Raw genomic sequence first — 57,671 nt, 5'->3', positions numbered from 1 at the left:
ACTTAGCCAAGACAGACTTACCCCGGAACGATCGACAACCGCATAGTCTTTATCAACGTTGATTCCGAGACTCAACGCATCAGCACAGATTATTGCTTCTTTCGATAAGAAGGATATGAAATCGTCAGTGATTTTACCAATGTCCGTGCATGGACCCGTGCAGTTAATAACCTGATCGAACTTACATTCAACAACATTCTCGGTGCCTCTTGCCTTGATTCGTACAGAGACACACTCCTCTTCATGATCAATCGATAAAATCCGGCCAGCGATCGAGCTAACACTGGACCCCGTAAGCGCCTCCTGATAAATACGAAAAGTCTGAGGCGCCACTCGATGCCGATAGATATCCCAATGCGGCTGAACGTGGCGCAAAAAGCGTTTGCGCTCATCAAGCGGCAAACGCTCCCACAGCTCGGATGTTATCGGCCTGAGTGAGGCTACAACTTCGCGCCAATGCTCTGGAGAACGGGCCACCTCCCGACGGACCACATTCAAATATTGGGATACTGATGGAGCGCTGGCGAGCAAATCTGCGCAGATAGTCGTCGAAAATCCCGGGACAGGCATCTTGTCTCGGTGCGCTGTCGGCAATAAGCCTCGACGGGAAACCATTGTTACTTTGGCAGCCGGGTATGACCGACGCATGGAGATCAAAGTGTCGACTGCGGTCAAACCAGTCCCGATCAAAAGAACGCGCGGCGCTTTATGGGACACCAGCTTTGCTGTAGTGGACCACGGATCCTCGATATAGGCGGAGCAGCAATCGAGCAGTTGCAATCCTTGGGGCGTGGCAGGGGAGAAATTGCCAAACGCCAATACGATGTGATCGGCAACAATTCGCTCTCCCGAATGAATGTCTACTATCGCCCCTGTATCTGCGGGTTGAATCGAAAGAACCTCACCGGCTATACGCGAGCACTGTACGTCAGACTCCACTTCAGCCTTATTCAGCAACTCGCTCAGATAAGTGCCATAAATTTTCCGCGAAACGAAGCTGCCTGAGTGAATATCTGGATCAGACCGTCTACAAAAAGCAAGAAAGGAATCCGGGTCATCCACAAGTGCGGACATATTGCCCGCCGGTACATTTAACAAATGATCAGAGCTGTTTGTGCCATAAGCCAGTCCACGCGCCATCTTTCCTGAACGATTGATAATGGTAAGTTGAGATCCCTTTGGCGCTCGCTTGAGAAACTCGATAGCTGTCACCGCCCCACTAAAACCCGAACCAATGATGACTAACCGTTTCAATTGGCATTCCATTGTTTTAAATAGGCTATAACAGTATCCACACCGTCATCTATCGAGTGAGTCAGAGTATCTATTGTTATCTGTGGAGACGCAGGAGGCTCGTAGGGCGAATCAATGCCTGTAAAATTTTTGATTAACCCCTGTCGCGCTTTGCTGTAAAGACCTTTGGGATCACGTCGTTCACACTCTCTGAGCGGTGTATCGACGTAAACCTCAATAAAGGACTCATCACCTATCACGCTACGCGCAAGCGCGCGATCACGGTGGAATGGAGAGATAAAAGAGGTGATGACAATGAGCCCCGCATCGACAAACAGATTCGCCACTTCAGCAACTCGCCGGATGTTTTCTTCGCGATCACGATCATCGAAGCCAAGGTCCTTGCACAACCCCATCCGGACATTGTCACCATCCAGCAGATAAGTGTGGCATCCCTTACTTACGAGTCGTTGTTCAAGCGCATCTGCCAGGGAAGATTTCCCCGATCCACTGAGACCGGTCAGCCATATCACCACCGGACGTTGGTTTTTTTGCTCGCCACGTACACGACCGGTCGTCGAGATATGCTGGGAGGTGAGATTATTCTGCATAAATTCTCGTCATCTTGATGTCTTGACCATTCGTGAGTGGCGTACCACTTCGACTGGTGAAAATGCTAAAGGTCCCTGCTGCGATATTAGACCAACCAGGCTGGTGTAACTACACGGTTTTGGCCTTACCAGCCCCCAACCAATAAACTATGAAAATCAAAGGAACAAAAGCAATGAGCAAGCCACCCACTACGTCCAATAGACTCAGCGCCACCAAAATTGAAACAGGAAGTAAAAACCCTATATTAATTGCGACGACTATGAGTGTGACTTTTTTATGCCCTAAGCGACGCGCTGCATGTTGATAGCCATGGCTACTATGGGCCTGATACACCCTATCGCCACGGACCAACCGGCAAGCTAACGTCCATGTCGCATCTACAATGAATACTCCCAATAGAATGATCCAGCTCCAGAGTAATTCAGGCTTTTGCCACGCCGCGTCCAATGAAAACACCCCTAGGACGAGACCTAGAAAACCACTTCCGGCGTCTCCCATAAAAATACGCGCCGGCGGGAAGTTCCACCAAAGAAACCCCACCACGGCAGCTCCCAAGATCAGCGGCGCCCAAACCAGATCGACGTTTTCGCTAAACCAATAAACCAGACACATGCCCAAGCAGCTACTGATTGCTTCAGCACTGGCCAGCCCATCGATACCGTCCATAAAATTATAGAGATTCAGCATCCAGACCAAATATATCAATGCCAGTAGATGACCAAACCACCTCAGATCAATAGCAGTGTCGAATAACTCAATCGGCGCAAGGCCATTTAGCCAGAATAGTGCCCAGGCGGCGGAGATAAAATGACCGAGCAAACGCCACCGGGCGGCGATATGCCCATGATCATCGGCGAAGCCGATCAGCGCAATGAGCAACGCAGAACCCAGCAAACCATACAACGCGGCAGTGCGAAGCAGGTCCAACTCCGCAAGAACGGGCAATGCCAGGAGAAAGGAAAGAACTATTGCAACCCCTCCTCCACGTGGAGTCGGCACCGAATGGGCGCTACGCTCATTGGGAATGTCCATCAAACTCTTGGACAACGCATAACGGCGCAACCCCAGCGTCGACACCCAGGAAACAGCGAATACCGCTACCAGCAGCCACCAAACAATCATTTCGTTTGTTTTTCCAAATAATGACCAGCAGTCTGACGCATGGCTTTGTCCATGTTGATGGGTGGCGTCCACCCCAGTAAATCGCGATTTTTGTTGATATCGACTTGCAGCGAGCCACATATGCGCTGAGCAAAGGCATGTCTGCCCAGTGTTGAAGCAGCCAATTTCAGCAGCCATTCAGGTATAGGCAAGAGTCGGGCAGGTTTGCCTAGCGCCTTGGATAGACGGTGAAGAAGTTGAGTTGTGGATATATCTTCGCCATCGCTGGCTAGAAAAATTTGATTGGCTGCTGCGGGGTGATCAATGCAAATAGCAACGAGGCTCGCCAGGTTTTCGATTGCTACCAGGCTACGCTGATTGCGAATTGAGCCAAACGGTAAAGGAATACCCTTATTAAGCCACCTCAGCATGCTCAGAAAGTTAGCTTTTACACCAGGACCGTAGACCAGTGGTGGACGAATGATCACCACCTCCATCCCGGTATCTCGACCTAGCTGCTTCAGAGCCTCTTCGGCTTCGTACTTGGACACACCATACGGATCCTGCGGATTCGGATGATCATCCGCTTTAAACGGCTTGCCTGGGAGAGTGCTTTCTCCGTTCACCTTGATAGAACTGATGAAAATAAAACGCTTTACTCCCGACGCCGCAGCGCATTGAGCCAGCTTGATCGTTCCTTCCACATTGACTTTGCGAAACTCGGCCAATGCATCCAGCGCGGTTTCATTCATGATATGCACTCGGGCAGCAGCATGAATGATTACCTGGACATCGTCGAGGGTAGGCAAGACCTTGGCATGTGTGAGATTCAATGGCAGGACCGGACACAGCCCATGCAGCCGGCTAGCACCGCGAGCAGCTGCGATAGGATTAAACTTCTTGTCCACCAACAACCTGAAAACCAACGCCTCTCCAACGAAACCGCTCGCCCCTGTCACTAATACCTTCGGGGCCTTCATTTGGCTTTCTTCCCTATCAGCGCGGCAGCCCAACATATACAAAAGAAAAACAATTTATCCCGCACCCGCCGCCGGCATCGCCAGGCACTAAAGGAAAGCCGTAAAAGGTGCCTACGCTGTAATTTCAACCAAGTTCGCACAAAAGGATCAGTACCCTGCCCAACCAAATGCGCAATCAACTGCACCTGATTAAACCACCAACCGTCATGGATAGTTTTGTAACGTGCAATCAGTGGACTTAACCCCTTATTGGCACCTACCTGGTTACGCTCGTGCTGGCGATATTCCATAGACGGCTCGGAGTCAATATACCAACGGTATCCATGACTACGGGCGAACGCGTAACAATACCAATCGTGCAAGCTGACATTTTGCAGTTGATGCCATTTGTCGAGCATTGAAGCCTTTAAAGAACTAGCGAGGCTTTTGTTCATAACATACGTACAACCAGGGCCCGCCGCTTCGAACAAGAAATCCCATTCAACCTGAGCCTGTGCCTTGTCCAGCAAATGGGTTTTACCATTAGGCCAAAAGGCTGTGACGTTACTGGAGTAGGCATCGACCTGACGGGCTTGAATGGCACGGGTCGCGCGCTGAAGCTTATCCGTATGCCAAATGTCATCCTGGTCAGCAAAAGCAACGTAGCCGTGACCTTCGAAGTCAACATCACGGATGAGCCGGAAGAAATTACGAGATGCACCACCAAAGCTGCCAGCAGTCGGTAAGACCAAAACTTCGGGATGTTTCGCAGCATAAGCCGCACACCAAGCTTCAGTACCGTCAGTGGAGGGGTCGATGCTGATGTAAACGGTTACGTCGACAGCTAACTGGCCGAGGATCGAGGCCAACTGCTCCTCGATCCACTGCATGCCATTGTACGCAGCCAGCAAAACTGCAACCTTGGGATATTTTACTGGCATGCCATTCCTGCCTGCACTGGTTAAACGCTACTTTGCGAAAAATTGAGCGCTCAAATCAATGAGAAGGCGAGTCCAGCAGCTTCTGCAGGTACTGGCCGTAGCCAGTCTTCTTCAGGGCGTGGGCTTGAGCACTTAACTGCTCGGCAGTAATCCAACCGTTGTGGTAGGCAATCTCTTCCAGGCACGCAACTTTCAGGCCTTGGCGCTGCTCTATGGTGTGCACGAAGTGACTAGCCTCCAGCAGCGAATCGTGGGTACCGGTGTCAAGCCAGGCGAAACCACGGCCGAGCATTTCAACATTGAGCGTCTTGCGCTCGAGATACGCGCGATTGACATCGGTGATTTCCAATTCGCCACGATCAGACGGCTTGATACTTTTAGCTATCTCGACGACGTCGTTATCGTAGAAGTACAGTCCGGTCACCGCATAGTTAGATTTTGGCTTCAGCGGTTTCTCTTCAATGCTGAGTGCCCGACCGGTTTTATCGAACTCAACAACTCCGAAGCGTTCCGGATCGGAGACATGGTAGCCAAATACGGTAGCGCCGTGCTGCTGAGAGCTGGCGGAGCGCAAATTGTCCGAGAAGTGCTGACCGTAGAAGATGTTGTCGCCCAAGATCAGACAGCACGGATCCTTACCGATGAACTCCTCGCCGATGATAAAAGCTTGGGCCAGGCCATCCGGACTAGGTTGCTCGGCGTAGTTCAACTTGATGCCATACAGACTGCCGTCGCCCAGTAACTTACGAAAGCATGGCAAGTCTTCCGGGGTGGATATGATCAGGATTTCACGCATGCCTGCCAACATGAGCACCGACAGCGGATAGAAGATCATCGGTTTGTCGTAGATTGGCAGCATCTGCTTGGAAACACCGAGGGTCAGCGGGTGCAAACGAGTGCCCGAGCCACCAGCCAGGATGATGCCTTTACGATTTGTCGTGGTCATTTGTTCAAAACTTCCCTAAGCATTCGGGTTACGCCACTTTGCCAATCCGGCAAGTGTAGTGAAAAATTGTCACGCAGCTTCTGAGTATTCATTCGCGAATTCAGAGGACGGCGCGCAGGTGTTGGGTAAGCCGTCGTTTCAATCGGATTAATCGTCGTTACGGCGAGCTGCTCGCCGCTAGCTTGGGCGAAGCCAATCACATAACTTGCATAACCGTGCCAGGACACTTCACCACCGGCTGCCAGGTGATACAGGCCCCACAACTCCGGACGCTGCAAAACCTGCTGAATAGCCAACGCTGTCACATCAGCAATCAGATCGGCACCCGTCGGGGCTCCGACTTGATCAGCAATGACGCTCAGCGTTTCACGATCCTTCGCCAGACGCAGCATGGTCTTAGCAAAGTTGTTGCCTCGAGCTCCGTAGACCCAGCTTGAACGGAAGATAAGATACTTGCAGCCCGACGCAATAATCGCCTGCTCGCCAGCCAGCTTGCTAGCGCCGTAGTGATTCACCGGAGACACAGCATCTGTTTCCTGCCATGGCGCAGAACCCTGGCCACTGAAAACGTAGTCGGTGGAGTAGTGAATTAGCCAAGCTCCCAGAATCTTCGCCTCTTCGGCTATGACCTGACTTGCCAGACCATTGACACGATCAGCCAGCTCGCGCTCGGACTCAGCTTTATCGACTGCGGTGTAGGCCGCAGCGTTAACAATAATGTCAGGCTTGACCTTGCGTATCGTTGCGCGCAAAGCGTCGACATCGGACAGATCACCACTCAAGCCATCAACCGTATGGCGGTCCAACGCAATCAGCTCACCAAGCGGCACAAGGGAGCGTTGTAACTCCCAACCTACCTGGCCGCTTTTTCCCAGCAGAAGGATTTTCATGCTTTGCTTGAGCGATCTGCGTAGTTCTGGTCGATCCATTGCTGGTAGCTACCGCTCTTGACGTGAGCGACCCATTCAGCGTTTTTCAGGTACCACTCAACAGTTTTGCGAATACCGGTTTCGAACGTTTCTTCCGGCGTCCAGCCCAGCTCACGCTGGATTTTGCTGGCATCGATCGCATAACGCTGGTCGTGGCCCGGGCGATCCTGAACGTAGGTGATCAAGCTCGCGTGTGGGCGATGGGCGGAGTCTGGGCGAAGCTCGTCGAGCAGTGCGCAAAGGGTATGCACCACTTCGATGTTTTGCTTTTCGTTATGTCCGCCGATGTTGTACGTCTCGCCGATAACGCCTTCGGTCACGACTTTGTAAAGAGCACGGGCGTGGTCTTCAACGTATAACCAATCACGAACCTGATTGCCTTTGCCATAGACCGGCAACGGCTTGCCTTCCAGCGCATTGAGAATGATCAGTGGGATCAACTTCTCGGGGAAATGGCATGGACCGTAGTTGTTCGAGCAGTTAGTGACCAGCGTCGGGAGGCCATAGGTACGGCTCCAAGCGCGTACCAGATGATCGGAACTGGCCTTACTGGCGGAATATGGAGAGCTCGGCTGATACGGCGTGGTTTCGGTGAAGAGATCTTCCGGACCTTCGAGGTCCCCGTAAACTTCATCCGTCGAAATATGATGGAAACGGAAGTTGGCTTTACGGGTGTCATCTAGTACCGCCCAATACTGGCGTGCAGCTTCCAGCAGGGTGTAAGTTCCGATGATGTTGGTCTGAATGAATTCAGATGGCCCCGAGATAGAGCGGTCGACATGGGACTCTGCGGCCAGGTGCATGATGGCATCTGGTTGGTGCTCACGAAGGACGCGGTCGATTTGGTCACGGTCGCAGATATCGACGCGCTCGAATGCATAGCGCGAGTTATGACTAACCTCAGCTAACGACTCAAGGTTACCGGCGTAGGTAAGCTTATCGACGTTAACGACAGAGTCGGTAGTGTTGGAGATGATGTGACGAATGACTGCCGAGCCGATAAATCCGGCGCCGCCGGTTACTAGAATTTTCACGCGAAACCATACCCTTAAGTTACTGACAGGGCCGCCAACCGAGCGCTGTCAAATCCATGAGTGCAAAAACCATCAAGCCCGCCGAAACCTTGGCAGAATCAGGCCATACCGACATGCGGAAATGCCACTATCGGATAAGCACAGCATTTTACAGCTTAATGGCAGTTTTACTAATGGATAAAGATGAGCTGCGGATAAAGATTAGTACGACTTCCTACTATGGCGTAATCAGACAAGGCGCTTGCGTGAAACTCTGAACGATCGTCCCAGAAGCCAACCAACAACTGGCCCAATCAACATACCAGCGAGCAGCGTAATCACCATAACCAACGAAACAGGCAACTGCGGCCCCGCCCAACCAAGGAACAACAACGTTACTGACTGCTGATTCTCGAGAACGAACGCCAAGACCGACAAAACCAGCAACAAAATGAACAACGCGAGCAACACACGCTTGAAGTTACGCATCAGTAGCTCCTTGAATGGCGAGGACCGTCAAAGCCCCTCCTCCTCTTCTTCATTCACGCGATCGCGCAGCTCTTTGCCTGGCTTGAAATGCGGGACGAATTTACCGTCGAGACTGACGGACTGACCGGTTTTTGGATTGCGACCTACACGCGGTGCGCGGTAGTGCAGGGAGAAGCTGCCAAAGCCGCGGATTTCGATGCGATCACCAGTGGCCAGACATTGGGACATTTGCTCAAGCATGGTCTTGATGGCCAGCTCCACATCCTTTGATGAGAGCAGCCCTTGATGGGTGACAATTCGTTCGATCAACTCCGACTTCGTCATATTTTTCCCTTCTTTTTCAAGCAGCTAGGAAAATCGCTTCGATGGTTTTAGCACGCCCCAGCGAATTTGAACAGTCCCGGTTTTGACATACCCCTGAACACCGCGTAATGCCTGATTTCGGGACATCGAGCCTGCACCCTCACCTGCATATCACGAGCATGGTTCGCGTCAGGTAGCCTGCGGGATTGAACCCAAATGGGAAATCGTCCTCCTCCTTGGCATCGTCAGACCTTGTCACGACCTTATAACCTGCTCCCTTGCACTCCTTCGCAGCTCGCTTGCGGCATTTTTCCCATCCTGAGCCCAGCCCCGAACAATCAACTTCAATGCCGCTGACCCCTCGCACGACATGGGTCTTGGCATTAGTGGTACATCCAGCTAGTGTCAGTATTACCATTACGACAATGAGCTTGTTCATCCACTTCCTTATGCTAGGCACCAGCCGAGCTTCGTTCACTTAGGACCAAGACTAGCTGCAATTAAGCGATTGATCCTGCTGAAGAAAGAGACAGTTTTGGTGGGGTATGGTTTCGCTGCTCCGGTCGAGCCGCAAGGTGAAAGCGAAAGATCGCAGCCTTCGGCAGCTCCTACAGGGAACAGCGGCTAAATTTCAGGCACAAAAAAGGGCGACCGAAGTCGCCCTTTTTTTACAGAAAGTCAGAACTTAGTTCTGTTTTTCCGCTTGTGCAGCACGCAGCAGGTCACCCAGGGTGGTGGCTACTGGAGCATCCGTAGCTACTGGCTTGTCGCGCAGGCTCTGGATGGCTTCTTTCTCGTCTTCAACGTCTTTCGACTTGATCGAGAGCTGGATTACACGACTCTTGCGGTCAACGCTGATGATCTTGGCTTCTACTTCTTCGCCTTCTTTCAGAACGTTGCGCGCGTCTTCAACGCGGTCACGGCTGATTTCGGAGGCTTTCAGAGTTGCTTCGATATCGTCGGCCAGAGTGATGATGGCGCCTTTAGCGTCAACTTCCTTCACGATGCCTTTAACGATGGCGCCTTTGTCGTTCTCTTGAACGTACTCGGAGAACGGATCGCTTTCCAGTTGCTTGATACCCAGGGAGATGCGCTCGCGCTCTGGGTCAACCGACAGGATAACGGTGTCCAGCTCGTCGCCCTTCTTGAAACGGCGTACGGCTTCTTCGCCCACTTCGTTCCAGGAGATGTCGGACAGGTGAACCAGACCGTCGATGCCGCCGTCCAGACCAATGAAGATACCGAAATCGGTGATCGACTTGATGGTGCCGGAGATCTTGTCGCCCTTGTTGAACTGGCCAGAGAAGTCTTCCCATGGGTTCGACTTGCACTGCTTGATGCCCAGGGAGATACGACGACGCTCTTCGTCGATGTCCAGAACCATAACTTCCACTTCGTCGCCGACTTGTACGACTTTCGAAGGGTGGATGTTCTTGTTGGTCCAGTCCATTTCGGAAACGTGTACCAGACCTTCAACGCCTTCTTCCAGCTCAGCGAAGCAGCCGTAGTCGGTCAGGTTGGTTACACGAGCGGTAACGCGAGTGCTTTCTGGGTAACGGGCTTTGATAGCAACCCATGGATCTTCGCCCAGTTGCTTCAGGCCCAGGGAAACACGATTGCGCTCGCGATCGTACTTCAGAACCTTGACATCGATCTCGTCGCCAACGTTGACGATTTCGGAAGGATGCTTGATGCGCTTCCAAGCCATGTCGGTAATGTGCAGCAGGCCATCGACGCCACCCAGATCGACGAATGCGCCGTAATCGGTGAGGTTCTTGACGATACCTTTGACTTGTTGGCCTTCCTGCAGGGATTCCAGCAGAGCTTCGCGCTCGGCGGAGTTCTCGGCTTCCAGGACGCTGCGACGGGAAACGACAACGTTGTTGCGCTTCTGGTCCAGCTTGATGACCTTGAATTCCAGCTCTTTGCCTTCCAGGTGCGTGGTGTCGCGCACTGGACGGACGTCAACCAGAGAACCTGGCAGGAACGCACGGATGCCGTTAACGTCGACAGTGAAGCCGCCTTTAACCTTACCGTTGATAACGCCCTTGACCACTTCTTCGGCTGCGAAGGCTGCTTCCAGAACGATCCAGCATTCAGCGCGCTTGGCTTTTTCACGGGACAGCTTGGTTTCACCGAAACCGTCTTCAACCGAGTCCAGAGCAACGTGAACTTCGTCACCGACGTTGATGTTCAGTTCGCCAGCGTCGTTGTAGAACTGCTCCAGCGGGATCAGTGCTTCGGACTTCAGGCCAGCGTGAACGGTTACCCAGCGAGCTTGGTAATCGATATCAACGATAACACCGGTGATGATGGAGCCTGCCTGAAGGTTCAGGGTCTTTAGGCTTTCTTCAAAGAGTTCCGCAAAGCTTTCGCTCATTTTAATTCCTGTTGATAAGGGCGAAGAATACGCCCATCTCCACATCCCAGACGATGCGGGTCAGTTTCGATTAAAGGAAGCCACCGCAGGACTATGACTGGTCCCCTGCGGCCTTCCTGGTCACCCGGCGATATCGCGGATGGCGATCTCGCTCATGATGCGTTCCAGCACCTGATCGATGGACAATTCCGTGGAATCCAGCTGTATGGCGTCAGCCGCCGGTTTAAGCGGGGCTACCGCTCGCTGGGTGTCACGCTCATCGCGCGCACGTATCTCATCTAGCAGACTCGACAGACTAACACCATCGACTTTGCCCTTCAACTGCAAGTAACGACGGCGCGCACGCTCCTCGGCACTGGCAGTGAGGAAAATCTTCAGCGGCGCGTCCGGAAAAACCACCGTGCCCATGTCGCGACCATCGGCCACCAGGCCCGGCGTTTCCTGAAACGCACGCTGGCGTTGCAGCAGCGCCTCGCGCACAGCCGGCAGCGCAGCCACCTTGGAGGCACCGGCACCGACGCTTTCCGTACGGATCACGTCGCTGACTTCGTCACCTTCCAGGATGATGCGCTGCAACTGACCGTCGGTCGCCGCAATGAATTGCACATCCAGATGAGCGGCCAGTTTTTTCAGCAGCTCTTCATTGGTCAGGTCGACGCCGTGATTGTGTGCGGCGAACGCCAGCAAACGGTACAGCGCACCGGAGTCCAACAGATTCCAGCCAAGACGCTTGGCCAGAATCCCGGCTACAGTGCCTTTGCCCGAGCCGCTTGGCCCATCAATAGTGATGACCGGCGCGATGTTGTTCACGACTGAGCCTCTTGTGCCACGCGAATACCGGTTTGTGCACACAGCGCGAGGAAGTTGGGGAACGACGTCGCGACGTTGGCGCAATCATGGATGCGGATCGGCGCAGTGGCGCGCAGCGAAGCCACACTGAATGCCATGGCAATCCGGTGATCACCGTGACCGTGCACTTCGCCGCCACCGATCTGACCACCGTCGATGATGATGCCATCCGGGGTCGGCTGGCATTTGACGCCCAGCGCCAGCAGGCCATCGGCCATGACCTGGATACGGTCCGACTCCTTGACCCGCAGCTCTTCAGCGCCGGTCAGCACGGTACGCCCTTCAGCGCAAGCAGCCGCCACGAACAGCACCGGGAATTCGTCGATGGCCAATGGCACCAACTCTTCGGGAATCTCGATACCTTTGAGTTTAGCTGCACGCACGCGCAGGTCAGCCACCGGCTCACCGCCTACTTCACGCTGGTTTTCCAGGGTGATATCAGCGCCCATCAGGCGCAGGATGTCGATCACCCCGGTACGGGTCGGGTTGATACCCACGTGTTCGAGCACCAGCTCCGAACCCTCGGCAATCGACGCCGCCACCAGGAAGAACGCCGACGACGAGATATCGCCCGGCACTTCGATGTGGGTTGCGGTCAGCTTGCTGCCGGACTCGACCGATGCGGTAGCACCGTTAACAGTCACCGGGTAGCCGAAACCACGCAGCATGCGCTCGGTATGGTCACGGGTCGGCGCAGGCTCGGTCACCGTTGTCTTGCCATCGGCGTACAGACCTGCCAGCAGCAGGCAGGACTTAACCTGGGCACTGGCCATTGGCATGGTGTAGGTCAGGCCTTTGAGCTTGTTGCCGCCACGAATGGTCATCGGCGGACGACCTTCGGCAGCGGTCTCGATCACGGCGCCCATTTCACGCAGCGGATTGGCCACGCGATTCATCGGACGCTTGGACAGCGAAGCGTCGCCAGTCAAGGTGCTGTCGAAGTTCTGCGCAGCCAGGAGGCCCGACAGCAGGCGCATCGAAGTACCGGAGTTGCCCAGATAGATCGGGCCCGGCGCAGGTTTAAGGCCATGCAGGCCTACGCCGTGAATGGTCACGCGACCATGGTGCGGACCTTCGATCACGACACCCATGTCACGGAAAGCCTGAAGCGTCGCCAGGGCATCTTCGCCCTCGAGGAAGCCTTCCACCTCGGTGACGCCTTCGGCCAGGGAGCCGAGCATGATCGAACGGTGGGAAATCGATTTGTCACCTGGTACGCGAATCCGACCGGACAGGCGGCCACCAGGTTGAGCCAGGAAAATCAGATCGTTGGAATTCATAGCGTCCACATAGGCCCTGCGGGCCAGGATTTTACTGAAATGCTCGCGGGCAACCCGGGCGCGAGTGAAAACGCCCAACAATTGGTGCCCATCCCCTGCATCGACCGCGTCGCGCAAGGCGTCGAGGTCACTGCGAAATGTGTCGAGTGTGCGCAGGACGGCCTCGCGGTTAGCGAGGAAAATGTCGTGCCACATCACCGGGTCGCTTCCGGCGATTCTTGTGAAATCGCGGAAACCGCCCGCAGCGTAACGGAAGATCTCAAGGTTTTCATTGCGCTTGGCCAGTGAGTCGACCAAACCGAACGCCAGCAAGTGCGGCAAATGACTGGTCGCCGCCAGCACTTCATCGTGGCGCTGGACCTGCATATGTTCGACATCGGCGCCCAATTCGCGCCACAAGCGGTCGACAACCGCCAAGGCTGCCGGATCGGTCTGATCCAGCGGTGTCAAAATCACTTTATGGCGGCGGAACAGCTCGGCATTGGAGGCTTCCACCCCGCTCTGCTCGGAGCCGGCAATCGGATGGCCCGGCACGAAACGCGACGGCATACCGCCAAACGCCTCGGTGGCCGCGCGCACGACATTACCCTTGGCACTGCCGACGTCGGTCAGAATCGCCTCACCCAGATCCATGACTGCCAGTCGAGCAAGCAGTTTTTCCATGGCCAGGATCGGCACCGCCAACTGGATAACGTCGGCACCCTGGCAAGCCAGCGCCAGGTCTTCCTCACAGCGATCCACCACGCCCAACTCAACCGCCAGTTTGCGCGACTGCGGATCAAGATCGACCCCGACCACTTCGCGACACACGCCACTTTCGCGCAAACCCTTGGCAAACGAACCGCCGATCAACCCAAGACCGACCACCACCAGGCGCCCGATCATAGGTTCAGCAGATTGCAGTGCAGTGACATCAACCACGAGCCAGAACCTTGGCCAGCGCCTCGAGGAAGCGACTGTTTTCAGCCGGCAGACCGATGGTAATGCGCAAGTGGTTCGGCATGCCGTAGTTGGCCACCGGGCGCACGATGACGCCTTCGCGCAGCAGGCCCTGGAACACAGGAGCCGCTACTCGCCCGACATCAACGCAGATGAAGTTGCCCTTGGATGGAATCCAGCTCAGCCCCAGCTCACGGAAGCCTGCCTCCAGTTGCTGCATGCCGGCTTCGTTCAGGCGACGGCTTTCAGCCAGGTACTCTTCGTCCTTCAGCGCCGCGCAAGCTGCGGCCAGGGCGAGACTGTTGACGTTGAACGGCTGACGCACGCGGTTCAGTACATCGGCGACCACCGCGGTGGACAGTCCGTAGCCTACGCGCAACGACGCCAGGCCATAGGCTTTGGAGAACGTGCGCGAAACCAGCAGGTTCGGGTAGGCCGCGAGGAAGTCCAGACCGTCTGGCAGATCGCTGCCTTCGGCGTACTCGATATAGGCCTCGTCCAGCACGACCAGGACGTGTTCCGGCACGTCCTGCAGGAATTCGTCCAGCGCCTCGGCGTCAAACCAGGTCCCGGTCGGGTTGTTCGGGTTGGCGATGAAGACTACACGGGTGTTAGCGTCAATGGCCGCCAGCATGGCCGGAAGGTCGTGCCCCCAGTCCTTGGCAGGAACAACCTTGGCCTGGGCGCCAACCGCCTGAGTCGCGATCGGATAGACCGCAAACGCATGCTCGCTGAACACCGCATTCAGACCCGGGGCCAGATAGGCGCGCGCGACCAGCTCCAGAATGTCATTGGAACCGTTGCCCAATGTCACCTGATTCAGCTCGACGCGGCACTGTTCGGCCAGCAGGGTTTTGAGGGCAAAACCGTTGCCGTCCGGATAGCGGGTCAACTCGGCCAGCGCATCACGGATGGCGGCCAACGCCTTTGGACTGGCGCCCAACGGGTTTTCGTTACTGGCCAGTTTGACGATGCTGGCCGGATCGAGGTCCAGTTCGCGAGCCAGTTCGTCCACGGGCTTGCCCGGAACGTAAGGCGAAAGTTGTTGCACGCCCGGCTGTGCCAGAGCGAGGAAATTACCACTCATTTGCTACCGCCTTTAGAGAACTGCTTTCGGGTAGGAACCCAGCACTTTGAGTGCCACTGCTTCCTGACTGATCTTTTCAAGCACACCTTTTACCAGCGGATCGCGGTGGTGGCCGACAAAATCGATGAAGAACACGTAGGTCCATTTACCGCTGCGCGACGGACGGGTTTCGATTCGCGTCAAGTCGATGCCGTTGTCATGGAATGGCACCAGCAACTCGTGAAGCGCGCCTGGTTTGTTGCTCATGGAGACAATGATCGAAGTCTTGTCGTCACCGGTCGGCGGCACTTCCTGATTGCCGATCATGAGGAAACGCGTGGAGTTGTCCGGGCGGTCCTCGATCTTCTCGGCCAGACGGGTCAACCCGTACAGGCCGGCCGCCATATCGCCGGCGATCGCCGCCGAGTTCCACTCGCCCTTGACCCGCTTGGCCGCTTCGGCATTGCTGGAAACCGCCACGCGCTCGACATTCGGATAATGAGCGTCCAGCCACTTACGGCACTGGGCCAGGGACTGGGCGTGGGAGTAGATGCGGCTGATGCTGTCGGTCTTGGTATTTTCACCAACAAGCAGGTGGTGGTGAATTCGCAACTCGACTTCGCCACAGATCACCATGTCGTGTTCGAGGAAGCTATCGAGGGTGTGGTTGACCGCGCCTTCGGTGGAGTTTTCCACCGGCACCACGCCAAAATTCACCGCACCGGCCGCCACTTCGCGGAACACTTCATCGATCGCCGCCATCGGCTTGCTGATCACGGCGTGGCCAAAGTGCTTCAAGGCCGCAGCCTGGGTAAAGGTGCCTTCAGGGCCGAGATAAGCCACTTTCAGCGGCTGCTCGAGGGCCAGGCAGGAAGACATGATTTCGCGAAACAGCCGCGCCATCTCTTCGTTGCCCAGCGGCCCCTGGTTGCGCTCCATGACACGCTTGAGCACCTGAGCTTCGCGCTCAGGACGATAGAACACCGGCACTTCGCCTTCGGCCAGCGAGGCCATCTTTACTCGCGCGACTTCCTGGGCGCAGCGCGCACGCTCACTGATCAGCTCCAGGACTTTCTCGTCCAGGGCGTCAATGCGCAGGCGCAGTGCCTTGAGTTCTTGCTCAGACATTAGCCGTGTTCCTTCTCGAACTCTGCCATGTACGCCACCAGCGCGTTGATCGCATTGATGTCGACGGCGTTATAGATGGAGGCGCGCATGCCGCCCACGGAACGGTGTCCCTTGAGGTTCAACAGGCCACGCTCGTCGGCGCCAGCCAGGAACGGCTTGTCCAGACGGTCATCCGCCAGGCGGAAAGGTACGTTCATCCACGAGCGGTCCGACTGGTTGATCGGGTTGCTGTAGAGGCCGCTGGCATCGATGAAGTCATACAGCGTGCGCTGTTTCACTTCATTGAGCTTGCCGATGGCCTCAACGCCACCCTGCTCTTTCAGCCACTCGAACACAAGGCCGGACAGGTACCAGGCCAGGGTTGGCGGGGTGTTGTACATCGAGCCGTTATCGGCCGCGACCTTGTAGTTGAGCATGGTCGGGCAGAACGAACGGGCGCGACCCAGCAGGTCTTCGCGAATGATGTTCACCACGATGCCGCTCGGGCCGATGTTTTTCTGGGCGCCGGCGTAGATCATGCCAAAACGCGAAACATCGATCGGACGCGAGAGGATGTCCGAGGACATGTCGGCCACCAGCGGCACGTCACCGGTTTCCGGCACCCATTGGAATTCCAGGCCGCCGATGGTTTCGTTCGGCGCGTAGTGAACATAGGCCGCGTCCTTGGACAGTTGCCACTCGTTCTGGCCGGGAATGGCGAAATAGTCGTAAGGCTTGGCGGTGGCGGCAACGTTGACGTGGCCGTAGCGCGAAGCTTCTTCAATGGCTTTCTGCGACCAGATACCGGTGTCGATATAGTCGGCCGAACCGTTTTCCGGCAACAGGTTCAGAGGAATCTGAGCAAATTGCTGGCTGGCGCCGCCTTGCAGAAACAGCACTTTATAGTTCGAAGGGATATTCAGCAGATCACGCAGATCCTGCTCGGCCTTGGTGGCAATGGACACGAACTCATCGCTGCGATGGCTCATTTCCATGACCGACAGGCCCTTGCCGTGCCAATCAAGGAGTTCACCCTGGGCGCGCTGCAGGACAGCTTCGGGAAGCGCCGCAGGACCGGCGCAGAAGTTATAGGCTCTCTTGCTCACATCCAATCTCGCTCTGATTTGGTAGTAACACGCGATAAATCAAACACTGTGGGAGCGAGCCTGCTCGCGAAAAACACGAGAGCGCAAGGTTGCACCAGACGCACCGCGTTATCGTTGACGACCATCGCGAGCAAGCTCGCTCCTACAGGGGATTTCAGTATTTCAAAAGGGACAAACAACAAGGGGGCGAATTTTCATCCGCCCCCTCATGTCCACTTACTCTTGTGGCTCTTCGTCAGCGGCGGCGTCGAGTTGCTGGTCTTCTACTGCGTCGTCGATCGCGACTTCGCCTTCGAATACCGCACCTTCTTCACCCTCGAAGTCTTCACCCTCGACTTCCGACGGCTCCTGAACCCGCTCAAGGCCAACCAGGGTTTCATCCTTGGCCAGTTTGATCAGGGTCACACCCTGGGTGTTACGACCCAGACTGGAAACTTCGTCGACCCGGGTACGCACCAGGGTGCCCTGGTCGGAAATCAGCATGATTTCCTCGCCATCGAGCACCTGGACCGCACCGACCAGACGGCCGTTACGCTCGTTGCTGACCATGGCGATTACGCCCTGGCCACCACGCTTGTACTCAGGGAACTCGGTGATCGCCGTACGCTTGCCGAAGCCACGCTCGGAAGCGGTGAGGATCTGGCTGCCTTCTTCCGGTATCAGCATGGAAATCAGCTTCTGGCCTTCCGGCAGGCGCATGCCGCGAACACCGCGGGCGGTACGGCCCATGGCGCGAACGTCGGATTCCTTGAAGCGCGTGACCTTGCCGCCATCGGAGAACAGCATGACTTCACGCTCGCCATCGGTGATGGCAGCCGAGATCAGCACGTCGCCTTCATCCAGTTCCAGCGCGATCAGACCAACGCTGCGCTGACGGCTGAAGGATTCCAGCGGGGTTTTCTTCACGGTGCCGTTGGCGGTAGCCATGAAGATGTAGTGACCTTCGGTGTATTCCTCGACCGGCAGCATGGTGGTGATGTATTCACCGTCATCCAGCGGCAGCAGGTTGACCAGCGGACGACCACGGGCAGCACGGGATGCTTCAGGAATCTCATAGGTTTTCAGCCAGTACACCTTGCCCTTGCTGGAAAACAGCAGCAGCGTGGTGTGGCTGTTGGCGACCAACAGGTGAGCGATGTAGTCCTCATCCTTGACGCCGGTTGCCGACTTGCCTTTACCACCACGACGCTGGGCCTGGTACGCAGCCAATGGCTGAGTCTTGGCATAGCCACCGTGGGAAATGGTCACGACGCGGTCTTCTTCCGGGATCATGTCACCCAGGGTCAGGTCGAGACGGGCATCGAGGATTTCGGTACGGCGCTCGTCGCCGTATTCGGCACGGATCACTTCCAGCTCTTCGCGGATCACTTCCATCAGGCGCGTGGCGCTGTTGAGGATGCGGATCAGCTCGCCGATCTGGTTGAGGATCTCTTGATACTCGGCCAGCAGTTTTTCGTGTTCCAGACCGGTCAGGCGGTGCAGACGCAGCTCAAGAATGGCTTGCGCCTGCTCTGGCGACAGGAAGTACTTGCCGTCGCGCAGGCCGTATTGCGGATCGAGGTTTTCCGGACGGCACGAATCGGCACCGGCGCGCTCGACCATCGCAACCACGGCGGAGGATTCCCAAGGGGTGCTGACCAGCGCTTCCTTGGCTTCCGACGGCGTTGGCGAGGCCTTGATCAGGGCGATGACCGGGTCGATGTTCGACAGGGCAACCGCTTGTCCTTCCAGAATGTGACCGCGCTCGCGCGCCTTGCGCAGTTCGAACACAGTACGACGGGTCACGACTTCGCGACGGTGACGGACGAAGGCTTCCAGCAGGTCCTTGAGGTTCAGGATCCGCGGACGACCGTCGATCAGCGCAACGATGTTGATGCCGAACACGCTTTGCAGCTGGGTCTGGGCGTAGAGGTTGTTGAGGATGACCTCAGGCACTTCGCCGCGACGCAGTTCGATCACGACGCGCATCCCGTCCTTGTCGGACTCGTCGCGCAGTTCGGTGATGCCTTCGAGCTTCTTCTCTTTCACCAGCTCGGCGATCTTCTCGATCAGACGGGCCTTGTTGAGCTGGTAAGGGAGTTCGGTGATGACGATCTGCTGACGGCCACCGACCTTGTCGATGTCTTCGATGATCGAGCGGGCACGCATGTAAATGCGGCCGCGACCGGTGCGATAGGCTTCGATGATGCCGGCGCGACCGTTGATGATCGCGGCGGTCGGGAAGTCCGGACCGGGAATGTATTGCATCAGCTCGTCGACGGTCAGCTCGGGGTTGTCGATGAGCGCCAGGCAACCGTCGATGACTTCACCGAGGTTGTGCGGCGGAATGTTGGTCGCCATGCCCACGGCGATACCGCTGGAGCCGTTGACCAGCAGGTTCGGGATCTTGGTTGGCATGACCGCCGGGATCATCTCGGTGCCGTCGTAGTTCGGCACCCAATCCACGGTTTCCTTGTGCAGGTCGGCCAGCAGCTCGTGCGCCAGCTTGGTCATGCGCACTTCGGTGTATCGCATGGCCGCGGCGTTGTCGCCGTCCACCGAACCGAAGTTGCCCTGACCGTCGACCAGCAGGTAGCGCAGCGAGAACGGTTGCGCCATCCGAACGATGGTGTCGTACACCGCGGTATCACCGTGCGGGTGATACTTACCGATCACGTCACCGACAACACGGGCAGATTTCTTGTACGGCTTGTTGAAGTCGTTACCCAGCTCGCTCATCGCGAACAGCACGCGCCGGTGCACGGGCTTCAAGCCATCGCGCGCATCCGGCAGTGCCCGCCCGACAATTACGCTCATTGCGTAGTCGAGGTAGGACTGCTTCAGCTCGTCTTCGATATTGACCGGGAGGATTTCTTTGGCCAGTTCGCCCATGAGAAGCCTGATTCCTTTTTCTGGTGAAACTCCGTCACATCCATATGGGACGAACGAAGCTCGCCGCTGCAGGCTGAGTGCCATGCACCGACTTACGACAAATCAACGAGTTATGCCATGGATCTGCGCAGTAAAGGTCGCCATATCGGGCAACCCTGGAAACCGCCGGATGTTATCACAAGAGCCGCCACGCACCTATCCCCCAGATGCGCATGGAGTGTAGTTAGTTGACTGGTGGCAGGCTTGAGGGGGATCAGAGGGGCTTAGAGAGAAGTCAGCTGACGATTCGATGGCAGATTCAAGCTGGTTCAGTGACTTTTCCGGCCTCTTCGCGAGCAGGCTCGCTCCCACAAGGGATCTTCATTGTGCCGAAAATTTCGGTCACACCTAGATTACTGTGGGAGCGAGCCTGCTCGCGAAGACGATTTTTCAGACGCTAAATACCGTCAATGCAGACGCTTGCGGCACATCAACTGCGCCATCTTCGCCGTATCCGGGCGCTCGACGATGCCTTTTTCGGTGACGATGGCGTCGATCAGATCCGCTGGCGTCACGTCGAACACCGGATTGAACGCATCGATTTGCGCCCCGACCTGCTTGCCGCCGACCTCCAGCAACTCACGCCCTTCGCGCTCTTCAATCGGGATGTCGTCGCCACTGGCCAGGTGCATGTCGATGGTCGAACTCGGTGCCACCACCATGAAGCGCACACCGTGGTGCATGGCATTGACCGCCAATTGATAGGTACCGATCTTGTTCGCCACGTCGCCATTGGCGGTGATCCGGTCCGCACCCACAATTACCCAGGTAATGCCCTTGGTTTTCATGATGTGAGCAGCCGCGGAGTCGGCATTGAGGGTCACCGGGATGCCTTCGTTGGCCAGCTCCCAGGCCGTCAGCCGCGAGCCCTGCAGCCATGGACGGGTTTCGTCGGCGTAGACACGCTCGACCATACCTTCGATGAACGCCCCGCGAATCACTCCCAACGCCGTGCCAAAACCGCCGGTGGCCAGCGCGCCAGTGTTGCAATGGGTGAGGATCGCCTGGGCATTGCCTTGATGCTTGCGGATCAGGTCCACCCCCAACTGCGCCATGGTGAGGTTGGCTTCGCGATCACTTTCATGAATGGCGATTGCCTCAGCCTCCAACGCTTCCAGCGGGTCGGCATTGTCTTTCAGACGATCCAGCCGGTCGTGCATCCGCCCCAGCGCCCAGAACAGATTAACCGCCGTAGGACGGGAATCGGCCAGCAGCGCGAAATCCTCTTCCAGCGCTGCATACCAGTCGCCGCCTTCAGCCATCCGGGCACGAACGGCCAGCACGATGCCATAAGCGGCACTGATACCAATCGCCGGCGCACCGCGCACCACCATCGAGCGAATGGCCTCCGCCACGCCAGCGGCGCTGGTGTAGGCAATCCAGGTTTCCTCGAACGGCAGGACACGCTGATCCAGCAGGTACAGGGCACCATCACGCCAATCGATGGCCTTCACCTTCTCCGCTGCCAACAGTCGATCGCGCATCCCACACCCCGCACTCATGAACAAAAGCCGCCGATTATAGCGATCCCTCCGCGAAGACGCTCGGGTATACTTCGCCATCCTTTACAAAAGCACTGGAACCGACTCGCGATGCCGAACACTGCCGCTGCGCTCGACCTGTTATTGCTGCCGACCTGGCTGGTACCCGTCGAACCCGCTGGCGTTGTCCTCAAGGACCATGGCCTGGGCATCCGCGACGGACGCATCGTCTTCATCGGCCCACGTTCCGCTGCACTGAAGCTTAACGCAACCGAAATCCGCGATCTGCCGGACATGTTGCTAAGTCCCGGCTTGATCAATGCCCACGGGCACGCGGCAATGACCCTGTTCCGTGGCCTGGCCGATGACTTGCCCCTGATGACCTGGCTGGAAAACCATATCTGGCCCGCCGAGGCCAAATGGGTCGATGAGGCTTTTGTCCGTGACGGCACAGACCTTGCCATCGCCGAGCAACTCAAAGGAGGCATCACTTGCTTCTCTGACATGTACTTCTTCCCGAAGGTTGCCAGCGAGCGAGTACACAACAGCGGCATTCGCGCGCAAATCGCGATTCCGATCCTCGACTTCCCGATCCCCGGCGCCGCCACGGCGGACGAAGCCATTCGTCAGGGCATCGAGTTGTTTGGCGACCTGAAGCACCACGAACGCATCAAAATCACCTTTGGCCCACATGCACCCTACACCGTGGGCGATGAAAACCTGGAAAAAATCCGGGTGATCGCCGAAGAACTGGACGCCTCGATCCACATGCACGTGCATGAGACGGCCTTCGAAGTGCATCAATCCGTCGAACAGCGCGGGGAACGCCCACTGGCGCGGCTGGCTCGCCTGGGCATGCTGGGGCCACGCTTCCAGGCGGTTCATATGACCCAGATCAGCGATGACGACCTGGCACTGCTGGTAGAAAGCAACGCCAGCGTCATTCATTGCCCGGAGTCGAACCTGAAGCTGGCCAGCGGTTTCTGTCCGGTGGAGCGTTTGTGGCAAGCCGGGGTCAATGTGGCGGTGGGCACCGATGGCGCCGCCAGCAACAATGATCTGGACCTGCTCGGTGAAACCCGCACCGCCGCCTTGCTGGCCAAAGCCGTGGCAGGCTCGGCCACCGCACTGGATGCCCATCGCGCCCTGCGCATGGCCACCCTCAACGGCGCTCGCGCACTGGGCATCGACGCCGAAGTCGGCTCACTGGAAGTCGGCAAAGCCGCCGACATTGTGGCTTTCGACCTGTCTGGCCTGGCACAGCAACCGGTCTACGACCCTGTTTCGCAACTTATATATGCCACGGGCCGGGACTGCGTGAAGCATGTCTGGGTCGCTGGCAAGCAACTGCTCGACGACCGTCGCCTGACGCGCCTGGATGAAGAACAGCTTGGTGCTTTAGCGAAGGCCTGGGGCCAGCGCATCAGCGGCCATACCGAATAAAACGCACCGCGCCCACGATGCCGGCGCAACAGGATTTTTCAAGTTTTAGAGGACATAAACCATGAGCAACGTCGACTACGCCGAAATCGCCAAATTCGAGGCCCTGGCCCATCGCTGGTGGGACCGCGAAAGCGAGTTCAAACCGCTGCACGATATCAACCCGTTGCGGGTCAACTGGATTGACGAGCGCGTCAACCTGGCCGGCAAAAAAGTCCTCGACGTCGGTTGCGGCGGCGGCATCCTCAGCGAAGCCATGGCCCAGCGTGGCGCCACCGTGACAGGCATCGACATGGGCGAAGCACCACTGGCAGTCGCACAACTGCATCAACTGGAATCCGGCGTGAACGTCGAATACCGGCAGATCACCGCCGAAGCCCTGGCCGAAGAAATGCCGGAGCAGTTCGACGTCGTTACCTGCCTGGAAATGCTTGAACACGTGCCGGACCCGTCTTCGGTGATCCGCGCCTGCTTCCGCATGGTCAAGCCCGGCGGCCAGGTGTTCTTCTCCACCATTAACCGCAATCCGAAGGCGTACCTGTTCGCCATCGTCGGCGCCGAATACATCATGAAGCTGTTGCCTCGCGGCACCCACGACTTCAAGAAGTTCATCCGCCCTTCCGAACTCGGCGCCTGGAGCCGCATGGCTGGCCTGACCGTCAAGGACATCATCGGCCTGACCTACAACCCGTTGACCAAGCACTACAAGCTGGCGGCCGACGTGGACGTCAACTACATGATCCAGACCCTGCGCGAGGAGTAAGCCGATGCCAATCAGAGCAGTTCTTTTCGACATGGACGGCACTCTGCTCGACACCGCGCCGGACTTCATCGCGATCTGTCAGGCGATGCGTGCCGACCGTGGCTTGCCGCCGATGAATGACAAGCATATCCGCGATGAAATCTCCGGCGGCGCCAAAGCAATGGTCGCCGTGACCTTCGCCATGGATCCGGAGTCGCCAGGGTTCGAGGAACTGCGTCTTGAGTTTCTGGAGCGCTACCTGGTCGGTTGCGCGGTCCACAGTAAATTGTTCGACGGCATGGGCGAACTGCTGGCCGACATCGAAAAGGCCAACCTGGTCTGGGGCGTGGTCACCAATAAACCGTTGCGCTTCGCCGAGCCGATCATGCAGCAACTCGGTCTGGCCGAGCGTTCGGCACTGCTGATCTGCCCTGACCACGTGAAGAACAGCAAACCGGATCCCGAGCCGCTGATCCTTGCCTGCAAGATGCTCGACCTGGACCCCGCCAGCGTGCTGTTCGTGGGTGATGACCTGCGCGATATCGAATCGGGCCGCGATGCCGGCACCCGGACTGCAGCCGTGACCTTCGGCTATATCCACCCGGATGATAATCCGCGGCATTGGGGGGCGGACGTGGTGGTCGATCATCCGCTGGAGTTGCGCAAGGTGCTTGATAGCGCCCTCTGTGGTTGCTGAGTTTTTACTGAGACAGACCTTTGTGGGAGCGAGCCTGCTCGCGAAAAACCTGAGAGCGCCACGGGCCTCCGGGCTTATCGCGTAATCGTTGACGACCATCGCGAGCAAGCTCGCTCCTACAGGGATTGCGCCTGCCCTGAAGAATTTTGCCGAGGTTTTTTATGTTTGATTATTCCGCCCGTCCCGACCTGCTCAAGGATCGGGTCATTCTGGTCACCGGCGCCGGTCGTGGTATCGGCGCTGCCGCCGCAAAAACCTACGCTGCCCATGGTGCGACCGTACTGCTTCTGGGCAAGACCGAAGCCAACCTGACCCAGGTCTACGACGAAATCGAAGCCGCCGGGCACCCTCAACCGGTTGTGATCCCGTTCAACCTGGAGACCGCCCTGCCTCATCAATACGATGAATTGGCGGCGATGATCGAAAACGAATTCGGCCACCTCGACGGCTTGCTGCATAACGCTTCGATCATTGGCCCACGGACACCGATCGAGCAGCTGTCCGGTGAGAACTTCATGCGCGTGATGCACGTCAACGTCAACGCCATGTTCATGCTCACCAGCACCCTGTTACCGCTGCTCAAGCTGTCCCAGGACGCCTCGGTGGTGTTCACCTCCAGCAGTGTCGGACGCAAGGGCCGTGCGTACTGGGGTGCCTACGGCGTCTCCAAGTTCGCCACCGAAGGCCTGATGCAGACCCTGGCCGACGAAGTCGACACTGTGGCACCAGTACGCTCCAACAGCATCAATCCGGGTGCCACCCGGACCAGCATGCGTGCCCAGGCCTATCCGGGGGAAAACCCGCTGAATAATCCGACGCCCGAAGAAATCATGCCGGTCTACCTGTACCTGATGGGGCCGGACAGTACCGGCATCAACGGCCAGGCATTCAACGCCCAGTAATGCCGTACGTCGCTTTTGTGCCGCGTCGACTTCCCGCCGCGGCATAAGAGCATCCTTTTCTTGTACAAAGCAGACTAAACTTGTACGAAATGTCCTACGGGACTGACGGACCAGTACGACGCGCAGCCCTAAGCCGCTCTCACCCAGCTTGTAAGACAGCCTTACTGCTCAAGGGCGCACGCCATATGAAATCACCGTCCCAGACCAACGCAATTGACTTCGATAGCGCCAAATTGCAACGCCTGGGCTTTGGTCAGCAGCAACCCACTCTGGAAAGGCCGGTCAGCCTTGCCAAGCTGCGCCAGCAACTGAGCATGCAGCTGCAAACCAGTCTTGAGCCCCAACGTATTCTCGGGTTGTTTTTCCACGAGATTCAACGCCTCATTCCCCTTGATGCCTTGAGCTATGAGCACAAGAGCAGCGACCTGCGCCTGGAGTTCGGCCAACGCGGCCATCACTCGATCAGCTACAGCCTCAGTCATGAGGGCGAGCATCTGGGGGAGCTGGTGTTTCGCCGTAACCAGCGTTTCAGCGAGCAGGAACAGGGTAACCTCGAATCACTGCTGGCCGTGCTGCTCTACCCGATGCGCAACACCCTGCTCTATCGCGCCGCGACCCAAAGTGCCTTGCGTGATCCACTGACGGATACCGGCAACCGTATCGCCATGGATCAGACACTGTTGCGGGAAATTGAAATCTCACGGCGTCACCAGCACCCCTTGTCGGTTCTGATGCTGGACATAGACCACTTCAAACAAATCAACGACACCCATGGGCACAGTGTCGGCGATGACGTGCTCAAAGCCGTTGCCGCCTCGATCAAGAGCCAATTGCGCAATGTGGACATGGTGTTTCGCTACGGGGGCGAAGAGTTCCTGGTATTGCTGTCCAGCACCAGCCGGGAAGCAGCGGCGATGGTGGGCGAGCGGTTGCGATTTACGGTGCAGGCGCATGAATATCTGGCCGAAGGGCGCCTGATCGAGCTGACCATCAGCCTGGGATGCTCAACCTTGTTGCCCGGTGAATCTGCCGAAAGCCTGTTGCGACGGGCCGACAATGCGCTGTATGTCGCCAAGCGCGAGGGGCGTAACCGGTTGACGATGGCGGGTTGAATTCGCGCTGACACCACAAAACCAATGTGGGAGCGAGCCTGCTCGCGAATGCATTCTTACATTCAACGATGAAGTTGATTGAAAGTCCGCTTTCGCGAGCAGGCTCGCTCCCACAGTTTTTATTGCGTTCTACCTGGAATCAGCTCTCGGCCAACGCCAGTCGCTCACGGGATAGCAGCGCTCTTTCCGAGTGCTCCAACTGCATGCAGCGTTCCAGGAACAGATACATGTAGTCGTAGCTTTTGCACACTGCCTGACGCAGTTCCATCTGCAGGGCCTTGGTCGGGTTCATGCCTGCCAGCGTGCAAATGATCTCGAGCGCTTCCCATGGGTGGGCATCGTCGTACTGCGCATGCATCTTCAGCCATTTCATCGCCCGTTTGCGGTCTTCCTCGGGGAACGATGCGGCATACACACCGTTGGAACAGACCAGCGCCGACCACTCGCCGGTCGCCCCTTCAATGGCGTAGTTGGTGGCGGCGATGGCGACGATCAGCGAATCTGCCGAACTTGTGTGCCAGCACCAGTGGCTCAAGGCATGAAGCTCAGGGGGCACCTGTTGCGCCTGCAGATCTTCCAGGCTGACACCGTGAGCACGGCTCCAATTCAGCCAGTAATCCGCATGGTTCAATTCCACGCGAATATTACGCATAAGCCAGCGACGCGCCATGTCTTCGCCAGGATGACGGGCAAAGCGGGTCTTGGTCAGGTTTTGTGCCATGTATAACGCGAACTGTTCGACCACTGGCCAGCCACCGATCAGGTACTGACGCATGGTCTTTGCGCTGAGCTTGTTGTCACGCATGCGCTGATACAGTTCGTGTTCGACAACCCGGCGCTTGCTCTCGCTGCAATCCTGGATCAGGCGCTGGGCCCAGGCCGGATAACTGGCAGCTTCCATGAGGGGTCCGGTTCGATTGAATGTGTCGATCACTGTCGAGCTCCTTTTGATTGTGATTGTTTTGACCGGCAAGAGACTTCAACGGAACGTGCCAGGTGCCTTGAACAACAAAGGCTGTGGCCTGGCAGGACGACTTTGCAAACTATCGCAGGTAAACAAATGCGGGCGTTCAATGACATACCCTTGAGCGTAATCCACCCCGATCTCCAGCAATGCCTGCTCGATCTGGGGTGTCTCGACAAACTCGGCAATCGTGCGTTTACCCATGACATGACCGATGTGATTGATCACTTCGACCATGGCGCGGTTAATCGGGTCGTCCAGCATATCCTTTACGAAACTCCCGTCGATCTTCAAGAAGTCTACAGGCAAATGTTTCAAGTAAGCGAATGAAGACATACCGGCGCAAAAGTCGTCCAGCGAAAAATGACAACCCAAGCCTTTGAGTTCATTGATAAAACGGATTGCGCTGCCAAGATTGGAAATTGCGCTGGTTTCAGTGATTTCAAAACAAATCATTTCAGGCGGGACTGAATAAGTAACGAACTGTTCCCGCAAGAAGTCCAGAAACGCCTCATCTCCGATAGTCGTGCCTGACAGATTTATCGCACACATTGCCAAAGGCCCCTGACGTTTTTCGGCCATGCATTGGGCAATGATCTTGAATACATTCTGAACAACCCAGCGGTCGAGGGACGTCATCAAACCGTAACGTTCGGCGGCCGGGATGAAACTGTCGGGCAAAATCATGCGCCCGGCTTCATCATGCAAACGCAACAAAATCTCGATATGCCCACCAACGCGTTCGGTATGGCCCAGAGACGCTATTTCCTGGGAATACAGGCAAAAGCGATCCTCCTCCAGTGCCATGTGCAAGCGCTGCACCCAGGCCATTTCGCCGAAACGCAGGGACAATTCCGAGTCGTCGGGATGATAGACCTGAACCCGGTTGCGCCCCTTTTCCTTGGCCATGTAGCAGGCCATGTCAGCCGCGCGCAACGAAGCTTCAAGGGTCGTCGGATTTTGCGCGACATGGACCAGGCCGATGCTCACGGTAGTGACGAATGGCCGGCCCTTCCAGACAAAGTGCAAATTCTGCACAGTCTGGCGCAAGCCTTCAGCAATTTTTTCAGCGGCCTCTGGTGCGCAGTTCTCCAGCAAAATACCGAACTCATCGCCGCCGAGACGGGCCAGGGTATCGCCTTCGCGCAACCCCGATTGCAACAGCGCACAGATATGCCTGAGCAACTCGTCACCCGCCGCATGGCCGCAGGTATCGTTGACCAGCTTGAACTGGTCGAGATCGAGGAACATCAGGGCATGGCGCCCCGAGTACCGGGTCAGGTTGTGCAGCGCCTGTTCCAGTCGATACTCGAACTCGCGGCGGTTAGCCAGACCGGTCAAGGCGTCGTGGGTGGCCTGCCAGGACAGGTTGGCAATGTATTGCCGCTCCTGGGTCATGTCGTGCAGCACCAGCACCGTGCCGCTGACTTTGCCGGCATTGCGGATCGGCGCTCCCACCAGCGTGACCGATACCGTGCTGCCGTCCAGGCGTTGAATCAATTTCGAATGCTCGCTGCCGCCACTGAGCTGACCACTCAGGATGTGCTCGATCAGCGTAAAGCCATCGGCCTGAGCATTCTCATCCAGCAGGTTGAACAGCGCCGCTAGCGGTAACCCCGTGGCCTGCTCGGCTTTCCAATGGGTCAATACCTCGGCGGCCGGGTTCATGTAGGCAATGGCGCCAGTCACATCCGTGGTGATCACCGCATCGCCAATCGACTGCAAGGTGATCTGCGCCCGGTCTTTTTCCAACTGCAGGGCGTCGGCGAAGGCATGACGCTGCTTGAGCAGTTTATGGGTACGCATCAACGCCAATGCAATCAAGCCCAGGGCAGTCGCGAGGTTGATCACCAGCAACAGTCGCAGAATGACCCGCGAGCCCTCACCCAAGGCATCACTGAAGGCTTTCGCCGCCGGGGTCACTTCATCGTTGATGGCAAAAATCTGTGCTTTCCAGCGCTTGATGTCCGCGTCGGAGGCGGGACCAGTCGTGATGTGCTGGTGCATGTCGCGGGCAACGTCATCAAGCTTGACCAGGTATTCGTCGCCCACGGTCCAGCGGTCGATGGCTTTTTCCAGGTAGCTGAAATGCCGGAAATTGAGGTACAGCCAGATCAGGCTGGAAACATCATCCGGATGGTTGCCACCCTTGAGGATCGCTGCACGCGCCGCCTCGATGTTCGGCGGCTGGAGGTCCAGCGCCACACGCAACTCGTGTCCGCCCTGGGGCACGGCAATGGCGTTCTGGTATTTATGAAAAATCGCTTCGTCGCCGCTATCGGCATAAAGATTAAGGTAGTAGATCGCGTCTTTCTGGCCCTTGGACCATAGGCTTTCACCGGCGACGTAGCCGCGAACAGCCGACAGCACATAAAGGCTGACGCCGCCCAACAAGGCTTGAAACAACACAACCGCGATAAATGGCCAGACGATGCCCAGCAATCGGGGCGTTCCGAGAGTCCGCGTTTGATTCATGAGTTCCCTTGCATTAGCACTGCTTGATCGTCTTCCGGACGAATTCGCTACCGCTAGACTAGGTGGCGATTCCATTCCCGGCAAGCGGCACGCTATGACCGAAAGGGCCTGCACCGTTACTGTCCCGGGCGGCGATGTTGTTATTGTTGACCTTCAAACAGTATTCGTTCTACTCGACGCAATGTCGCTACAACTGCTGCAAATGTCCGTACAGCTTGGCATACAGGCCCCCATCGGCAATCAGTTGCAGATGGTCGCCATCCTCGGCAATTCGTCCACCATCGAACACCAGCACCCGATCCGCCTGCTTCACGGCCGACAACCGGTGCGCAATGATCAGCGTCGTACGGTTGCTCAGGAATCTCGCCAAAGCCTGATGCAGGTTGTATTCAGTAGCGGCGTCCAACGCGGAAGTAGCCTCGTCGAGGATCACCACTTTCGGATCGGCCAACACCATCCGTGCAATGGCCAGGCGTTGACGCTGACCACCGGACAAACGCACGCCGGAGCGCCCGACGATACTGTCCAGGCCATTGGGCAGTTCGCGAATCGTGGCGTGCAGTTGTGCGATTTCCAGAGCCTGCCAGCACGCCTCATCGCTGCGGTCGCGGCCCATGGTCAGGTTGGCACGTACGGTGTCGTTGAACAGGGCCGGATGTTGCAGCACCACGGCGACGTTCTCCCGCACGGTTTCCAGGCCGATTTCCTGCTGGGTCGAGCCGCCGAAGCGGATGGTCCCGGCCAAGGGCGTATAGAGCCCCAGCAACAACTGCACCAGTGTGCTTTTGCCGCCGCCACTGGCACCGACAATAGCGACCTTTTCACCGGGGGCGATGGACAGGTTCATTTGGTTCAACACCAACTCGTCACCGTAGCCGAAGCTCAACCCCTGGACCTCGATACCCACGGTTTCGCGGCCCGTGAACGGATCAACTCCGTTCGGGTACGCCGGTTCATCGGCGCGAGACAGCAGTTCGTTGATCCGCGACAGCGCACCGCCGGCGGCGTAGTAGGCATATTGCAGGTTCAGCAGTTGCTCCACGGGACCAATCATGAACCACAGATAGCTGAATACCGCGAGCATCTGGCCGATGGACAGGTCGGAAAACAGCACGGTGAGCATGGCCGCGGCGCGAAAAATATCGATGCCGAACTGGAACAGTAAACCGCTGGCACGGTTCGAAGCGTCGGTTTTCCACTGGGAACTGACCGCGTAATCGCGAACCTCCCTGGCGCGTAGCCCCAATCGGCCAAGGAAAAAGCCCTGGCGATTACCGGCGCGAACCTCCTGGATAGCGTCCAGGGTTTCGGTCAGCGCCTGAGTGAAGCGCGAGGTGCTGTCGTTCTCGAGTTTCTTGAGGTGCTTGACCCGTTTACCCAGCTGCACCGTGGCGTAGATCACCAGCGGGTTGAACAACAGGATCAGCAGTGCGAGCTTCCAGTGCATCCATATCAGAATCCCGGCGGTGCCAACCAGCGTCAACATGGCCACGAGGAAACGACTGAGGGTTTCGCCGACGAATTTGTCCAGGGTATCGAGGTCAGTCACCAGGTGCGTAGTCACCGTACCGCTGCCCAGGCTTTCGTACTCCCCCAGCGAGATGCGCTTGAGGCGCTCGATCAAGCGGATACGAATGCGGTACACGATGTCCTTGGCCAACGAAGCAAACAGCCGTGCCTGCACCACGTTGAACAGTAACGCCGCGCAACGCAGGGCCAGGGTCACCAATAGCATCAGGCCGATGTAGCCCGCGGCTTTTTGCCAAAACTCGGGCAGTGCGAGGTTCATGATTTTCAGCGCGGCATCACCGTGCCCCAGCAACACCTCGTCCACCAGCAGCGGCAGGAGCAACGGGATCGGTACGCTGCACAGGGTCGCCAGCACGGCCACGCCGTTGGCGATCCACAGGGATTTTTTGTGATGAAGGGCCAGTCGGCGGATTTCCGCCCAGCTCAGCCGGTCGACGCGTTTAACGGTAGCGGTATCGTCAGGCAGGTCATGCACAGGCAGCGCGCTCCAGCCAGCGGCCGAGCAGCGGAGACAGCGCACTGAGCGGCTGATAGCCATTGGTCAGCAAGGCCAATTGACCATTGCGCTCAGCCAGCAAGGTCGGGAAGCCGGCGATGCCCAGATCCTGGACCCAGGTGAAATCGGCCGCGGTTGCGGCGTGCATATCGGCACGGTCGAACGCGGCGGCGAATTCGATGCGCGGCAGCCCCGCCTGTTCAGCCAGTTCCACCAGCACGCTGGCGTGAGTGACATCCCGACCTTCGGCGTAGAACGCGTGTTGAATCAGCCCGAGCAGTTTCCATGCGCAATCCGGCGCCAGGCTGCGTGCCGTCACCAGCGCCCGACAGGCCGGTTCGGTGTCGTAGACGAACCCTTCAGGCAAGGCACCATCCAGTTTGAACGGCTGGCCGGTGGCCTCGGTGACCGCCTGCCAATGCTCGAGGATGTAGCGTCGGGTCGTCGGTTCCAGCGCCGCGCCACTGCCGGTGCGAAGACCGCCCACCACCAGATGCACGTCCACCCCCGCGGCCGCCGCCTGCTCGACCAATGCGTTTGCAACCGGGGCAAAGCCCCAGCACCAGGAACACATCGGGTCCATCACATACAGCAGGCGGCATGCAGACATGGTTCAGGCCTCGGTGGATGCTTGCTTGTAGTTGTAGCCGATCGGGTGCGGCATATTGCGAGCCTTGGCCAATTCGATCTGCTTTTGCCGATCGATGGCACTGCGGCGGGTTTTCTCGCTCAGCGTGTCCCAGCAATGCGGGCAACTGATGCCGGCTACGTAATGCTCGGAAGCGCGATCTTCGACGCTGACCGGCGTACGGCAGGCGTGACATTGATCGTAGTCGCCCTCGCTCAGGTCGTGACGAACCGTGACGCGGTTATCGAACACGAAGCAGTCGCCCTGCCACTTGGTCTCTTCCTGAGGCACCTCTTCGAGGTACTTCAGAATGCCGCCCTTGAGGTGGTAAACCTCATCGAAGCCTTCGCTGAGCATGTAGCTCGACGCTTTTTCGCAACGAATGCCGCCGGTGCAGAACATCGCGACCTTCTTGTGCACGGCCGGGTCGAAGTTGGCTTTGATGTAGTCGGGAAATTCGCGAAAGCTGGTGGTTTTCGGATCGATCGCGCCTTCGAAGGTGCCGATCGACACTTCGTAATCGTTGCGGGTATCGATCAACAGCACTTCCGGATCGCTGATCAGCGCGTTCCAGTCTTGCGGATCAACGTAGGTGCCGACCTTTTTGTTCGGGTCCACGCCTTCGACGCCCAGGGTCACGATCTCTTTCTTGAGCTTGACCTTGGTGCGGTAGAACGGCTGCTCGTCGCAGTACGACTCTTTGTGATCGATGTCGACCATGCGAGGGTCTTTCTTCAACCAGGCCAACAGCCCGTCGATGCCTTCGCGGCTGCCGGACACGGTACCGTTGATGCCTTCTTCGGCAATCAGCAGCGTGCCTTTGATGCCGTTGTCGACCATCGCTTGCAGCAATGGCTCGCGCAAATCGACGTAATTTTCCAGGGTGACGAACTTATACAGTGCCGCCACGACAATCTGTTGTGTCATGGGTCAATCTCCAGGTGGCTACCCTCGTAAGGGGTGAACCGGATGCGAAAAAAAACGCGCCGGGTTAGCGGCGCGTTTCGCATTCTACCAAAAACCCGAAGGTTAGAGGACAGGCAGATGCCTCTGTGGCGAGGGGATTTATCCCCGTTCGGCTGCGAAGCAGTCGCAAGATCACTGCACGCGACCTACCTGAACTATTGTGGCTACCGGTTTCAGGGCTGCTGCGCAGCCCAACGGGGATAAATCCCCTCGCCACGGGCTCTTTAAGCTAGTGTTTGCTGCCACCGGCACAGGTCGGCGAGGCCGGAGCCGCGTCGATCTGCGCCCATTCCTGCGGCGTGTAGGTGTGCAGCGCCAACGCATGGAACTCGCCCATCAGCTCGCCAAGCGTGCCGTAGACTTTCTGGTGACGCTTGACGCGATTGAGCCCTTCGAACTGCTGGCTGACCACCACGGCCTTGAAATGGGTTTCCAAACCACGGCTGTGCATATGGCTTTCGTCCAGCACTTGCAGATGCTCAGGCTGTAACAGGCCCAGCGTCGATTCGATGCGTTGTTGCATGGTCATACCGAACTCCGCTTATGGCTTTTTCTTGGCTGGCGCTGCTGCGTCTTTCGGCGTCAGCTCAGCCGTCATGTCAGCCAGCAGCTTGTTGACCACCGGCACTGCGCTTTCGAGCTTGGCCTGGGTCATCTGGGCGGATTGCTGAGTCAGCTGCGGCATTTTTTGCAGGACTTTCTTGCCCAATGGCGACTGGTAGAACGCAACCAGGTCCTTAAGCTCGGATTCGGTGAAGTTGGAGGTGTAGAGCTTGACCATGTCCGGCTTCAGCTTGTTCCAGCCAATGGCCTGGTCCAGCGCAGCGTTGGCCTTGGCCTGGTAGGTTTCCAGGACGGCTTTTTTCGATTCCGGGGCTTTGGTTTGCTGGAAGCGCTGGGCGAACATTTGCTGTACTTGCATGTACACCGGAGTGCCCAGTTTGTCGGCATGCGCCAGGGTCAGGAAAGCCTCGGCACTGGCGTTGTGGCTGGCGGTGTCGGCAAGAACCTGGCCGCTGGCACAAACCAATGCAACCGCGGTACAGATGGCGCGAAGACGAGTCATCGAGTTTCCTTTTCTAGCAGGCGAGGTAAAACCCCAAGGACGACCATTCTGCGCCTGAAAAAGTGTTTCGCTCAACCCCAAGCCTTGTCGCGCCTGATTTAGAGGGGTTCAATGGACACAATCAAGACTGATGGAACCCCGGCCGTCGATCACGGCCTAAACTGCGCAATCAGACCTACAGGAGTGTGACCGATGAGCCGTATCGAAACCGACAGCCTTGGCCAGGTTGAAGTCCCGGAAGAAGCCTACTGGGGCGCTCAGACGCAACGCTCGCTGGTCAACTTTGCCATCGGCAACGAGCGTATGCCGCTAGCGGTATTGCACGGCTTGGCGCTGATCAAGAAGGCGGCGGCACGGGTCAACGACCGCAATGGTGATCTGCCCGCCGATATCGCCCGGCTGATCGAACAAGCGGCGGATGAAGTGCTTGAAGGCGATCATGACGATCAATTCCCGCTGGTGGTCTGGCAGACCGGCAGCGGCACCCAGAGCAACATGAACGTCAACGAAGTGATCGCCGGACGCGCCAACGAACTGGCCGGTAACCCGCGCGGCGGCAAGTCCCCGGTACACCCCAACGATCACGTCAATCGCTCCCAAAGCTCCAACGACTGTTTCCCCACGGCCATGCACATCGCTGCGGCCCAAGCCGTGCAACAGCACTTGCTACCATCCATCGCCGAGCTGTCCGGCGGCCTCGCCGAGCTGTCGGCTCGGCACATGAAGCTGGTGAAAACCGGACGCACCCACATGATGGATGCGACGCCTATCACCTTCGGCCAGGAGCTGTCCGGGTTCATCGCGCAACTGGACTACGCCGAGCGGGCTATCCGCAGCACCCTGCCGGCCATCTGCGAACTGGCCCAGGGCGGCACCGCCGTGGGCACCGGGCTTAACTCGCCGCACGGCTTTGGTGAAGCGATCGCCGCAGAGCTGGCGGCACTCTCCGGCCTGCCCTTCGTCACCGCACCGAACAAGTTTGCGGCGCTGGCCGGGCATGAGCCGTTGACGGCCTTGTCGGGCGCGCTGAAGACCCTCGCCGTGGCCCTGATGAAAATCGCCAATGACTTGCGCTTGCTGGGGTCCGGACCGCGTGCCGGTTTTGCCGAAGTGAAGCTGCCAGCGAACGAACCGGGCAGTTCGATCATGCCGGGCAAGGTCAACCCGACCCAGTGCGAAGCGCTGTCGATGCTGGCCTGTCAGGTCCTGGGGAACGACGTCACCATCGGTTTCGCCGCAAGCCAGGGGCATTTGCAATTGAACGTGTTCAAACCGGTAATCATCCACAACCTGCTGCAATCGATCCGCCTGCTGGGCGATGGCTGCAGCAACTTCCAGCAGCATTGCATCGCCGGCCTGGAACCGGACGCCGGGCAAATGGCCGAGCATCTGGAACGCGGTTTGATGCTGGTGACGGCGCTCAATCCGCATATTGGCTATGACAAGTCGGCGGAGATTGCCAAGAAGGCCTACAGCGAAGGGCTGACCTTGCGCGAGGCAGCGCTGGAACTGGGGTATCTGACCGATGAAGAGTTTGATGCGTGGGTAAGGCCGGAGAATATGCTGGAGGCCGGGGCCAAGGGCTGAGATTTGTAGCGCCTGTCAGTCCGTCTTCGCGAGCAGGCTCGCTCCCACAGAGGAATTGTGATCGACGCACAATTACTGTGGGAGCGAGCCTGCTCGCGAAGAACGATAACGCGGTCTAACTGGCTGCCATCCGCACTTTCCGCGCCTTGAGCCCGGCAATCAACGACGGCCCCAACGCCACCAGCGCCGAGCCCAACACCACCAGCACCGCCCCGCCATACCCCAGGCCATTGATCGTCTCGGCATGCACATACTCCGGCCACCACCACGCGGCCAGTGCCACGGCGCCAAAGGTCACCAGCGGCGTGATCGCCAGCGTCGCGCTGACCCGCGAGGCTTCCCAATGGGCCAGGGCTTCGGCAAATGCGCCATAAGCGATCAGGGTGTTCATGCAGCACGCCAGCAGCAACCAACCTTGCAGCGGGTTCAGTTGCAGCGCTTCCAGCGGATGCACCCACGGCGTCAGCAACAGCCCACAGAACAGGTAGATCACCATCATCACCTGCAACGAATTCCACACGGTCAGCAATTGCTTCTGCCCCAGGGCATAAAAGGTCCAGACGGTGGACGCCAACAGCACCAGCAACACACCAGCGGTGTAGTCGGTCAACGAGGTGAGCAACTCACTCAGGCGTTGATTGAAGAACAGGGCGAAACCGACCAGCAGCACCAGCAAACCAATGCCCTGCCCCAAGCTGAAACGCTCCTTGAACACAAACACACTGGCGATCAACAGCATGATCGGGCCCATCTGCACCACCAGTTGCGCGGTGCCGGGGCTGAGCAGGTTCAAGCCCATCAAATACAGCACGTAGTTGCCCACCAGGCCGAGCACCGCCATCAACACCAGCCAGCCTCCGCGCGGACCGAGCACTTTGCGGCTCGGCAGGCGTTTGGTCGCGGCCAGATAAACGAACAGGCAGCCACCGGACACCATCAGGCGAAACCAGGTCACCGTGACCGGGTCCATCACCATTAAGACTTGTTTGAGCTTGATCGGCAGGATTCCCCACAGCAACGCAGTCAGCAAGGCCAGGAACAGACCGTAAACCCAGCGACCGGATGAAATGTGCATGCGAACCCCAAAGCCCAGTGTCAAGAATCGTCATTCTAGGCGCACCGGCGCGTGGTACACAGGGACAGTTTGCACTTCGCCGCGAATGAAACTGTGCAGGTCGCAACATTAAATGGGCGATCGGCCGTCGATCCGATAACCGGGCACCGCAAAGGCTTCGTGCATAAGCTGATTGGATCCGTATCCCGCAGGAGATCTGCCATGTATGGCATGCGCGCCCAGGACAACGCCCCCGCCACGCACTTTCGCAGTGACCGGTTGTGTCGGGTGAATGGGGAGTTGTATTTCAGTACGCGGGAAAACACGCTGGAGGGGCCGTTTGCCAGCGCCGAAGTGGCTGCACGGGAGATTCAGGCTTATATCGAGCGGATGCGACATTCGAGTTTGAACCGGTAAACCGAGGCGTCTGTATTCGCGAGCAGGCTCGCTCCCACAAGGATCCGATGTGTGTGGGAGCGAGCCTGCTCGCGAAAGCTATCTATCAGTCAATGCAAAAAACCAAGGTACTCAACACACCGCTTCAAACAACCCGGTAGCCCCCATCCCACCGCCCACGCACATGGTCACGATGCCGTAGCGCAGGTTGCGCCGCTGCAACTCGCGAACGAGGTGCCCGACCTGACGCGAACCGGTCATGCCGAATGGGTGACCAATGGAAATCGACCCGCCATTGACGTTGTACTTGTCGTTATCGATTTCCAGTCGATTGCGCGCGTACAGGCATTGCGAAGCAAACGCTTCGTTGAGCTCCCACAGATCGATGTCATCGATCCGCAAGCCCTTGGCCTTGAGCAGCTTCGGCACGGAAAAAACCGGGCCGATGCCCATCTCGTCCGGCTCGCAACCGGCCACCGTGAAGCCACGGAAAAACGCCTTGGGCTTGAGCCCGAGCGCCAGCGCCTTTTCCAGGCTCATCACCAGCGTCATCGAGGCACCATCGGACAGTTGCGACGAGTTGCCCGCCGTCACCGATCCGTCCTCGGCAAACACCGGCTTCAACCCGGCCAGGCTTTCCAGCGTGGTGTCCGGACGGTTGCAGTCATCGCGATCAACCCTGCCATCGAGGATCTGCACCTGACCGGTGGCCTTGTCTTCCACGCGGTACTTCACCGCCATCGGCACGATTTCATCGTCGAACAAACCGGCCGCTTGCGCCTGGGCGGTACGCTGCTGGCTTTGCAGGGCGTACCGGTCCTGTTCTTCGCGACTGACGTTGTAGCGGCGAGCGACGATTTCAGCCGTCTGGCCCATCGGGAAGTAGATGCCCGGGACCTGCTCCTTGAGCAACGGGTTGATCAGGTTGTCGGTGTTGACGCTTTTCATGGTCAGGCTGATCGACTCAACGCCACCGGCGACGATGATGTCGCTGCATCCCGAGGCAATCTGGTTGGCGGCAATGGCAATCGCCTGCAAGCCTGACGAGCAGAAACGGTTGAGGGTCATGCCGGCGGTGCCGATACCCAGGCGCGACAGCACCGCCACATTGCGACCGATGTTGTAGCCCTGGGCGCCTTCGTTGGAACCGGCGCCGACGATGCAGTCCTCGACGCTGGCCGGGTCGATGCCGGTACGTGCCAGCAGTGCGTTGACGCAGTGCGCGGCCATGTCGTCCGGGCGGGTCTGGTTGAATTTGCCGCGAAAGGATTTGGCCAGGCCTGTCCGTACGCTGTCGACGATCACCACTTCACGCATGGCATACCTCATTGTTGTTGTCGGTTGAGAGTGGATCGAGCATAAGCGCACCCAATTACCGACTGCGACAATCATTCACCCCGCGTATGCGTAACCATCGGTTCACTGCTTGTCTTTTTTCTCTTTGCGCTCATGTTTGTCGGATCGTTCGAACGCTTCTTCCAACGCCCGGTTGATCGTGCGCAAGACCTTGACCCGTGCCCAGCGTTTGTCATTGGCCTCCACCAGCGTCCATGGCGAGATCTCGGTACTGGTACGGTCGACCATGTCGCCGACGGCGGCGCGATAGTCATCCCATTTGTCACGGTTGCGCCAGTCATCCTCGGTGATCTTGAAGCGTTTGAAGGGAATCTCTTCGCGCTCCTGGAAGCGTTCCAGTTGCGTCTGCTTGTCGATGGCCAGCCAGAACTTCACCAGGATGATCCCGGCGTCGGCGATCTGTTCCTCGAAATCGTTGATTTCACTGTAAGCACGCAGCCAATCCGCCGGGCTGCAGAACCCTTCGATGCGTTCCACCAATACCCGGCCATACCAGGAGCGATCGAACACGGTGAATTTGCCACGTGCTGGAATATGCCGCCAGAAACGCCAGAGGTACGGCTGGGCCCGTTCCTCTTCGGTCGGCGCGGCAACCGGTACGATGTTGTACTGGCGCGGGTCCAGTGCCGCCGCCACCCGACGAATCGCGCCGCCCTTGCCCGCCGCGTCATTGCCTTCGAACACCGCCACCAACGCGTGGCGGCGCATGCGTTTGTCGCGCATCAACCCGGAGAAACGCGCCTGCTCGGAGATCAACTGTTCTTCATAATCGTCCTTGGACAGACGCCGGCTCAGATCAAGGCTATCGAGCAGGTTCACTTGATCGACACTGGGGAGCACGGGGGCGGCGCTGACTTTGTCCGGGTGAATGTCCGGACGCTGCAACGCACTTTGCATACCTTCGAGCAAAATCTTGCCCACCACCAAACTGCGATAGTTCGAATCCGCCCCGGCAATCACATGCCACGGTGCGTAGTCGCGGCTGGTACGACGCAGTACCCGTTCGCCGAACTTCACAAACCGGTCGTAGGTTTGCGATTGCTGCCAGTCAAGCGGACTGATCCGCCAACTGTGCAGCGGGTCGTCGGCCAGTGCCTTGAGGCGCGCTTTCATTTGCTTCTTGGACAGGTGGAACCAGAACTTGAAGATCAACGCACCTTCATCGCACAGCATCTTTTCCAGGCGCTCGGCACCGTTAATGGCCTGATCGAGCCGGGGGTCCTTGATCAACCCATGGACCCGGCCCTGCAACATCTGGCTGTACCAGTTGCCGAAAAAAATACCCATGCGCCCCTTGGCCGGAAGCATCCGCCAATAACGCCACGCCGGTGGCCGGGCCAGTTCTTCGTCGGTCTGCTGATCGAAGGTACGGACCTCGATCAATCGCGGGTCCATCCATTCATTGAGCAACTTGACTGTCTCGCCCTTGCCGGCACCTTCGATGCCATTGATCAGTATGATCACCGGGAAGCGTTGTTGCTGCTGAAGTTCGAACTGTGCTTCAAGCAGGGCTTCGCGCAGCGCTGGCACTTCAGCGTCGTAGGTTTCATTGTCGATGGCGTGATCGATTTCGGCGGATTCGAACATGGACGGCTCCCTTCCAGATCTGAGCAAGACTAGCGGATTGACCTCTCCTGTGTGGGAGAAATCCCATTTTCATTGGCCGGGTCGTAGCACAGCTTGCCATGGATCAAGCACCCGGCCCACGATCGGCTAGAATGGCCGCCTTGCCGTTGCCGAGCCTGCCATGAAACCTGTCATACCCCACGCCCAACTCGACTGGGACGACCAAGGGCTCCCGCGTTCGCGGGTGTTCGATGATGTGTATTTCTCCGACCTGTCCGGGCTGGACGAAACCCGCTATGTCTTCCTCGAGCAGAACCGTTTGGCCGAGCGTTTTGCCGCGTTGCCGGCGGGGGGACGGCTGGTGATTGGCGAGACCGGTTTTGGTACCGGGTTGAACTTCCTCTGCGCCTGGCAGTTGTTCGAGCAGCACGCGGTGGCCGGTGCGCGACTGCATTTTGTCAGCGTCGAGAAGTACCCGTTGAGTCCGCCGGACCTGCAGCGGGCACTGGCTTTGTGGCCGCAGCTCAAGGTGTTTGCCGAGCAACTGCTGGCGCAGTACGTGGCCATCCATCAGGGCTTTCAGCGTCTGGTGCTGGATGGAGGTCGCATCACCCTTACCCTGCTGATCGGCGATGCCCTGGAACAGTTGCCACAACTGGACGCGCAAATCGATGCCTGGTTTCTCGACGGTTTCGCCCCGGCGAAAAACCCGGACATGTGGACCGCCGAGCTGTTTGCCGAGCTGGCACGCCTGGCCGCTCCCGACTCAACCATCAGCACCTTCACCAGCACCGGTTGGGTGAGACGCTTGCTCAACGCCGCCGGCTTCAAGATGAAACGCACGCCAGGCATTGGTCATAAATGGGAAATCCTGCGCGGCGCCTTCATCGGCTGGCCTGAAGAAGCGCCGAAGCCTGCCATGGCCAAACCGTGGTTTGCACGCCCGGCACCACTGACCGACGAACGCCGCGCACTGGTGATCGGTGCCGGTCTGGCCGGTTGCGCGACGGCCGCCAGCCTCGCTGCGCGCGGTTGGCAGGTCAGCCTTTTGGAACGACACGCCGCGGTGGCCCAGGAAGCCTCGGGTAATCCCCAAGGCGTGCTGTATCTGAAGTTGTCCGCCCACGGAACGGCATTGTCGCAATTGATCGTCAGTGGATTCGGCTACACCCGTCGCCTGTTGGAGTCCCTGCAACGCGGCGTCGACTGGGATAATTGTGGCGTGCTGCAACTGGCCTTCAACGCCAAGGAAGCCGAACGCCAGACGCAATTGGCCGCGGCCTTTCCGGAGGACTTACTGCACTCACTCGATCAAGCGCACGCCGAAGCTCGCGCCGGAATCGCGCTGCCATCGGGTGGCCTGTTTTACCCCGAAGGCGGTTGGGTGCATCCGCCTGCCCTGTGCCAATGGCAGGCCGCGCAATCGAACATTCAACTGCTGACACATCAGGATGTGCTGGAACTGCGCCGTGTGGACGGACGGTGGCAAGCGTGGGAGGCCGACAGGTTGCTGGCCGATGCACCGGTGGTGGTTCTGGCCGGCGCAGCCGAGATCAAGCGTTTCCCGTACAGCAGCGAGTTGCCGCTCAAACGCATCCGCGGGCAGATCACCCGCCTGCCCCGGACGGCCGCCAGTCAGTGCCTGGGCACGGTGGTCTGTGCCGAGGGTTATGTCGCACCGGCCCGGCTGGGCGAACACACCCTGGGCGCCAGTTTTGATTTCAACAACGACGACCTGACGCCCACTGCTGCCGAGCATGCGGGCAACCTGAAGATGCTTGAGGAAATCTCACCGGACCTGGTCCAGAGACTGGGTGCCGACAGGCTGCCACCTGAAGTGCTGGAAGGCCGCGCAGCTTTTCGCTGTACCAGTCCCGACTACCTGCCGATCATCGGCCCGCTGGCCGACGGTGAGGCATTTGTCGACGCTTATAGCGCCTTGAGCAAGGATGCCCGGCAAACCCCGGACATCCCTTGCCCCTGGCTGGAAGGCCTGTACGTCAACAGCGGCCACGGCTCAAGAGGGTTGATTACCGCACCCGTGTCTGGCGAACTGCTGGCAGCCTGGCTGGATATCGAGCCCTTGCCACTGCCCAGAGCCGTCGCAGAGGCCTGTCACCCGAACCGCTTTGTCTTGCGCCGGCTGATACGGGGCAAACCCTGAAACGCTCAATCGAGGGCGTAGCAGGAGCTCGACGCTTCGGCCGCCATGGCGGCCTGTGTCAGACGCTCCAGCAAACCAGTTTCAGCCCGTTGCATCTCTTCCATGATGCCGTCGACCTGCTGGCGATACGTATCGCCAAGCTTTGCCTGGTTTTCGAAGGCTGTCTCCATGCGCTGGTGAAAGGGTTGGGCAAGGTCGGCGAACTGTTGACCATGGTGCTCACGCAAAAAATCCACCCAAAACGTGCGCCCGCTCAAATACTTCAAGAGTTCGGGTGAGAGCTGCGCGCGCAGGACCCGGTTATACGCCGCGTCGAGGTCAGTGGGCTTAACCCCGCTCAGCGATGCATAGCGCATATGCCGAGGCTGGCCGATCAGATCGAGGCGTTCGGCCAACCCGGTGCGATAGGCCAGTTCCACCTCTACCGGATCGAGCTGAGGTTTGTCCTTGATATGTTCCTGGGCGACCCTGGCCAGGTAGTCCAGCTTAAACAGGCTGCGCCCCAGTTTCAGCAATCGTTCGGCCCGGTCGTGAGCATTGACCGAGTGATGAACCACCTTGTCGATTTCGACGGCCACCTCAAGATTGCTGAAGATCGTTGCCGCAGAATCGGCGCAATTGGATTTCACTGCCATCGACAGCAGCTGATCACGCAATGCCGGATCACCTTCAGCCGCCTCGATGACACGCCAAACCCGACGGGTCATGTCTTCACGCACATAGCGACTATCGGCCGTGCTTCCCGTCTCTGCCAGTAATCTGAAGAATCCATCGGACGCTGGTTCGTTCTTCAACGCGATCCATGCGCGGTTACGACTGGCATAGCCCTGCTCACGCGAGTCCGGCATCCACAAGTCCCTGGCCGCCTGCTCATTGATCACCGCCGTGTCATCTTCGTGATACCCCATCCCCAGGCCTGTCGAGTCACGATAGGCCTTCAGTTTCGTCGCGCTCTGCGCGGACAATGGGTTATGCCGCAGATTGATCGTTTCGGAAAATCGTCGTGGCATCTCGAACAGCCAATCGGGCAAGTTCGCAATATCGTTGCCTCGCAGATCGACCATGTCCAGATTCGGCAAGCGACTGAGCCCCACTGGCAACTCGGTAGCATGTGTATCCCTCAGGAACAGTCCATTCAGGTCGAACATTTTGCGCACATCAAGCGTGGCCCCCAGCCGATTGCCGCTCAGCGACAGCGTTCGCAGTTCACGCATGTCCGCCAGTTTGCGCAACGTGTACTCGGTCAGTACCACCTGATTGTCGTTGAGGCTCAAGTGTTGAAGGTTGGGCATGTGCGAGAGTGCTTCGGGCAATCGCGTGAGTTTGTTCCCGTCCAGTTCCAGACGGATCAGGCGCTTGAAAGGCCTGAGGAAGTACGCCAGCTCATCACCCGCGTCCATGTCCTTTATGGAGAGGCTACGGACATGCGCAACATCCTGTTCGGTCAGCGTTGGCAACGTGCCCACGGGATTACGTTCCAGCTTGAGCGTGGTGAATGGATGATCTTCCGGTCGCCGCGTCGGCTCGACCCGACGCCAACTATTTTCGATGGCATTGGCCACCTGACGACGGTTGATACGGATATCGTTCAGCCGTCCCGGTAACGCCTTCATTTGCGCTTCATCGGCACACCAGGTTTGCAACACCCGGCGCAAAGTCTTCAGCTGCTGCTCCAGCACCGTGATTCGATTCACCCGCAGCATCTGGGTACTGCCGGCGTTGTCGAGAAACGACGAAGCCTGGGCGTCAGTGAACAGTGGATAGAGTTTTCTGACTTTGCGAATCAGGCCTCGTGCATAGGAGCCTGTCGCGGGAGGGTCTGCCTGGACACAGGCTAAAAGATGCTTCGGTGTTTCACTGCGTTCGCCCCGCAGCACCTGCCCGGTGTGCACAGGATCGCCAGCGGCAGCCCTCGACAGGCGTAATCGTAGTGCCCGGCCATCCAGTGCATCGTCGCCGGTTAACCCCATGCGAGTGCGCTGGCTGGCAGGCAATGCATCCAGAATCGACTCAAGCAGTGTCTCGCTCGTCAGCGTGGAAGCCACATTGCCGTTGGTTCGGGTGACCTGATAGCCACTGGACGTCTTGACGATGACCCCGCGCGACGGCGCCTCGACTTCGCCCACGCTGTCGAGCAAGGTGCCGGTCGCCGATCCCTGCCGTACTTCCAGTCGATAAGCGTCATCCCAGCCTTGCACCCGATCCATCAGGCCGAGCGCCAGTTTGTCGGTGTCGGCATTGGCCTGGTGCGGGAGATGCAATCCCATGAGCGCGCGGTCCTGCCGTAACGTGGCCTGCGCAGCCTTGACCTGTCGGGTGAGGTCCATTCCGAGGATCTTGCGGTCATGCAAAAAACGGCGGTCCCTGCCAGAGGCTTTACTCAACAACTCATCACACACGCGGGTGGGCAGGTCAACGGCGTGTTCGCGCAGTGTTGCAAGGTCGCCGGTGGCAGTGCCGTCATGAATTTTAAAGAGCCATTCAAACAATGGCTGGCGATTGCTCTTGAGACTTGCCGCGATCTTCTTTGCCAACAGCTGCGATTTCGACTCAGTGCTCGTGCTGCCGATCATGCCCTCCACCTCTTTCGGTTTGAGGCCACTGAGGACAGTGTCGAGTAGTTGCCCTGCTTCAAGCTGTGCCTCGGAAACGTGCACACAGTTGACCTCGTCTTCGATCGGTGCCGTTTCAGGGAACAGTGAAACGATCTCCTCTTCCTGGTCGAGCACAGCGATAAAACGCTCCATGGGCCACCCCGGCAGTCCCGGCAGCGTATGCAGTTGCTCCTGTACGAAGTCCGTATTGGCAGACTCTCCCTGCTCCATTGCCGCGACCATCGCGGTGATGCGCCGGTCGATTTTGAAACGCTCGACACAATCGCTCAGCCGCTGCGGCAACCTGAGGTTGTATTCATGCAAATAGTGCAGCTTGTCAGGTGTCATGTCGGTGATTTCGGCAATCGCTTCCAGGTCAACTCCCGGATCGCTCAAGCTCGGACTTGTACGCTCCAATGCATATGCACCGTCGTGCCACTCGTGCACATGCTCATGGCCATGCCGCCAGCCACCTTCCACGTGTCGTTCGACAGCAGGCTGGAATGCGTCAATTCGGCCAGGATGCTTGATGGTCCATGCCGCACCCGCAACGTTTTGAGTGACTCGATAGGCCGCGCCATCCATAACGATCGACACCTGGCCGGCATGCCGATAAAGCCCTTGTGAATCAGGTTGCACATCGGCTGGCAGTGCCGTGCTCTGTTTATAGGGTTCCAGGTCGGGTTTCCAGAGTTTTGCCTTGCCATCGGTGCGAGTCACGGCTTCGAAACCTTCGAAGAACGCCTCCTGCTCCTTCACGCTTCTGCTGACAGCCGTCGAAATAACCTTCCCCCCCACCGCAAAGGCCGCCATTTGCGCGATGTTTTCAACAACATTCAACAAATGCGACAGCGCTTCTGTTCGTTCGTCGTGGGTCCAATCCTCCACGCCTTCGTACACTTCGCTGACGATGTCGACGACCGCCGCCACCAGCATCAGTTGGCCAATCACGGGTACAAAAAACGCAGCGGCGTTCAACAGCAACAGACCGCCATCGAGCAATAGCTGAAGGTTTTTTTCCCGTTGTTGCTCATCGACGTCTGCGGTGGGGACCGCAAGAATTCGCGCGTCTTGCTGGACAGTGCTGACAAATGCACTGAAGAGAAAATCGGCAACGCAGGTGTCCGCAGGAGAAGCCGTTAGTGTCCCCAGGGTCTTGCCCTTGTCAAACAGGGTAAAAAAATCGGTTTTATCGTGTCCGTGCAAGTACTGCTCGGTGAAAGACTTCCTGTACGCCTCGGTTTGCAACTTGAGGGTCAGGTAGAGTTTGAACTCGTCGAGCGAGGCGTATTCATACAGTGGCCGCCGCGGTTCGTTCGGCATGTAAACCACGCACCTGGCGTTCGGCTCGGCATCGATGGAAACCCTGGTAAACACCAGAGCGCCACAGATGCAGGCATCGTGAATCATCAAGCCTTGCCAAAGTACCGGCCCGCCATCGAACACTGCGTTCCGGGTCTGAGCCGCGGGTACATCCTGTTCGATCACACTCGCCAGCATCGTGTAAGCGGCCTGGGTAATGTCGTTTTTCAGGTAGGCCAAGTGCACAGCGATTTGCATGTCCAGCACCTTCAACCAGCGGATATCGGCGGGAGAGGGTCCAGTGGTGACCGGTACACCGTTCGCGGGCTTGGCCGGTAACGCCAAAACCTCGCTGATATGGCGCTGATAGCGGCCACCCAAATCGAGCTCACGGCAAAACGTTGCGAATTTTTCAGGAGTTAATTCAGTGCCTGACTGCGCTATCGCATCGATTCGTATCACCGATTCCGCCGGGATGCCGCCGCGTTTCGCCTCCTCCGCGGTGAAATTCTCCATCGCCGCATGGAGCAGGCTGCGTGATGCAGTGCTTTCTCCAGACTGGTAGCCGACCGGAGCTATTCCTATTGATGTATAGGTCTTTTTTGCGATGTCCAGTGTGTCCCGCTCGACGTCGAAATCGATGGTCCATTTGTCCTTGAGGTAGCTTGTGAGCTGCCCTTTGCAAAACTCGTCCAACGGCTCGAGTTTTTCGAGGGCCGTTGCCACCTTGCCTTGAGTAACAGACGACTGCTCGAACGCTGCCCTCAGCGCCTGAATCACTTTCAGATCCGCATCCGCCAACCAATCCGGGACAGACGTTTGCAGCACTTGAGCCTTGTCCAGATCACCGGTGTGTTCCAGCAAAGCTTCAAGACGTTGCGCGGGGGTCATCGACACGGCCGCAGCGGCGACCTTGGGTGTTGTGGGTTGCATGAGCAATATCCTTATTGCGTTATGAGGCGCTCAGTTTAAGAAGCACGACAGGCATTTGATAATTCGAATACCGGATCGGACCCAAGCGCTTCCAAGCAGCTATTCCCATGCATCACATCATTAATTACCACCACAGCCATGCGCACCTGTGCTGCGCATGCCCTTCGACCGGTGGCATCCGCTTATAACTCATCGATCTAAAACTCCCACTACCGAGGCAGGTCAGTTTCTGAGTACCCGCCGTTTTGGCGCGGTATCGATTGACCCTCCCCAACGGAAAAACCGGTAAGGAATTTATGTGCGGATTAGCTGGCGAGTTACGTTTTGACCATCAACCTGCAGACCTTGCAGCCATTGAGCGAATCACCCATCACCTGGCGCCACGCGGCCCTGACGCCTGGGGTTTTCACAGTCAGGGGCCGATTGCCCTGGGCCATCGACGCCTGAAAATCATGGACCTGTCGAACCGCTCGGCGCAGCCGATGATCGACCATCAACTGGGTCTTTCCCTGGCCTTCAACGGCGCGATCTACAACTTCCCCGAACTGCGTACCGAACTGGAAAGCCTGGGTTACGCCTTCTATTCCGGTGGCGACACCGAAGTGCTGCTCAAGGGCTTTCATGCCTGGGGTGAAGCGCTACTGCCCAAACTCAATGGCATGTTTGCGTTCGCCATCTGGGATCGCGATGCCCAACGCCTGTTCATCGCCCGCGACCGCCTCGGCGTGAAACCGCTGTACCTGTCGCGCACCGGCCAACGCCTGCGTTTCGCCTCTTCCTTGCCGGCCTTGCTACAGGGCGGTGATATCAACCCGATCCTCGATCCGGTCGCGCTCAACCACTACCTGAACTTTCACGCAGTGGTCCCGGCACCGCGCACCTTGTTGGCCGGCATCGAAAAGCTGCCGCCAGCCACCTGGATGCGCATCGAAGCGGATGGCACCACCGAGCAGAAAACCTGGTGGACCCTACCCTATGGCCCGCACGCCGATGAAACGAACCTGACCCTCGAAGACTGGCGCGACCGGGTGCTCGACAGCACCCGCGAGGCCGTAGCGATTCGTCAGCGCGCGGCAGTGGATGTCGGCGTGCTGCTGTCCGGCGGCGTCGATTCGAGCCTGCTCGTCGGTCTGTTGCGTGAAGTCGGCGTGGACAATCTCTCGACCTTTTCCATCGGTTTCCAGGATGCCGGCGGCGAGCGCGGCGACGAATTTCAATATTCGGACCTGATCGCTCAGCACTACGGCACGCAGCATCACCAACTGCGCATCGATGAGAAAGAGATCATCAAACAACTGCCCGCCGCGTTCCGCGCGATGAGCGAGCCGATGGTCAGCCATGACTGCATCGCCTTTTACCTGCTGTCCCGGGAAGTGGCCAAGCACTGCAAGGTGGTGCAAAGCGGCCAGGGTGCCGACGAGTTGTTCGCCGGTTACCACTGGTATCCACAGGTGGACGGCGCCAGCGATCCGTACGCGGCCTATCGCGAGGCGTTTTTCGATCGCAGCTACGAGGACTACGCCGCCACCGTGCAACCAAAATGGCTGACGGCGAATGACGCCGCGGGCGACTTCGTGAAAGAACATTTCGCACGACCTGGCGCCGATGCCGCCGTGGATAAAGCCTTGCGCTTGGACAGCACGGTGATGCTGGTGGACGACCCGGTCAAACGCGTCGACAACATGACCATGGCCTGGGGCCTGGAAGCCCGCACGCCGTTTCTCGATTACCGGCTGGTGGAGTTATCCGCCCGAGTGCCCGGCAAATTCAAACTGCCCGACGGTGGCAAACAGGTGCTCAAGGAAGCCGCACGGCAGGTGATCCCCAGCGAAGTGATCGACCGCAAGAAAGGCTACTTCCCGGTGCCGGGCCTCAAGCATTTGCACGGCGATACGCTGAACTGGGTGCGCGAACTGTTGCTCGATCCGAGTCAGGATCGCGGCCTGTTCAACCCGGCGATGCTCGATCGCCTATTGACCGACCCGCAAGGCCAGCTGACCCCGTTGCGCGGCTCGAAGCTGTGGCAACTGGCGGCCCTGAACCTGTGGCTCAGCGAACAAGGAATCTGATCGATGAAACCTCATGCTACGGCCATCAGCCAGCGTTTACTGCGAGGTCAGTCGCCCTCCTACGAACGCTTGCAGGCACGTTTGGCCGAAGACGGCAGCGAACTCGGTGCCGCGCCAATCGCGGTGCATTGCGGCTGGGGCCGGTTGCTGATCGGCCACACCTTTGCCGATGCGACCCGTCTCGCCCGGGAGTTGCTCAACGAGCAGCCCGGCGAGCGCGACATTGCGCTGTACGTCGCCGCGCCCCAGCAAGTGCTGGGACTGGAGCCGACCCAGTTGTTCCTCGACCCGTCCGACACCTTGCGCCTGTGGTTCAGCGATTACCGTCAGGCCACCCGGGTGTTTCGTGGCTTTCGTATTCGCCGCGTGCAAAGCGAGGCGGATTGGCAAGCGATCAACCAGTTGTATCAAGCCCGCGGCATGCTTCCCATCGATGCCACCTTACTGACCCCGCATCACTTGGGTGGCCCGGTGTACTGGCTGGCCGAAGACGAGGACAGCGGCGCGGTGATTGGCAGCGTCATGGGTCTCAATCATCGCAAGGCCTTCAACGATCCGGAAAACGGCAGCAGCCTGTGGTGCCTGGCCGTCGATCCGCATTGTTCACGACCGGGTGTTGGCGAGGTGCTGGTGCGGCATTTGATTGAGCATTTCATGAGCCGTGGGTTGAGTTACCTCGATTTGTCGGTACTGCACGACAACCGTCAGGCGAAAAATCTTTACACCAAGCTCGGTTTTCGCAACCTCTCGACCTTTGCCATCAAGCGCAAGAACGGTATCAATCAGCCGCTGTTTCTCGGCCCTGGTCCTGAAGCCGAGTTCAATCCCTACGCGCGGATCATCGTCGAGGAAGCACACCGGCGCGGCATCGATGTGCAAGTGGATGATGCCGATGCCGGGATGTTCACCCTCAGCCATGGCGGACGCCGGGTGCGCTGTCGCGAGTCCCTCAGCGACCTGACCAGCGCTGTCAGCATGACGCTGTGCCAGGACAAAAGCCTGACCCATAAAGTACTCAAGGCTGCCGGCCTGAACCTGCCCGCGCAGCAACTGGCAGGTAACGCCGATGACAACCTGGCGTTTCTCGACGAACACCGCAGGCTGGTGGTCAAGCCGTTGGACGGCGAGCAGGGTCAAGGCGTGGCCGTGGACCTGCAAACCATCGAGGACGTTCAGCAAGCCATCGAAGCCGCTCGCCAATTCGACAGTCGCGTGTTGCTGGAAAGCTTCCACGAAGGCCTGGACCTGCGGGTTCTGGTGATCGGTTTTGAGGTGGTCGCCGCCGCGATTCGTCGGCCGGCCGAAGTGGTGGGCGATGGTCAGCATTCCATCGGCGCGCTGATCGAAGCCCAGAGCCGACGACGCCAGGCGGCCACCGGTGGTGAAAGCAAAATCCCGCTGGACCAGGAAACCCGGCGCACCTTGCAGGCGGCCGGTTATGACGAGTGCAGCATTTTGCCGGCGGGCGAACATCTGTTCGTGCGACGTACGGCGAATCTTCATACGGGCGGGGTACTTGAGGACGTCACCGCGATCCTGCACCCGACCCTGGTGGACGCAGCGGTACGCGCCGCGCGGGCACTGGACATTCCCATGGTCGGCCTCGACCTGATGGTATCCGCCGCCGATCAACCGGAGTACGTGTTTATCGAAGCCAACGAACGCGCCGGGCTGGCCAATCATGAGCCGCAACCGACGGCTGAGCGTTTTGTGGATTTATTGTTTCCACACAGTCAGTCAGTGGCCTGCAAGTAATTTGGTGCCTGTACTGGCCCTTTCGCGAGCAGGCTCGCTCCCACAGGGGTACGCGGTTAACTGTGGGAGTGAGCCTGCTCGCGAAGGCGGCCTGCCAGGCACCCAAAACCTCATCGAAACCATCGATGCGCTCAACCCATCAGGAGTTTCCATGACCATTAAATCTCCCGAACCAGACCTCACCTACCTGCAAAAAGTCCTGCTGGAAATGCTCGCCATTCCCAGCCCCACCGGGTTCACCGATACCATCGTGCGCTATGTCGCCGAGCGTCTTGAAGAGCTGGGCATTCCGTTCGAGATGACCCGCCGTGGCACGATCCGCGCCACCCTCAAGGGCAAGAAGAACAGCCCCGACCGCGCCGTGTCGGCTCATCTGGACACCATCGGCGCGGCCGTGCGGGCGGTCAAGGACAACGGCCGCCTGACCCTGGCCCCGGTCGGTTGCTGGTCCAGCCGTTTCGCCGAGGGCAGTCGAGTGAGTCTGTTCACCGACAACGGCGTGATCCGTGGCAGCGTCTTGCCGTTGATGGCGTCCGGACACGCCTTCAACACCGCCGTGGATGAAATGCCCATCAGTTGGGATCACGTTGAATTGCGCCTGGACGCCTACTGCGCGACCCGTGCCGATTGCGACTCCCTGGGGATCAGCGTCGGTGATTTCGTCGCCTTCGACCCTCTGCCGGAATTCACCGAAAGCGGCCACATCAGCGCCCGCCACCTCGACGACAAGGCCGGTGTCGCCGCGTTGCTGGCGGCGTTGAAAGCGATCGTCGACAGCGGTGAAGAATTGTTGATCGACTGCCACCCGCTGTTCACCATCACCGAGGAAACCGGCAGCGGCGCAGCGGCGGCACTGCCCTGGGACGTGAGTGAGTTCGTCGGCATCGACATCGCTCCGGTCGCGCCGGGCCAACATTCCAGCGAACACGCCGTGAGCATCGCGATGCAGGACTCAGGCGGCCCCTATGACTATCACTTGTCGCGGCACCTGCTGCGCCTGGCCAGCGACAACGAGTTACCGGTACGCCGCGACCTGTTTCGTTACTACTTCAGCGATGCCCACTCGGCGGTGACCGCCGGCCATGACATCCGCACCGCCCTGCTCGCCTTCGGCTGCGACGCAACCCACGGCTATGAACGCACCCACATCGACAGCCTGGCCGCCCTCAGCCGCTTGCTCGGTGCCTATATCCTCAGCCCACCGGTGTTCGCCAGCGATGCGCAACCGGCCACGGGTTCGCTGGACCGCTTCAGTCATCAGCTAGAACATGACACGCAAATGGAGAGCGATACGCGGGTGCCGTCGGTGGACAGTCTGGTGGGGCAGCGCTCGGATACCTGAGCGATATGTGTATTGCCTGAAAAATTGCTTTCGCGAGCAGGCTCGCTCCCACAGGAGTACGCGGTCAAACTGTGGGAGCGAGCCTGCTCGCGAAGCGGCAGATCAAGCAACACATCAGGTCGAGGCTAGCCCCAATCCCTCATTCGCCGTAGCATCGCGCCATTGATGACCCGAGGTGCCTATGCTGATTCCCCACGACCAACTTGAAGTCGACACCCTGACCCGCCTGATCGAGGATTTCGTGACCCGTGACGGCACCGATAACGGCGATGATACGCCACTGCAAACCCGCGTATTACGGGTGCGCCAGGCACTGATCAAAGGACAGGCATTGATCGTTTTCGACCCCGAAAGCGAGCAATGCCAATTGATGCTCAAGCACGATGTGCCCAAGCACTTATTCGACTGATTTTTTCTGACGGGCCAGTTTGCGCTGGATACGCTCGTAGATTTCGGACCGGTGAACGTTGACGTTTTTGGGCGCTTCGACGCCGAAACGCACACTGTTTCCATCGACTGCAACGACGCGTATGGAAATGGTGTCACCGATGGAAATCAATTCGCCCACAACGCGACTGAGTACTAGCATGACCTTTGTCCTTCAGGGTAACCGGCCCCTGAAGATGCCCGGCGCGTGGCGTGCCTTCAAGGCAACGGCGGTAATCCAGACCGAACTGACAGCCAACGACCATCCCTCCTGACGGAAACGTCTGACAAGTCGTTGAAATGTACGAACGATCCTTCAGGAAGCGGAAAAACGTGGGCCGAACAGGATCACGCTTGCGCCGATCACGCACAGCGCCACGCCAATCCAGTCAGAACCCAATGGACGAATCCGCTCGACCACCGCCAGCCAGCCAATGGATGCAATGATGTAGATGCCGCCATAAGCGGCATAAGCGCGCCCGGCGTAGGCGGCCTCAATGCGGGTCAGCAGCAGCGCGAACAGAGTCAGGCTGAGCAGCGCCGGCAAAACCCACCAGATGCTTTTACCCTGGCGCAGCCACATCCAGAAGGCGAAGCAGCCGGCGATTTCAAACAGCGCGGCAAGAAAAAACCACAAGTAATTGAGCATGCGAGCGTCTCGATAGGATGGCCGATGGCGGCCACCCTAACGATGCCGTTGATGGCGGGCAAGTTCAGCCCGCGTTTTGTTTGGCCTTCGCTCGCATCTTGTCGGCCATGACGGTCATTTCGTTGTAAAGCAACTGCGGGTTCTTCTGCTTGAGGGCCCAGGCCATGCGGCCCTGTTCGTGGGGCAGAATCATGAACTCGCCGGCGGCGACTTGCTGGTAGATGTAGTCGGCAATGTCGGCAGCAGTGATCGGCGAGCTTTCCAACAGCTTGCCAACCTGTGCCTTCATGGCCGGGGTCGGTCCCCGGAAGGAGTCCAGCAGATTGGTCTGGAAGAACGACGGGCACACCACATGCACACCGATTTCCTGGTGTGCCAGTTCGATCAGCAGGCTTTCGGACAATGCCACTACGCCTGCCTTGGCCACGTTGTAGTTGCTCATGGCCGGGCCTTGCATCAGCGCCGCCATCGACGCGATGTTGATGATCTTGCCTTTGCTCTTTTCCAGCAGCGGCAGGAACGCCTTGCAGCCTTTGACGACGCCCATCAGGTTGATCGCGATCTGCCAGTCCCAGTCTTCCAGGGACAGTTCGCTGAAGAACCCGCCAGAGGCCACGCCCGCGTTGTTGACGATGATGTCCACACCGCCAAGCTTCTCTTCGCAGGCCTGGGCAAAAGCCGTCAACTGGCTGTAGTCGCGAACGTCGCAGCGCTGAATGAATCCATCACCGCCAGCTTGGCGTACGAGTTTGAGGGTTTCCTGCAAGCCAGGCTCGCTGACGTCGGACAAGGCCAGTTGCCAACCTTCACGCGCCCAGCGCAGCGCGATTTCGCGACCCAGGCCAGAGCCCGCACCAGTGATCATCATGCGATTTTGCATAGCAAACAGCCTTGTTGTTCCGGGAAAGATGGGTCGAGTGTAGCGAAGGAAATAACCCGACCCACGCTCCATCAGATTGCTGAATGGTCCGAGCAAACCCCGGGAGCGTCGCCAATATCCGATGCCAAGGGAACTGAAAAAGCGCTTGCACAAAAAACATCGAAAAAACTTGGAATTTTCTTCGACTCACACCAGTCGGATTTTTTAAGCAGCTCGAATTAATCGCATTCTTGCTGATCATTCAAAACTAGGTCATTCCTGAACGCTTACAGCAAGGAAATAGACATGGGCACAATTCTACTCATCATTCTGATCCTGCTACTGATCGGTGGTTTACCCGTCTTCCCGCACTCCAGAAGTTGGGGTTATGGCCCGTCCGGTATCATCGGCGTGGTGTTGGTGGTGATACTGATCCTGTTGTTGCTCGGCAAGATATGAAGTTCTAACAGGCAAAAAAAAGAGAGACCCTTGAAGGGCCTCTCTTTTTTTGGCGCTGCTTTTAGTCGAGCGTTGTCAGTCCGGCTTGCCGTCGACGACACCGGCGGTGTTATCGATCAGGCTCTTGGTCGCCGTTTGCAGGAACGCTTCGAGTTTGGTTTTCATCTCGGCGGTACGCGGTGCATCCGGCACCACTTCGGCGTGAGGCTTGGCACCCAACTCGTACCGATACATCTTCGGCGCCATGTCCTTGTCCTTGGGCAGTACCAGAATCTCGTCAGCCGTGACGATGGCCGTGGTTTGCTCGCTGCCCGATGGCTTGATCACGCCAAAACCGGTGTCGCCTTCCGGTAGGTTGAGCAGGTCGCGCCCCCAGCATTGATGGCGCACTTCCCCACCGATACGACCCATGATGGTCGGCACGATGTCGACTTGAGTGCCGACCGTGTGGTCAAGCTTGCCGAACTTTTCCTGGATGCCCGGTGCAATCATCAGCATCGGCACGTTGAAACGACCCAGGTCCATTTCGGTGATCTGACGCTCGTTGCCGAAACCGTGGTCGCCGACGACCACAAACAGGGTTTCCTTGAAGTACGGCTCCTTGCGGGCTTTCTCGAAGAACTGGCCCAGTGCCCAGTCCGCGTAACGCATCGCCGTCAAATGCTCGTTCAGGCTGCCGCGATCGGTCACCGGCTCGACCGGCAATGGCGTCGGCAAGGCATACGGCGTGTGGTTCGACAGGGTTTGCAACAAGGCATAGAACGGTTTCTTGTCCTTGCCGTCGCGGGCCTTCAACTCTTCCAGGCCACGGTTGAACATGTCCTGGTCGGACACGCCCCAGGTCGGATCGGAGAACACCGGGTTGACGAAGTCGTTACGCCCGATGAAGTTGGTCATGCCCTGGTTGCTGAAGAAACCGGACTGGTTGTCCCAGGCGAAGTCACCGTTGTAGACGTACACGTCGTCGTAGTCACGGGCGCTGAGCAGTTGCGGCAAGCCTGACAACTTGTGGCTGCCTTCCGGCGTCTGCATCAGGTATTCGAAACCTGGAAGGTTCGGGAAGCACGCCATGGTGGCGAACATGCCCTGGTGGGTGTGGGTACCGTTGGAGAAGAAACGGTCAAACAGCAGGCCTTCCTGCGACAGTTTGTCGAGGTATGGCGTGATGTTGCCCGGTGCGCCCAGTGCACCTACCGAATGACCGGCCATGCTCTCCATCAGGATCACAACGACGTTCTTGATCGGCAGGGTCTTGTCGGCCGGTGGCATGTAGTCGCGACGCACCGCGGCGGTCTCGCTGTCCACCAGTTTGTCGTCCTTCATCACCAGCATGTCGCGCACGGTCTGCTGGGCCATCGGTTGCGGCAACGTGGCTTTCCAGATGTTGTCGCGATCTTCGGACATCCGGCTCTTCGCCGCCGCCACCAGGGACAACGTACCGTTCAGGCCCAGTTGGTTGGCGAAGTTGGAATCGGTGGTGTAGACGTCACCCCAACGCATGGGCGGGCCCTGACGCAGGGTGCCACGGGCCGCGACCACGCAGATCAGCAGGCAAACCACGAACACCATGGCGCGTGCATACCAAGGGGCCACCTGGCGGGTGCTGATGCTGCCACCGCTGAAGGGGCCACGCGGACGCGTAGCCCGGTCGGCGCCCTTGAACGCCATGCTGAGGATCCAGGTGCCTACCGCCCAGGCCAGCAGGTAGCGAACCACCGGGAAACCGTACCAGAGCATGCTCATCACGGTTTTCGGGTCTTCCTTCACATACTGGAAGACCAGGCCGTTCAAGCGCTGGTGGAATTCACGGTAGAAGTCCATCTCCATCAGGCCGAGGAACAGCGCGATGCTGGAAGCCATCGTCAGCCAAAAGCGGAAGAACCCACGCGCCGCCATGGCCCGGGCACTGAACAACGCCAGCAGCAATGGAATACTGAGGTACACCACCAGACGCAAGTCGAAACGCAGGCCGTTGGCGAACGCCTCAAGGAAGGTCGAGGCCGGTGTATCGAGGATCATTTCGCGGTTGTAGACCAGCAGCGCAAGGCGCAGCGCGGAAAACATCACCATCATGACCAGTGCACACAGCAGCGTGTAGGCCAAATGCGATTTGACGGTCGGTTGCAGCAGGCGAGTTGAAGCTCGCTGCTGACTCAGGGCGTCCGGGATTGCCATGTCGTTTTAGGACCCATTGGAAGTTGAAGTTTCAAAATACAGTTGCGCCCTGCCCTCTATCGGCCAGTACTCGGCCCCGGGGTTTGCGCGGTGCGCAAATGTTGCCCGATCATCCGCAGCATTACCATTTATTACTGGCTGGCCTGTGAATACGGGGGGCGAATTGTCTTGGACACATTGTGAAAATATTGTGGAACGTGCATTTGGAAACAAATTAAAGACTTTGCTTGAGTGCTGCGGACACTTCATTACTGTGGGAGCGAGCCTGCTCGCGAAGGCGGTGGCTCTGGCACATTAATGCTACATGTGCCGACGTCTTCGCG

The 57,671-nt window shown here is 58.3% G+C and carries 47 protein-coding genes (1 of these 47 running past the window's edge); 13 read left to right on the top strand and 34 right to left on the bottom strand.

Going from position 1 to position 57,671, the window contains the following annotated elements:
* The 19 genes from ACSFE6_RS07160 to mtnA form a co-directional block, all read right to left on the bottom strand.
* Window positions 1-1,254 carry the 5' portion of an FAD/NAD(P)-binding protein gene (locus tag ACSFE6_RS07160; RefSeq protein ID WP_435426940.1) on the bottom strand. It extends 114 nt beyond the left edge of the window, so the window shows 1,254 of its 1,368 coding nt (coding positions 1-1,254); it begins with the start codon at window positions 1,252-1,254; its stop codon lies beyond the left edge, outside the window.
* The gene (gene cysC / locus ACSFE6_RS07155; RefSeq protein WP_435426939.1) at window positions 1,251-1,844 is read right to left on the bottom strand and encodes an adenylyl-sulfate kinase; all 594 of its coding nucleotides are present in this window, start codon (window positions 1,842-1,844) and stop codon (window positions 1,251-1,253) included. Before cysC ends, ACSFE6_RS07160 begins: the two co-directional genes overlap by 4 nt.
* Window positions 1,845-1,953: 109 nt before the next feature.
* Window positions 1,954-2,967 (bottom strand): MraY family glycosyltransferase, encoded by a 1,014-nt coding sequence (locus ACSFE6_RS07150; protein ID WP_435426938.1) that lies wholly within the window; start codon window positions 2,965-2,967, stop codon window positions 1,954-1,956.
* Window positions 2,964-3,926 (bottom strand): UDP-glucose 4-epimerase family protein, encoded by a 963-nt coding sequence (locus ACSFE6_RS07145; RefSeq protein WP_435426937.1) that lies wholly within the window; start codon window positions 3,924-3,926, stop codon window positions 2,964-2,966. The genes ACSFE6_RS07150 and ACSFE6_RS07145 overlap by 4 nt, the downstream gene beginning before the upstream one ends.
* Window positions 3,923-4,846: a glycosyltransferase gene (locus ACSFE6_RS07140; RefSeq protein ID WP_435426936.1), complete on the bottom strand. Its 924-nt coding sequence runs from the start codon at window positions 4,844-4,846 to the stop codon at window positions 3,923-3,925. Before ACSFE6_RS07140 ends, ACSFE6_RS07145 begins: the two co-directional genes overlap by 4 nt.
* Window positions 4,847-4,901: 55 nt before the next feature.
* The gene (gene rfbA, locus ACSFE6_RS07135) at window positions 4,902-5,792 is read right to left on the bottom strand and encodes a glucose-1-phosphate thymidylyltransferase RfbA (RefSeq protein ID WP_435426935.1); all 891 of its coding nucleotides are present in this window, start codon (window positions 5,790-5,792) and stop codon (window positions 4,902-4,904) included.
* Window positions 5,789-6,682 carry a dTDP-4-dehydrorhamnose reductase gene (gene rfbD / locus ACSFE6_RS07130; protein ID WP_435426934.1) on the bottom strand — a complete coding sequence of 298 codons (894 nt, stop codon included), beginning with the start codon at window positions 6,680-6,682 and terminating at the stop codon, window positions 5,789-5,791. The genes rfbA and rfbD overlap by 4 nt, the downstream gene beginning before the upstream one ends.
* Window positions 6,679-7,755 carry a dTDP-glucose 4,6-dehydratase gene (gene rfbB, locus ACSFE6_RS07125; protein WP_435426933.1) on the bottom strand — a complete coding sequence of 359 codons (1,077 nt, stop codon included), beginning with the start codon at window positions 7,753-7,755 and terminating at the stop codon, window positions 6,679-6,681. The genes rfbD and rfbB overlap by 4 nt, the downstream gene beginning before the upstream one ends.
* Before the next feature lie 228 nt (window positions 7,756-7,983).
* Window positions 7,984-8,223: a lipopolysaccharide assembly protein LapA domain-containing protein gene (locus ACSFE6_RS07120; protein ID WP_435426932.1), complete on the bottom strand. Its 240-nt coding sequence runs from the start codon at window positions 8,221-8,223 to the stop codon at window positions 7,984-7,986.
* A 27-nt stretch (window positions 8,224-8,250) separates the two neighbouring features.
* Window positions 8,251-8,547 (bottom strand): integration host factor subunit beta, encoded by a 297-nt coding sequence (gene ihfB, locus ACSFE6_RS07115; protein ID WP_007899751.1) that lies wholly within the window; start codon window positions 8,545-8,547, stop codon window positions 8,251-8,253.
* A gap of 139 nt (window positions 8,548-8,686) precedes the next feature.
* Window positions 8,687-8,965, bottom strand: a complete 279-nt coding sequence (locus tag ACSFE6_RS07110) for a hypothetical protein (protein WP_435426931.1) — start codon at window positions 8,963-8,965, stop codon at window positions 8,687-8,689.
* A 246-nt stretch (window positions 8,966-9,211) separates the two neighbouring features.
* Window positions 9,212-10,906, bottom strand: coding sequence for a 30S ribosomal protein S1 (rpsA, locus tag ACSFE6_RS07105; RefSeq protein ID WP_047527094.1), 1,695 nt, complete (start codon window positions 10,904-10,906; stop codon window positions 9,212-9,214).
* 120 nt (window positions 10,907-11,026) lie between these two features.
* On the bottom strand, window positions 11,027-11,716 hold the full coding sequence (gene cmk, locus ACSFE6_RS07100) for a (d)CMP kinase (RefSeq protein ID WP_435426930.1): 690 nt from the start codon (window positions 11,714-11,716) through the stop codon (window positions 11,027-11,029).
* The gene (locus ACSFE6_RS07095; RefSeq protein WP_435426964.1) at window positions 11,713-13,920 is read right to left on the bottom strand and encodes a bifunctional prephenate dehydrogenase/3-phosphoshikimate 1-carboxyvinyltransferase; all 2,208 of its coding nucleotides are present in this window, start codon (window positions 13,918-13,920) and stop codon (window positions 11,713-11,715) included. The genes cmk and ACSFE6_RS07095 overlap by 4 nt, the downstream gene beginning before the upstream one ends.
* Before the next feature lie 28 nt (window positions 13,921-13,948).
* Window positions 13,949-15,061, bottom strand: a complete 1,113-nt coding sequence (gene hisC / locus ACSFE6_RS07090) for a histidinol-phosphate transaminase (protein ID WP_435426929.1) — start codon at window positions 15,059-15,061, stop codon at window positions 13,949-13,951.
* A 12-nt stretch (window positions 15,062-15,073) separates the two neighbouring features.
* Window positions 15,074-16,168: a prephenate dehydratase gene (gene pheA / locus ACSFE6_RS07085; protein ID WP_020800126.1), complete on the bottom strand. Its 1,095-nt coding sequence runs from the start codon at window positions 16,166-16,168 to the stop codon at window positions 15,074-15,076.
* Window positions 16,168-17,253, bottom strand: coding sequence for a 3-phosphoserine/phosphohydroxythreonine transaminase (gene serC / locus ACSFE6_RS07080; protein WP_435426928.1), 1,086 nt, complete (start codon window positions 17,251-17,253; stop codon window positions 16,168-16,170). The genes pheA and serC overlap by 1 nt, the downstream gene beginning before the upstream one ends.
* A 216-nt stretch (window positions 17,254-17,469) precedes the next feature.
* Entirely contained in the window at window positions 17,470-20,124 is a 2,655-nt protein-coding gene (gyrA, locus tag ACSFE6_RS07075) for a DNA gyrase subunit A (protein ID WP_435426927.1), read from the bottom strand.
* 446 nt (window positions 20,125-20,570) lie between these two features.
* Complete coding sequence (gene mtnA / locus ACSFE6_RS07070; protein ID WP_435426926.1) at window positions 20,571-21,647, bottom strand: S-methyl-5-thioribose-1-phosphate isomerase; 1,077 nt, start codon at window positions 21,645-21,647, stop codon at window positions 20,571-20,573.
* Between the two features lie 108 nt (window positions 21,648-21,755).
* Between mtnA and ACSFE6_RS07065 the strand changes: the two genes are divergently transcribed.
* The 5 genes from ACSFE6_RS07065 (at window position 21,756) to ACSFE6_RS07045 (ending at window position 26,537) form a co-directional block, all read left to right on the top strand.
* Window positions 21,756-23,087 carry a TRZ/ATZ family hydrolase gene (locus ACSFE6_RS07065; protein ID WP_435426925.1) on the top strand — a complete coding sequence of 444 codons (1,332 nt, stop codon included), beginning with the start codon at window positions 21,756-21,758 and terminating at the stop codon, window positions 23,085-23,087.
* 61 nt (window positions 23,088-23,148) lie between these two features.
* Window positions 23,149-23,847 (top strand): bifunctional 2-polyprenyl-6-hydroxyphenol methylase/3-demethylubiquinol 3-O-methyltransferase UbiG, encoded by a 699-nt coding sequence (ubiG, locus tag ACSFE6_RS07060; protein ID WP_007973655.1) that lies wholly within the window; start codon window positions 23,149-23,151, stop codon window positions 23,845-23,847.
* A gap of 4 nt (window positions 23,848-23,851) precedes the next feature.
* Window positions 23,852-24,523: an N-acetylmuramic acid 6-phosphate phosphatase MupP gene (gene mupP, locus ACSFE6_RS07055; RefSeq protein ID WP_435426924.1), complete on the top strand. Its 672-nt coding sequence runs from the start codon at window positions 23,852-23,854 to the stop codon at window positions 24,521-24,523.
* A 161-nt stretch (window positions 24,524-24,684) separates the two neighbouring features.
* On the top strand, window positions 24,685-25,425 hold the full coding sequence (locus ACSFE6_RS07050) for a YciK family oxidoreductase (protein ID WP_435426923.1): 741 nt from the start codon (window positions 24,685-24,687) through the stop codon (window positions 25,423-25,425).
* A gap of 185 nt (window positions 25,426-25,610) precedes the next feature.
* Window positions 25,611-26,537 (top strand): GGDEF domain-containing protein, encoded by a 927-nt coding sequence (locus tag ACSFE6_RS07045; RefSeq protein WP_435426922.1) that lies wholly within the window; start codon window positions 25,611-25,613, stop codon window positions 26,535-26,537.
* A gap of 139 nt (window positions 26,538-26,676) precedes the next feature.
* On the opposite strand, the gene ACSFE6_RS07040 is transcribed toward ACSFE6_RS07045, so the two are convergent.
* The 7 genes from ACSFE6_RS07040 to ACSFE6_RS07010 all read right to left on the bottom strand — a co-directional run bounded on the left by ACSFE6_RS07040 (window position 26,677) and on the right by ACSFE6_RS07010 (window position 34,662).
* Window positions 26,677-27,438: a TenA family transcriptional regulator gene (locus tag ACSFE6_RS07040; protein ID WP_435426921.1), complete on the bottom strand. Its 762-nt coding sequence runs from the start codon at window positions 27,436-27,438 to the stop codon at window positions 26,677-26,679.
* Between the two features lie 78 nt (window positions 27,439-27,516).
* Window positions 27,517-29,976: an EAL domain-containing protein gene (locus tag ACSFE6_RS07035; protein WP_435426920.1), complete on the bottom strand. Its 2,460-nt coding sequence runs from the start codon at window positions 29,974-29,976 to the stop codon at window positions 27,517-27,519.
* Window positions 29,977-30,163: 187 nt separating this feature from the next.
* A complete protein-coding gene (locus ACSFE6_RS07030; protein ID WP_435426919.1) occupies window positions 30,164-31,981 on the bottom strand; it encodes an ABC transporter ATP-binding protein in 1,818 nt (605 codons plus the stop codon).
* Entirely contained in the window at window positions 31,974-32,576 is a 603-nt protein-coding gene (locus ACSFE6_RS07025; RefSeq protein WP_435426963.1) for a DsbA family protein, read from the bottom strand. Before ACSFE6_RS07025 ends, ACSFE6_RS07030 begins: the two co-directional genes overlap by 8 nt.
* Before the next feature lie 39 nt (window positions 32,577-32,615).
* Window positions 32,616-33,557: a rhodanese-related sulfurtransferase gene (locus tag ACSFE6_RS07020; RefSeq protein ID WP_435426918.1), complete on the bottom strand. Its 942-nt coding sequence runs from the start codon at window positions 33,555-33,557 to the stop codon at window positions 32,616-32,618.
* Between the two features lie 268 nt (window positions 33,558-33,825).
* Window positions 33,826-34,125, bottom strand: coding sequence for a BolA family protein (locus ACSFE6_RS07015; protein WP_435426917.1), 300 nt, complete (start codon window positions 34,123-34,125; stop codon window positions 33,826-33,828).
* Window positions 34,126-34,137: 12 nt separating this feature from the next.
* Window positions 34,138-34,662, bottom strand: a complete 525-nt coding sequence (locus ACSFE6_RS07010) for a DUF2059 domain-containing protein (RefSeq protein WP_435426916.1) — start codon at window positions 34,660-34,662, stop codon at window positions 34,138-34,140.
* 192 nt (window positions 34,663-34,854) lie between these two features.
* Between ACSFE6_RS07010 and ACSFE6_RS07005 the strand changes: the two genes are divergently transcribed.
* Window positions 34,855-36,249 carry a class II fumarate hydratase gene (locus ACSFE6_RS07005; protein WP_435426915.1) on the top strand — a complete coding sequence of 465 codons (1,395 nt, stop codon included), beginning with the start codon at window positions 34,855-34,857 and terminating at the stop codon, window positions 36,247-36,249.
* 115 nt (window positions 36,250-36,364) lie between these two features.
* Here the strand turns inward: ACSFE6_RS07005 and ACSFE6_RS07000 are convergent, their stop codons facing one another.
* Window positions 36,365-37,324 carry a DMT family transporter gene (locus ACSFE6_RS07000; protein ID WP_435426914.1) on the bottom strand — a complete coding sequence of 320 codons (960 nt, stop codon included), beginning with the start codon at window positions 37,322-37,324 and terminating at the stop codon, window positions 36,365-36,367.
* 201 nt (window positions 37,325-37,525) lie between these two features.
* On the opposite strand from ACSFE6_RS07000, the gene ACSFE6_RS06995 reads away from it, so the two are divergent.
* Window positions 37,526-37,720 carry a DUF6316 family protein gene (locus ACSFE6_RS06995; RefSeq protein WP_435426913.1) on the top strand — a complete coding sequence of 65 codons (195 nt, stop codon included), beginning with the start codon at window positions 37,526-37,528 and terminating at the stop codon, window positions 37,718-37,720.
* 111 nt (window positions 37,721-37,831) lie between these two features.
* Here ACSFE6_RS06995 and ACSFE6_RS06990 read toward each other — a convergent pair whose 3' ends face one another.
* Complete coding sequence (locus ACSFE6_RS06990; RefSeq protein WP_435426912.1) at window positions 37,832-39,016, bottom strand: thiolase family protein; 1,185 nt, start codon at window positions 39,014-39,016, stop codon at window positions 37,832-37,834.
* Window positions 39,017-39,118: 102 nt separating this feature from the next.
* Window positions 39,119-40,642, bottom strand: a complete 1,524-nt coding sequence (pap, locus tag ACSFE6_RS06985; RefSeq protein ID WP_435426911.1) for a polyphosphate:AMP phosphotransferase — start codon at window positions 40,640-40,642, stop codon at window positions 39,119-39,121.
* A gap of 160 nt (window positions 40,643-40,802) precedes the next feature.
* On the opposite strand from pap, the gene mnmC reads away from it, so the two are divergent.
* Window positions 40,803-42,785 (top strand): bifunctional tRNA (5-methylaminomethyl-2-thiouridine)(34)-methyltransferase MnmD/FAD-dependent 5-carboxymethylaminomethyl-2-thiouridine(34) oxidoreductase MnmC, encoded by a 1,983-nt coding sequence (gene mnmC, locus ACSFE6_RS06980; RefSeq protein WP_435426910.1) that lies wholly within the window; start codon window positions 40,803-40,805, stop codon window positions 42,783-42,785.
* A gap of 5 nt (window positions 42,786-42,790) precedes the next feature.
* Here mnmC and ACSFE6_RS06975 read toward each other — a convergent pair whose 3' ends face one another.
* A complete protein-coding gene (locus ACSFE6_RS06975) occupies window positions 42,791-47,614 on the bottom strand; it encodes an NEL-type E3 ubiquitin ligase domain-containing protein (protein ID WP_435426909.1) in 4,824 nt (1,607 codons plus the stop codon).
* A gap of 296 nt (window positions 47,615-47,910) precedes the next feature.
* Between ACSFE6_RS06975 and ACSFE6_RS06970 the strand changes: the two genes are divergently transcribed.
* The 4 genes from ACSFE6_RS06970 to ACSFE6_RS06955 all read left to right on the top strand — a co-directional run bounded on the left by ACSFE6_RS06970 (window position 47,911) and on the right by ACSFE6_RS06955 (window position 53,189).
* Entirely contained in the window at window positions 47,911-49,683 is a 1,773-nt protein-coding gene (locus tag ACSFE6_RS06970) for an N-acetylglutaminylglutamine amidotransferase (RefSeq protein WP_435426908.1), read from the top strand.
* A 3-nt stretch (window positions 49,684-49,686) separates the two neighbouring features.
* On the top strand, window positions 49,687-51,438 hold the full coding sequence (ngg, locus tag ACSFE6_RS06965) for an N-acetylglutaminylglutamine synthetase (protein WP_435426907.1): 1,752 nt from the start codon (window positions 49,687-49,689) through the stop codon (window positions 51,436-51,438).
* Window positions 51,439-51,589: 151 nt separating this feature from the next.
* Complete coding sequence (locus ACSFE6_RS06960) at window positions 51,590-52,780, top strand: osmoprotectant NAGGN system M42 family peptidase (RefSeq protein WP_435426906.1); 1,191 nt, start codon at window positions 51,590-51,592, stop codon at window positions 52,778-52,780.
* Window positions 52,781-52,961: 181 nt separating this feature from the next.
* Complete coding sequence (locus ACSFE6_RS06955; protein WP_110967037.1) at window positions 52,962-53,189, top strand: YheU family protein; 228 nt, start codon at window positions 52,962-52,964, stop codon at window positions 53,187-53,189.
* On the opposite strand, the gene csrA is transcribed toward ACSFE6_RS06955, so the two are convergent.
* From csrA to ACSFE6_RS06940, 3 genes are all read right to left on the bottom strand, one after another.
* The gene (gene csrA / locus ACSFE6_RS06950; RefSeq protein ID WP_435426905.1) at window positions 53,178-53,369 is read right to left on the bottom strand and encodes a carbon storage regulator CsrA; all 192 of its coding nucleotides are present in this window, start codon (window positions 53,367-53,369) and stop codon (window positions 53,178-53,180) included. The two genes, ACSFE6_RS06955 and csrA, sit on opposite strands and share 12 nt — an antisense overlap.
* 153 nt (window positions 53,370-53,522) lie before the next feature.
* Window positions 53,523-53,855 carry a YnfA family protein gene (locus ACSFE6_RS06945; RefSeq protein WP_435426904.1) on the bottom strand — a complete coding sequence of 111 codons (333 nt, stop codon included), beginning with the start codon at window positions 53,853-53,855 and terminating at the stop codon, window positions 53,523-53,525.
* Window positions 53,856-53,919: 64 nt separating this feature from the next.
* Complete coding sequence (locus tag ACSFE6_RS06940; protein ID WP_435426903.1) at window positions 53,920-54,735, bottom strand: SDR family oxidoreductase; 816 nt, start codon at window positions 54,733-54,735, stop codon at window positions 53,920-53,922.
* A gap of 279 nt (window positions 54,736-55,014) precedes the next feature.
* Here ACSFE6_RS06940 and ACSFE6_RS06935 point away from each other — a divergent pair, with 279 nt between their 5' ends.
* Window positions 55,015-55,173 carry a DUF3309 family protein gene (locus ACSFE6_RS06935; protein WP_170948722.1) on the top strand — a complete coding sequence of 53 codons (159 nt, stop codon included), beginning with the start codon at window positions 55,015-55,017 and terminating at the stop codon, window positions 55,171-55,173.
* A gap of 75 nt (window positions 55,174-55,248) precedes the next feature.
* Here the strand turns inward: ACSFE6_RS06935 and ACSFE6_RS06930 are convergent, their stop codons facing one another.
* Window positions 55,249-57,348: an LTA synthase family protein gene (locus ACSFE6_RS06930; RefSeq protein WP_435426902.1), complete on the bottom strand. Its 2,100-nt coding sequence runs from the start codon at window positions 57,346-57,348 to the stop codon at window positions 55,249-55,251.
* Window positions 57,349-57,671: the final 323 nt, after the last annotated feature.

This window comes from Pseudomonas baetica, from assembly GCF_051216495.1.
GTDB classification, from domain to species: domain Bacteria; phylum Pseudomonadota; class Gammaproteobacteria; order Pseudomonadales; family Pseudomonadaceae; genus Aquipseudomonas; species Aquipseudomonas baetica_B.
This window is presented reverse-complemented; position numbering and strand designations above follow the sequence as displayed.

What these genes read in the sequence shown, in the direction of transcription:
- cysC (WP_435426939.1), bottom strand. Translation starts at nt 1,844, where the DNA reads ATGCAGAATAATCTCACCTCCCAGCATATCTCGACGACCGGTCGTGTA.
- ACSFE6_RS07150 (WP_435426938.1), bottom strand. Translation starts at nt 2,967, where the DNA reads ATGATTGTTTGGTGGCTGCTGGTAGCGGTATTCGCTGTTTCCTGGGTG.
- ACSFE6_RS07145 (WP_435426937.1), bottom strand. Translation starts at nt 3,926, where the DNA reads ATGAAGGCCCCGAAGGTATTAGTGACAGGGGCGAGCGGTTTCGTTGGA.
- ACSFE6_RS07140 (WP_435426936.1), bottom strand. Translation starts at nt 4,846, where the DNA reads ATGCCAGTAAAATATCCCAAGGTTGCAGTTTTGCTGGCTGCGTACAAT.
- rfbA (WP_435426935.1), bottom strand. Translation starts at nt 5,792, where the DNA reads ATGACCACGACAAATCGTAAAGGCATCATCCTGGCTGGTGGCTCGGGC.
- rfbD (WP_435426934.1), bottom strand. Translation starts at nt 6,682, where the DNA reads ATGAAAATCCTTCTGCTGGGAAAAAGCGGCCAGGTAGGTTGGGAGTTA.
- ACSFE6_RS07120 (WP_435426932.1), bottom strand. Translation starts at nt 8,223, where the DNA reads ATGCGTAACTTCAAGCGTGTGTTGCTCGCGTTGTTCATTTTGTTGCTG.
- ihfB (WP_007899751.1), bottom strand. Translation starts at nt 8,547, where the DNA reads ATGACGAAGTCGGAGTTGATCGAACGAATTGTCACCCATCAAGGGCTG.
- ACSFE6_RS07110 (WP_435426931.1), bottom strand. Translation starts at nt 8,965, where the DNA reads ATGAACAAGCTCATTGTCGTAATGGTAATACTGACACTAGCTGGATGT.
- rpsA (WP_047527094.1), bottom strand. Translation starts at nt 10,906, where the DNA reads ATGAGCGAAAGCTTTGCGGAACTCTTTGAAGAAAGCCTAAAGACCCTG.
- ACSFE6_RS07095 (WP_435426964.1), bottom strand. Translation starts at nt 13,920, where the DNA reads ATGATCGGGCGCCTGGTGGTGGTCGGTCTTGGGTTGATCGGCGGTTCG.
- hisC (WP_435426929.1), bottom strand. Translation starts at nt 15,061, where the DNA reads ATGAGTGGTAATTTCCTCGCTCTGGCACAGCCGGGCGTGCAACAACTT.
- pheA (WP_020800126.1), bottom strand. Translation starts at nt 16,168, where the DNA reads ATGTCTGAGCAAGAACTCAAGGCACTGCGCCTGCGCATTGACGCCCTG.
- gyrA (WP_435426927.1), bottom strand. Translation starts at nt 20,124, where the DNA reads ATGGGCGAACTGGCCAAAGAAATCCTCCCGGTCAATATCGAAGACGAG.
- mtnA (WP_435426926.1), bottom strand. Translation starts at nt 21,647, where the DNA reads ATGCGCGATCGACTGTTGGCAGCGGAGAAGGTGAAGGCCATCGATTGG.
- ACSFE6_RS07065 (WP_435426925.1), top strand. Translation starts at nt 21,756, where the DNA reads ATGCCGAACACTGCCGCTGCGCTCGACCTGTTATTGCTGCCGACCTGG.
- ubiG (WP_007973655.1), top strand. Translation starts at nt 23,149, where the DNA reads ATGAGCAACGTCGACTACGCCGAAATCGCCAAATTCGAGGCCCTGGCC.
- mupP (WP_435426924.1), top strand. Translation starts at nt 23,852, where the DNA reads ATGCCAATCAGAGCAGTTCTTTTCGACATGGACGGCACTCTGCTCGAC.
- ACSFE6_RS07050 (WP_435426923.1), top strand. Translation starts at nt 24,685, where the DNA reads ATGTTTGATTATTCCGCCCGTCCCGACCTGCTCAAGGATCGGGTCATT.
- ACSFE6_RS07045 (WP_435426922.1), top strand. Translation starts at nt 25,611, where the DNA reads ATGAAATCACCGTCCCAGACCAACGCAATTGACTTCGATAGCGCCAAA.
- ACSFE6_RS07040 (WP_435426921.1), bottom strand. Translation starts at nt 27,438, where the DNA reads ATGGAAGCTGCCAGTTATCCGGCCTGGGCCCAGCGCCTGATCCAGGAT.
- ACSFE6_RS07035 (WP_435426920.1), bottom strand. Translation starts at nt 29,976, where the DNA reads ATGAATCAAACGCGGACTCTCGGAACGCCCCGATTGCTGGGCATCGTC.
- ACSFE6_RS07025 (WP_435426963.1), bottom strand. Translation starts at nt 32,576, where the DNA reads ATGTGTTCCTGGTGCTGGGGCTTTGCCCCGGTTGCAAACGCATTGGTC.
- ACSFE6_RS07020 (WP_435426918.1), bottom strand. Translation starts at nt 33,557, where the DNA reads ATGACACAACAGATTGTCGTGGCGGCACTGTATAAGTTCGTCACCCTG.
- ACSFE6_RS07015 (WP_435426917.1), bottom strand. Translation starts at nt 34,125, where the DNA reads ATGACCATGCAACAACGCATCGAATCGACGCTGGGCCTGTTACAGCCT.
- ACSFE6_RS07010 (WP_435426916.1), bottom strand. Translation starts at nt 34,662, where the DNA reads ATGACTCGTCTTCGCGCCATCTGTACCGCGGTTGCATTGGTTTGTGCC.
- ACSFE6_RS07005 (WP_435426915.1), top strand. Translation starts at nt 34,855, where the DNA reads ATGAGCCGTATCGAAACCGACAGCCTTGGCCAGGTTGAAGTCCCGGAA.
- ACSFE6_RS07000 (WP_435426914.1), bottom strand. Translation starts at nt 37,324, where the DNA reads ATGCACATTTCATCCGGTCGCTGGGTTTACGGTCTGTTCCTGGCCTTG.
- ACSFE6_RS06995 (WP_435426913.1), top strand. Translation starts at nt 37,526, where the DNA reads ATGTATGGCATGCGCGCCCAGGACAACGCCCCCGCCACGCACTTTCGC.
- ACSFE6_RS06990 (WP_435426912.1), bottom strand. Translation starts at nt 39,016, where the DNA reads ATGCGTGAAGTGGTGATCGTCGACAGCGTACGGACAGGCCTGGCCAAA.
- pap (WP_435426911.1), bottom strand. Translation starts at nt 40,642, where the DNA reads ATGTTCGAATCCGCCGAAATCGATCACGCCATCGACAATGAAACCTAC.
- mnmC (WP_435426910.1), top strand. Translation starts at nt 40,803, where the DNA reads ATGAAACCTGTCATACCCCACGCCCAACTCGACTGGGACGACCAAGGG.
- ACSFE6_RS06975 (WP_435426909.1), bottom strand. Translation starts at nt 47,614, where the DNA reads ATGCAACCCACAACACCCAAGGTCGCCGCTGCGGCCGTGTCGATGACC.
- ACSFE6_RS06970 (WP_435426908.1), top strand. Translation starts at nt 47,911, where the DNA reads ATGTGCGGATTAGCTGGCGAGTTACGTTTTGACCATCAACCTGCAGAC.
- ngg (WP_435426907.1), top strand. Translation starts at nt 49,687, where the DNA reads ATGAAACCTCATGCTACGGCCATCAGCCAGCGTTTACTGCGAGGTCAG.
- ACSFE6_RS06960 (WP_435426906.1), top strand. Translation starts at nt 51,590, where the DNA reads ATGACCATTAAATCTCCCGAACCAGACCTCACCTACCTGCAAAAAGTC.
- ACSFE6_RS06955 (WP_110967037.1), top strand. Translation starts at nt 52,962, where the DNA reads ATGCTGATTCCCCACGACCAACTTGAAGTCGACACCCTGACCCGCCTG.
- csrA (WP_435426905.1), bottom strand. Translation starts at nt 53,369, where the DNA reads ATGCTAGTACTCAGTCGCGTTGTGGGCGAATTGATTTCCATCGGTGAC.
- ACSFE6_RS06945 (WP_435426904.1), bottom strand. Translation starts at nt 53,855, where the DNA reads ATGCTCAATTACTTGTGGTTTTTTCTTGCCGCGCTGTTTGAAATCGCC.
- ACSFE6_RS06940 (WP_435426903.1), bottom strand. Translation starts at nt 54,735, where the DNA reads ATGCAAAATCGCATGATGATCACTGGTGCGGGCTCTGGCCTGGGTCGC.
- ACSFE6_RS06930 (WP_435426902.1), bottom strand. Translation starts at nt 57,348, where the DNA reads ATGGCAATCCCGGACGCCCTGAGTCAGCAGCGAGCTTCAACTCGCCTG.